We start from the raw sequence: 56,646 nt of genomic DNA on the forward strand, positions 1-56,646 counted from the left end.
CGGTACGCCGTGCCGTCCGGGGCGACGAGGTCGAGGACCAGGTCACCGCGGTAGGTGTGGGTGATGTGCACCTCGACCTTGGTGGTGGCAAACCCGAATTACCACTCACGAGGCCCGGAAGCAGCCTGAGATGTGGTCGTCGACCATGCCGGTGGCCTGCATCAGCGCGTAGCAGGTCGTCGGGCCGAGGAAGACGAAGCCGCGCTTCTTCAGCTCCTTCGCCATCGCCTTGGACTCGTCCGTGATCGCCGGGACGTCCGCCATGGAGGCGGGCCGCGGGTGCGACGCGGGCGCGAACGACCACAGCAGGTCGTCCAGCGGGGTGTCCAAAGACGCGATCGCCTGCGCGTTCTTGATCGCCGCCAGGATCTTCGCCCGGTTCCGCACGATCGACGCGTCCTGCATCAGCCGCTCGACGTCGGCCTCGCCGAACTTCGCCACCTTCGCCGGCTTGAACTGCTTGAACGCCTTCCGGAAGCCCTCGCGCTTGCGCAGGATCGTGATCCACGACAGGCCCGACTGGAACGACTCGAGGCACAGCCGCTCGTAGAGCTCGTCTTGGCCGTGGAGCGGCGTGCCCCACTCCTTGTCGTGGTAGTCGGCGTAGTCCGGGGTCGAATTGCCCCAGCTGCACCGCGCGACGCCGTCGGCGCCGATCAGCTCACTCATCCCCACCCACCGAATAGTTCTCCGCGAACCGCGCGAACCGCCGCAGCGACTGGCGCACCCCCAGTGCGAACGCCGGCCGCACGACCGGCCAGCCGAGCCGGCCCAGCGGCCCGAACGGCAGCCGCAGGTGCTCGGCCCAGACGAACGTCGAGCGCGCCGCGCCCTTCGGGACGACCTGGAACACGCCGGTCCCCTGCACGAAGCTGCCGAGGTGCCGGACGCCGCACCGCACCGGCGGCTCCCAGCTGGTGATCTCCATGGTGTCGGTGAAGCCGACGCCGGCCACGCCGGTGAACGCCGACAGCCGCGAGCCGACGCTGCGGCCGTTGCCCTCGACCACCTCGACCTCGGTGCCGAGCATCCATTCGCCCTGGCGCGCCCAGTCGGTCAGCGCGAGCCAGGTCGTCCCGGCCGGGGCGCGGACGTCGACCGAGAGGATCAGGTCCGTCACGGGGAAGCCTCTGGCGAGTTCTCGCGTTCGCGTTCGCGCTGCTCCAGCTCGGCGACGCGGGCGCGCAGCTCGTCGAGCTCGACGCCGAGCCGCCGCATCACCCAGTCCACTTCGGACATCTTGTAGCCGCGCAGCACCAGCTGGAACCGGACCTCGGTGAGGTCCTCGCCGGTGATGTCCTCGGCGGGCAGCCGCGTGGGCGAGCTGCCCGGCGGCAGCGGGGCGAGCTCCTCACCCCGGCCGAACACCACCGCGGCGAGCAGGAACACCACGGCCGCCACCAGCAGCATGACTACGAGGTAGATCAGCGCGGTCGTCACGCGACGATCGTGGCATACCCACCCCAGGAACGTCTCGCGAGCACGACGAGCCGGATCGAAAGCGCCACCCAGGCGAACATCAGGAGCGCGCACGGGACGCTCAGGAACAGCCGCGAGACGTCGACGACGCCGGTCGCCGCGATGAGCAGCCCGATGGAGCCGATGTTGACGCCGACCGCGAGCGCGATCAGGACCCCGCAGAACCGGGCGAGCCCGGTGCCGTCGAGGCGGCGGCTCAGCCAGCGGATCCCGAGCAGGGCGACCAGGCCGATCACCGGTACGAGGAACACCGCGCCGTGGGAGACCCGCGTGATCACCATGTACCACTCGGGCGACGGCGTCGACAGCTTCGTCCATTCGCCGAAGGTGAGGATCCGCGCGTAGTCCCACGCGATCTGCATCGCCGGCACGCCCAGCACCAGCTTCCACAGCGTGCGGACGCCGCTGAGCATGCCCAGCTCGGCCTGGTAGTCGCGGGCGACGACGGCCGCCGGGCCGAAGTCGGCGACCGCCCGGCGCTGCGCGTCCTCGTCGCTCCACCCGCCCGCGCGATAGGCGTCGGCGGCGTCGTGGAGCCCGTCCCGGGCTTCCTCGAGCAGGTCGGCTTTGAGCCGGCCGCAGCCATGCAGCCTGCGGTCCAGCTCCCCCAGGTATTCGTCGATCATGTCCCCAGCACTCCCCCGATGACCGTGGTGAACTCCCGCCACTCGGCCCGTTCCGCCGCCAGTGCCTGCTCGCCGGAGCGGGTGAGCCGGTAGGTCCGCCGCTTGCGGCCGGACACGACGTCCCATTCGCTGGCCAGCCAGCCGGCCCGCTCGAGCCGGCGCAGCGCCGGGTACACGGTGCCGGTGGGCAGGTCGAGCGCACCGTCGCTGCGCAGCTGGAGCGCCTCGATGATCGCGTAGCCGTGCAGTTTCCGGCCGTCGAGCACGGCCAGCAGCAACGCGTCGAGGTGTCCGCGCAGGGTGTCCGCCTTCATGGGTATGCAGTCTACACGTCGGCTCGCTACATGTAGGCAGGCTATGTGTAGCCTGTCTACATGAACGCTCTTCCGATCGCGAGACTCCAGTTCGCGACGACGACCTCGTTCCACTTCTTGTTCGTGCTGCTCACGCTGGGGCTGGTCACGCTGGTGGCCGTGATGCAGACACGCTGGACGCTCGGCGGCAAGCCCGAGCTCCTGCGGATGACGCGGTTCTGGGGCCACCTGTACGTGATCAACTACGCGCTCGGGATCGTCACCGGGATCGTGATGGAGTTCCAGTTCGGGCTGACCTGGACCGGCCTGTCCGCCTTCGCCGGCGACGTCTTCGGCGCGCCGCTGGCCATCGAGACGCTGGTCGCGTTCTTCCTCGAGTCGACGTTCCTCGGCCTGTGGATCTTCGGCTTCGACCGGATGCCGAAGTGGCTGCACCTGGCGCTGATCTGGCTGGTGACGCTGACCGCGTACGCGTCGGCGCTGTTCATCATGGTGGCGAACTCGTTCCTGCAGAACCCGGTCGGCAGCCACGTCGAGAACGGCACGCTGCGCCTCGACGACTTCGGCGCGCTGTTCGCCAACCCGGCGCTGGCCGCGTCGCTGCCGCACGTGCTCAGCGCCGCGCTGGTGACCGGCGGGTTCTTCGTCGTCGGCGTCAGCGCGTGGCACTTCCTCAAGCGCACCACCGAGGTCGAGTTCTTCCGCCGGTCGATGCGGATCGGCGTCGTCGCGGCGCTCGTCGGCTCGATCTTCGTGGTCAACCAGGGCTTCGCGCAGTTCGGCGAGCTGGCGAAGTACCAGCCGGACAAGCTGAAGGACGCCGTCGTCGGGTGGCCGCTCGGCATGATGATCCTGCTGGGGTTCGTCATGTTCCTCTGCGCGCTGCTGGGCGCGTTGCTGCTGGTCCGGAACTGGCTCGCCAAGGCGCGCTTCCTGCACTACCTGATGGTCGCGGCGATCCCGCTGCCGTTCGTGGCCGCGATCCTCGGCTGGCTGGTGCGCGAGCTCGGCCGCCAGCCGTGGCTGGTGTGGGGGAAGCTGCGCACCGCCGACGCGATCGCGGACGTCCCGGCCGGCCAGATCCTGTTCTCCTTCATCGCTTTCACCCTGCTGTTCGCCGCGCTCGCGGTGGCCGACTGGGTGCTCATGGCGCGCGTCGCCAAGCGCGGCCCGGAACCGGTCGAAGCGCCCGCCGAACTGCCCGTCCTGAGCGGAGTCTGACCGATGGCGACCTTCTGGTGGTGTGTCCTGGGCCTGCTGACCTGCGGCTACTTCGCGCTGGCCGGCTACGACTACGGCGTCGGCATGCTCCTGCCCGGGTTCGAGGCCGACGAGCGGAAGCGGCGGCAGACGCTCGGCGCGCTGGGGCCGTTCTTCCTGGCCAACGAGGTGTGGCTGGTGGCGGCCGTCGGCCTGCTGTTCGGGGCGTTCCCGCACCTGGAGGGCAAGCTCTTCGCCGGGGCGTACGTCCTGGTCGTGACGCTCCTGCTCGGCCTGGTGACGTTCACGGCGTCGATGCAGCTGCGCAGCCGCCGCCCGGACGCCCCACGCGGCGCCTGGACGGCAGGCATCGTCGGCGGCGCGCTCGTGACGGCGCTGTCGTGGGGCCTCTTCCTCGGCAACCTGGCGGTCGGGCTGCCCCTCGCCCCCGGCGGCTCGCCTTCGGGGGACGTCCTCGCGCTGTTCTCGCCATACGCGGTGCTGTGGGGGCTCGGGTTCGTCGCGTTGTTCTGCCTGCAGGGTGCGGCGTTCCTGGCCGTGCGGGCGCCGGCCGAGCTGACCGGCCGGGCGGTGCGGCTGGCGCGCGCTTCTTCGGCGCCGGTGCTGGCGTTCCTCGTGATCGCCGCGGGGTGGGGCTCCTTCGCGCTCGACGGCGTTTCCGTGCTCGGCGCGGTCGTCGTCGCGCTGGCTTTCGCGGCTTTCGCCGCCGCCCGGCTCGGCCTGGCGGCGGGGCGGTACCGGGTCGCGCTCGTCGGGTCGATGGTGCTTTCGGCCTGTCCGGCGCTGCTCGTCGGGACGCTGCGGTTCCCGACCGTGCTGGCGTCGCCGTCGTACGCGCTGACGCTCGAGGACGCGGCGACGGCGCCGGAGACGTTCGCGGTGCTGGCCTGGTTCGCACCGCCCGCGGTGCTCGTGTTGCTGGTGGTGCAGTGGCTGACCTGGCGTGCGCACCGCCGTCCCGTCGACCAGCGTTCGCTGCTGCACTTCTAGGGGGACGCCGTGCCTGCGCTGCCCGGACTCCGGCGCTACCTGTTCTCCTTGAGCCTGCTCGGCGTGCTCACCGCGGTCTCGGTGCTTCTCCAGGCCGAAGGGCTCGCCACCCTGCTGACCGGTGACGGCATTTCTCCAGCTCTGGTCGTGGCCGTCGCGGCGCGGGTGACGCTTTCGTGGGCCCAATCGGTCCTCGGTGGACGGTTCGCGGCGTCGGTTCGCGGCGCTCTGCGGCTGCGGCTGCTGGAGTCCGCTTCCGACCGCGCGGGCGTGGTCGCGACGCAGATCACGCGCGGTGTCGACGCCACGGACAGCTACCTGACCGGGTACCTGCCGTCGCTGGTCGTGTCGGTGGTGGTGCCGCTCGCGGTCGTCGTGCGGCTGTTCACCACGGACCTGGCGTCGGCGCTGGTCGTGGTCGTCACCCTGCCGCTGATCCCGGTGTTCGCCGTGCTGGTCGGGAAGCACGCGAAGGCGTCGGTGCAGTGGGAGCTGCTGACGAAGCTGGGCGGGCACTTCCTGGACGTCGTCCGCGGGCTCGGGACGTTGAAGGTGTTCGGCCGGGCGGCCGCGCAGGCGGCGACGGTGCGTTCGATGGCCGCCGCGCACGCCGACGCCACGATGAAGACGCTGCGGGTGGCGTTCCTGTCGGCGCTGGTGCTGGAGCTGGTGGCGACGCTTTCGGTCGCGCTGGTCGCGGTGCCGATCGGGTTCCGGCTGCTGTCGGGCGGGCTGGACGCGCGGGTGGCGTTGTCGATCCTGCTGCTGACGCCGGAGGCGTACCTGCCGCTGCGGGCGGCGGGCGCGAAGTTCCACGCGGCGGCGGAGGGGTTGACGGCGTTGCGGGAGGCCCTCTCCGTGCCGCTCGTCCGTTCCCGGCCGGCTGTCCTCACCCGGCGGCGGGGTGCGCCTTCGGTGGTCTTCGACCGGGTTTCGGTGGCTTACGACGGGGTGCCGGCGTTGTCCGAAGTGGACTTTGAAGTGCCTTCCGGTTCGCGCGTGGCCCTGGTGGGGCCGAGCGGGTCGGGGAAGAGCACGGTGCTGGCGGTGCTGCTGGGATTCGTGACGCCTGTTTCGGGCCGGGTCCTGGTGGACGGCGTGGATTTGCGGTCGCTGTCTTCGCCGGACTGGCTGGCCGACGTGGCGTGGGTGCCCCAGCGGCCGACGTTGTTCCGGGGGTCGCTGGCTTCGAACATCGCTCTCGGTGTCGGCTCGGTAGAGGTCTCTTCGGCAGACGTTGCTTCGGCGGCCCGGGCGGCGGCTCTGGATGCGGTGGCGGCGGGGTTGCCCCGGGGGTTCGACACGCCGGTGGGGGAGCTGGGCTCGGCGTTGTCGGCCGGCCAGCGGCAGCGGGTGGGGCTGGCGCGGGCGCTCGCCCGGACTTCGGCCGGGCTGGTGCTGCTGGACGAGCCGACGGCCCGGCTGGACTCCCGGACGGAGTCGGCGGTGCTGTCGGCGACCCGGCGGTTGCTGCCAGGGCGCACGGCGGTCCTGGTGGCCCACCGCCCGGCGATGATCTCCCTGGCGGACCGGGTGATCGAGCTCCGCGGCGGCCGGGTCCACACGGAGGTGGCGGCGTGATGTCAAGTTCACCATCCATGGGTAGGCAGTCGTCCACCAACCTCACGACTCACCTGCGCGGGCACTGGCACATCGAGAACCGGCTGCACTGGGTCCGCGACACCGCCTACCACGAAGACACATCCCGCTTCCGCACCCGAACCGCACCCCGCGCCACGGCCACCCTCCGCAACCTCGCCGCCGCCACCGACACCCCGGCAGGGCTCGCGGTGGATGGCAAATCCCTGCACGGCACCTTCGCCCGCACCGGCGGCGCAGGGGCCCACCTGCTGTCCGCGCTGACCCATCGCAACGGAACCGTGCCGGCCCAACGGCAGGTCACCGCCGGGACCAGCGAAATCAGCTGGAGACAGCTTCTGCTGGCCACCCCCGACCTCACTGGTGTCGTGGTCACCGCCGAGGCCCTGCACACCACCCGCGGCTTGGCCCGCTACCTCGCCCGCCACCAGGCGCACTACGTATTCACCGTCAAAGCAAACCAGCACCGGCTGCACTGGGTCCGCGACACCGCCTGCCACGAAGACACATCCCGCTTCCGCACCCGAACCGCACCCCGCGCCACCCTCCGCAACCTCGCCATCAGCACACTCCACAGCGGCCGGGTCCATAGGGAGGTGGCGGCGTGATGTCAAGTTCACCATCCACAGGCCGGCAGTTGTCCACAGATCGCCGAACGGCCCTTGTTTCCGGGGCGGCGCCGGTAGGATGGAACCGGGGACGCCCCCCGGGAAGGGCGGGGGCTGCTTTCGGTGTCTGGGCGGTGTCCACAAAGGATTTCTGCCGCCTCCTCCGCGCCGCCCTTCTGGGCGCCGCGGCCGAACTCGCCGCCCTTGCCCTCATGGCCACCGCCGCCTGGCTGCTGCTGCGCGCCGCCGAACGACCTCCGCTCGGCGACCTCACCGTTGCCATCGTTGCCGTTCGGACCCTCGCGCTGCTCAGGGGTGGCCTGCGGTACGCCGAACGGCTCGCCGGGCACGAGGTCGTCCTCCGGTGGCTCGGGTCGCTGCGGGCCCGCGTCTACCAGGCCCTGATCCCGGGAACCCGGTACTCCGGCGGCGACCTCCTCACCCGGCTGGTGTCCGATGTGGACGCCCTCCAGGACGCCGTCCTGCGGTGGCTTCTGCCCGCCGGGGTTGCCGGGGTCGTCGGCGCGGTCGCCGTCGTCGTCACGGCCACCGCATCGATGCAAGCAGCCGGGGTGCTCGCCGCCGGGCTGCTGGTGGCCGGGGCGCTCCTCCCGTGGCTCGTCGTCCGGCTCACCGCCGAAGCCGCGCGGGAGAACGCCCCGAAGCGGGCCGAACTCGCCGAACGTGCCGTGGAGCTCGTCACCGGGCGCCGGGAGCTCGTCGCCGCGGGCGCGCTCGACGAGCACCAGCGCCGGGCCACGCACGTCGTCGACGACATCGCCGCCGGTGAACGGGCGAACAGCAGCAAGACGGCCCTGCTCACCTCCGCCGGGGTGCTCGTCCAGCTCGGCACCACCGTTGCCGTCGCCCTGCTGTGCGGCGCATCACGGCCCTCGACCGCCGCGTTCACGCTGGCCGCCCTCGCGGCCTTCGAGGTCGTGCTCCCGCTCATCGGAGCCGCTCGGCGCGTGCCGGAGATCCGGGCCTCCGCCTCCCGGGTGCGCGCCGTGCTGAGCGAACCCCCGGTACCGAACGGGACCCGGATCGCCGGGGAAGGCCATTTCCGGCTGGAGAAAGCCGGCGTGCGCCACCCCGGGCGGGCGCCCGCGCTCAAGGACGTCGACCTCGACCTGCCGCCCGGCAAGCGCGTCGGGATCCTCGGCCCCAGCGGTGCCGGGAAGACCACCCTGCTGCGGCTGCTGCTCGGCAGCCGCCCCGCCACCGACGGCCGGGTCACCCTCGACGGCCACCCGCTGGGCGACTACGCCGGCCTGCCCGCGATCATCTCGGGCGCCGAGGCCGACGCCCACGTCTTCCACACCACCGTCCGCGAGAACCTCCTGCTCGCCAAGCCGGACGCGAGCGACGAAGAACTCCGGGCAGCCTGCGAGACCGCCGGGTTCGACCTGGACCTCGACCGCGACACCGGCCCGGACGGCGAGGCGCTGTCCGGTGGCCAGCGGCAACGGCTGGTCCTCGCCCGGGCCGTCCTGGCCGCGCCGAAGGTCCTAGTGCTCGACGAGCCGGTCGAAGGCCTCGACCCCGCGCACGGCGACGCCGTCCTGAAGCGAGTCCTCGCGCAGGCGAAGGGCAGCGTGGTGCTCGTCACCCACCGCCCCGAGCACCTCGACGGCTTCGACGAGGTGCTCACCCTCGAGGACGGGCGAGCACTTCCCGCATCGGCGGCCGGTCGGCGACGCGGACCTCCGTGACGTCCGGCAGCCACTCCTCGCCGACCTGCACGAACTGGGTGAACGGCGCGTCGGCGGCCGGGACACCGCAGCGGCTCAACGCCGTGCCGAGGATCTGGCGGGACATCACGCCGAGCTGGGGCAGCGAGCGGTTCCGGTGCTTGCGGACGCCGAGGTTGACCTGCGCGAGCCCGTCGAGGCCGTAGCGGGCCTCGGCGTCGAGCAGGAGCCCGATCTCGACGCCGTAGCCGGCCGCGAACGGCACCGACTCGAGGAACTCGCGCGTGCCCGCGTACTCGCCGCCGAGCGGCTGGATCAGCCCGCCGAGGGCAGGCCGCAACGCCGAGAGCACCGGCCGCGCCAGCAGCTCGGTGACGCGCCCGCCGCCGGAGCTCTCCAGCCGCAGCGGGCGGCGGTAGAAGCCCTTGACCAGGTGGACGCCGCTTTCGGTGACCAGCGGCCCGAGCAGCGACGGCACGAACGCCGGGTCCGGGCCGACGAGGTCGGAGTCGAGGAAGACGACGAAGTCGCCGCTGGTCGCGGCCAGCGACCGCCACAGCACCTCGCCCTTGCCGGGCACCGGCGGCAGGTCCGGCAGGACGTCTTCGCGCCGCACGACCCGCGCGCCCGCGGCCTCGGCGACCCGCGCGGTGGCGTCCGTGGACCCCGAATCCAGCACGACCAGCTCGTCGACGACCGAGCCGACCAGCGGGCGCACCGACGCGACGACGTCGCCCACGGTCCGCTCTTCGTCCAGGGCCGGTAGCACCACCGAAACCGTCCGGTCACCCTTCGCGGCCATGATGTCCCCGGGCGTCCAACCGGGTTCCTGCCACGTACGCCGCTCGAACCAACTCACGAGTCACGATCGTGCCATGCTGGGGGCACTGCCACGGAGGAGGAGGACCACTTGATCGCGCTGCTTGTCCGGTTCGTGCTGGGACCGCTCGTCAGGGCGGTGTACCGGCCCGAAGTGCACGGTGTGGAGAACGTGCCCACCACGGGGCCGGTGCTCCTGGCGGCCAACCACCGCGCCGCCCTCGACACCGGCGTGATCACCTTCGCGACCCCGCGGCAGGTCAAGTTCCTCGGCAAGGCCGAGTACTTCGTCGGCAAGGGCCTCAAGGGCAAGGCGCTGGCCGGGTTCCTCGGCGGCCTCGGGTACGTCCCGGTCGAGCGCGGCAACGCCCAGGCCGGGCTCGCCGCGCTGGAGGCGGCCCGCAAGGTGCTCGACGCGGGTGGGGTCTTCGCGATCTACCCGGAGGGCACCCGCTCGCTGGACGGCCGGCTGCACCGCGGCCACACCGGCGTGGCGGCGCTGGCCCTGGCGACCGGCGCGAAGGTGGTGCCCGTCGCGCTGACCGGCACCGAGAACCTCCAGCCGAAGGGCGCGAAGATCCCGCGCCTGGCCAAGATCGGCATCACGTTCGGCAAGCCGCTGGACTTTTCGCGCTACGAAGGCCAGGACTACGCGCCCGCGATCCGCCGCTCGGTCACCGACGAGGTGATGTACGCGATCCTGGAGATCTCCGGCCAGGAGTACGTCGACACCTACCACAAGCGGCCGAGCGAAGGCGTGGCCTGACCGTCAGCCGAGCACCTTCACGACGACCTGCTCGTGGTCGACCGTGTAGGCCAGGTACTCGAACTCCAGCCCGGCCCGCTCCACGTGCTCCAGCCACGCCCGGTGCTCGTGCTCCTGCCAGCCGCTGTAGTTGAAGTACTCGTCGAACACCACGATCGAGCCCGGCCGCAGGCGCGGGCCGACGAGGTCGAGCACGGTCTTCGTCGAGGAGTACAGGTCGCAGTCGACGTGCAGCAGGTCCACCGGCCCGGGGTGCTCTTCCAGGAAGCCGGGGAGCACGTCGTCGAACCAGCCGACGACGAGCTCGGCGCCCGGCACGTCGGGGAGGCTGTCCATGTCGAACGTCCCGGCGGGGTACCCCGAGCGCCAGGTTTCCGGCAGGCCCTCGAACGAGTCGAAGCCGTACACCGACTCGCCGCCGCGGGCGTTGGAGATGATCTTCAGCGTGGTGCCCGAGTACACGCCGAACTCGAGCGCCAGGCCGCCTTCGGGAGCGAGCGACAGGCCATACTCCAGCGTGCTGTGCGGCGACGGGAACGGCCGGGCGGACTTCATGTGGTCCCGGACGAACGCGGCACTGCGCTGCGCGGCCTCGGCTTCCCCCGCGAACTCCAGGTCACGGCGGACACGGTGCTCGACGTGGCCGATGTGCTCGATGACCCGTTCGACCACCCGGCCGGCCTGGCTGCTGGTTTCCGCGGGCAGCTGCCGCCGCAGCTCGGCGACCTCCCGGCTCAGGTCGTCCAGCTTGGCCGACTGCTCCGCGAAGTACCGGCCGACCGCTTCTTCGACCGCCCGCGCGACCTTGTCGCGCAGGGAACGGCGAAGCCGGTCGGCCCGCAGGCTCCGGCGGATGAGGTCGCGCATGGCTATGTCCTTCCGATCCACGTCCAGGCTCCGGTCCGCGACGCTCACACCCTCATCGAGGAGGGCAGCAGGGTCCGCATGATCCGGCGGCAGGGCTCTTCGACGAACCGGTACACCAGGTGGGCACTCAGCACCGCCAGCCCGATCGCCACGAGCACGGTAAGCCGGTACGGCCAGCTCTGCCACCCGGACAGGTCATCGGGGATGACGAACTTCGTGGAAATCACCTTGCGTGCCAGGTCGAGGAACAGCCAGTGCACCATATACAGCGCGAAGGAGATCTTCCCGCCCCACACCAGCACCCGGCCGGCCAGCAGCCGGGTCGCGGGGTCCCGGCGGCTGACCGCCAGCGAGCCGATCAGCAGCAGGAACAGCGGCACCACGATCACGGTCTCGGTCGAGCCCCACATCAGGTGGCCGTTGATCCGCCAGTCCTGATCGAAGCGGAACCGCGGCGCCGGGTCCCACCGCTGCACGGCGTAGACGACCACGACGATCGCCAGCAGGATCGCGGTCGGCTTCAGGAACCACGGCAGCTTCACCGTCGCGCCGTGCCGCATCACCAGCAGGGCGACCACCGCCCCCGCGAAGAACTCGCTGAGCACCCGCAGCGGGACGATCCCCGCGACGATCGTGTCGCCGTTCCACAGCAGGTCGCTGCCGTCCTGGAACCCCATGCCGATCACCACCATCGGCACCACGAGGATCCCCGCGGTCACCAGCAGGGCCCGGGTGCTGACGTGGACGAGCATCCGGGCCAGCAGCACCACCAGCACGGTGAAGACCAGGTAGGCCAACCATTCGGCGCTCAGCGACCAGTCGACCGGGTTCCAGTCGTGGTGGGCCGTGCTCCAGGCGTGCACCAGGAACACGTGCGAGAGGAAGCGGGACGGGTCCAGCGCACCCTGCAGCCGCCCGTCGTTGTTCGCCTCCAGCGAGAAGGCGTGGTAGGCCCCCCACACGAGCAGCATGAAGAACAGCACCGGCCAGATCCGGGACAGCCGCAGCCACAGGAAGCCGGCCATCTTCTTCGGTCCCCAGTTCTCGGCCATCCGGTCGAGGTGGGTGAAGGTCAGGATGAACCCGCTGAGCACGAAGAACAGGTCCACCCCGAGGTAGCCCACGTTGAACAGCGGGACCAGCGGGTAGAGGAACCCGAACGACTTCAGCAGCTCCGGCCGGAAGTGGAAGGCGAGCACCCACAACGCGGCCACCGCGCGGATGCCGGTGAGCTGGCCGATGTGCGCCCCCGGCCGGGCGGACCGGGCCGGTTTCGCGTCGGTCTTCGGCGTCGCGGCGACCCCGTCGGCGGCGACGGCCGCCACCGGCGCCGCCGACGACGGGCTCGCCGTCAGCACACGGCCGTTTTCTGCGTCCATCGTCGGGCTTCCTCCGCGGTTACGGGTGTTCGATCTGGGCCGGCGAGCTCGGCCGGGTCACTTCCGGCTGACCACGGAGAAAACCACACGCCCCGGTGCGCTCATCGAGAGGGTCCGCGCTTGCAGCGGCCGCCCGGCCAGCGCGACGGACGGGTCCTGCGGCGCGGAGACCATCAGCGGCGCGTCACTGTGCGTCCAGGGCAGCCGGAACGACTCGCCGTCCAGGCCGGCCGACAGGTCGCCCGGCTTGAAGAGGAACCCCCACACCTTCTCGGTCAGCGACTGCTCCGGGTACACCCGGGCGACGACCACGCCGTCGGCGGCCGTGGGCACCGGGACGGACTGCCCGGCGGCCACCTGCGTGCTGGACAGCTCCCGCTCGGCGCCGCAGCGGTTCGGGCCGCGTTCGAGCAGCAGCCACTTGTCCGTGGAGTCCACCATGGAGTAGCGGCAGGTCTCGGCGAGCTCCGCGCGCGGCGGGTCCCAGAGCGCGAACCGGCCGTCGAGCGTCGTCCGGGTGTTCTCGCGGATGATGAACCGGGGGGCGTTGGCGTCGTCGGCGATCCAGGACTCGTTCATCTTGTCGAGGAGCTCGGTGTAGGCGCCGTAGTTCAGCAGGGTCGGCGGGATCGCCGCGTTCAGGTTGTAGGTCCAGCCGATGGCCTGGTCGAACGGCTCGGCCCGGACCGATTGCGTGCCGATCCGGGTCAGGAACCGCTGCGGGATTTCGGTGCGCTGCCGCAGCTGCGCCCGCGCGTCCTCCTGGACGGCGTCCCGGTGCGAGCCGGAGGCGACGATGGTGGCGCCTTCGGCGAAGGTGTGCAGGGACCGCGCCGGGTCGATCACCCACAGGCCGCCGCCGAAGCTGGCCGCCTGTGCCAGCAGCGAGATGGCCGCGACCACCGCCAGCACCGCGCTGCGCCGCAGCACGGCGACCAGCACGGCGAGCGCGAACAGCACGGCGAAGTACTGCGCGGAGTGCGAGTCGTGCCGCACGAACCCCTGCTTGAACAGCAGCCAGCCGCCGGCCAGCAGGCCCAGCCACAGCGGCCAGCGCGAGCCGTCCGCCTTGATCCTGGCCACGGCGACGGCCAGCACGATCGTCACCGCGGCGGCGACCAGGTACTCCCACGCGGCGTTCGTCGGTTCCAGGCCCATCGACTGCGCGTGCCCGCTGCCGACCGAGAGCGCGCGGACGACGTACTGCACCACCTGCGTCGGCGGCTGCCCGGCGACGATCCAGAGCAGGATCAGGCCGACGAGGCCGGAGACCGCGAACTCCGCGAACTCCCGCAGCCGCCTGCCGGGCCGGACGAGCACCGCGCCCAGCACGATGGGGCCGCACATCAGGCCCACCGAGAACTTGGTCAGCAGCATGGCGGCGACCACCAGGCCCATGACCACCGGGAACGACCGTTCCGCCCACTTCGGCAGCAGGCCGAGGGCGTGGCAGATGGCCAGCACCGCGACGAACCCGGGCGTGGCGGTGATGACGCTGGTCAGGGGCACGATGCTGAAGCTGAGCGCGATCACCCCGCAGGCCACCCACGCCCACCGGGTGCCGATCCGGCCGCGGAACGCCTGGAAGCAGGCGGCGAGGCAGCCGGTCGTGAACACGAACCAGAAGAGGAAGCCGACGAGCACCTCGGCCCGGACCGTGGTGGACGGGATCGCCAGGAAGTACAGCGGCCCGTAGGTCGTCGAGATCCGGTCGCCGAAGCTCAGGCCGAGGTGCCGCGCCATCGCGATCAGGAGGCCGTAGTCGTAGTCGCCCTTGGGTTCGATGGGCGAGAACGCCGGCAGCTGCCAGGTGAGGACGGTGAGCAGCCCGCTGATCAGGAGCGTCGCCCGCGAGGGGGCCTCGACGACGAGACGCCAGGCCCGGAAGCGCTCGGTGAGCCGCCGCGACCCGGTGGGCCGGGCGGCTTCCTCACCAACGGGGGCGTCTTCCTGGCCGGTCACCGGCGCTGGGTCCTTGACCAGGTCTTTCATCGTGGTTCTCCTGAAGGGCGGCACGACCCGCGGCACCGGCCGCGGGGACGGATCCGGGCGGGTTTCAGAGCACCGAGCGCGGGAACTTCGGCTTCGGGTCGAACTTCACACCGCGCAGCAGCGCCTTCACGATCCGCAGCCGCAGCGACCGGGAGACGTGGCCCTGCGCCATGCCCTTGAGCACGCGGACGGCGAACCCGGCGGCCGCGAACGGGCTTTCGTGGTGCAGCCGGTAGGAGAGCTCGTTGCGGGCGCCGTACTCGTACTTCCAGACGTTCTGGTGGTTGATCTGGCCGAAGTTCACGCCCCGGTTCTCCGGGAGGTCGTGCACGACGACGCTGGTCAGCACCTGGACACCGGGCGCGGCCTGCGCGACGCGCAGGGTGTACTCCATGTCGTCGAACCAGATGAAGTAGTCGGTCAGCGGCAGCCCGAAGCGGGTCAGCGTCCAGCGCGGGATCAGCACGGACACGAACGAGCAGTGGTTGACCAGCACGGCCTGCTGCCCGAGCGAGAGCAACCGCCCCCAGTCCCAGGTCGTGCCCGGGTTGTTCATCTCGCAGATGCCGCCGTCGGTCCACTTGACCACCGAGCAGGCGAACGGCATCTGGTGGCCGAGGGTCTGTTCGGCCTTGTCGAGCCCGTTGACCATCTCCTCGAGGGCGTCCGGCTGCGGGTAGCAGTCGTCGTCCATGATCCAGAGGAAGTCGGCGCCCAGCTCGTAGCCCTTGGCCATGCCCGCCGAGAAGCCGCCGGCGCCGCCGGTGTTCTCGGTCAGGCGCAGCACGGTGACCCGCGGGTCGGTCGCGTACGACGCGAGCAGCGTGTCGGTGCCGTCCGTCGACGCGTTGTCGACCACCACGAGCCACTCGGGCGCGTGGGTCTGGGCCAGGATGTGGTCGAGCACCTTGCGGAGCTTGTCCTTGCGGTTGTAGGTGACGACGACCGCGGCGACCTTGTTCACTGCTTCCACCCTCGGTACAGCTCCTCGGCCCAGGCGCTGGCCTTGGGCAGTTTGGCAAAGGCTTCGTTCTTGGCGGCCTGCTCCTCGAACCAGCGCTTGCGCTGGTCGGGCGAAGACATCATGGTCCGGATCTTCTCGGCCGCCTGCCGGACGAAAGCGTACGGGTGCCGCGGGGCGAGCAGTCCCTCGGGGACCACCGAAGCCTGCGAGCCGACGTCGGAGGAGAGCACCGGGACCCCGGCGGCGGTCGCCTCGAAGGTCGTCAGGGTCAGGCCCTCGTTCTCCGAGGTGATGACCAGGACGTCGGACTCGGCCAGGGTGTCCTTGACCGGGTGGTCGGCCGCGCGGACCTCGAGCACGTCGGCCAGGCCGAGCCGGCCGCGCAGGGCGTGCACCTCGTCCGCGAGCGGGCCGTCGCCCTGGACGATGAACCGCACCGGGACCGGCGACGACTTCTTGAGCTCGGCGGCGAGCTTCATGAACACGTGCGGCCGCTTCTGCTGGTGGAAGCGGCCGATGTAGGTCACCGTGAACGGCGTGGTCTTCGCCTCGGTGCCGGCGGTGCCCGAGGTGATACCGGCCGTGGTGGCGTTCGCGAGGGTGGCGAGGACCACCTTGTCCGCCGCGATGCCCTGGCGGTGGATGAGGTAGTCGCGCAGCTGCGGGGAGATCACGTGGTGCTGGTCGATCATCGCCGACACCTGGACGGCGTGGTCGACGAAACCGCCGGTCCGCCACTCCAGGACGTGCTGCGAATCGACGACCGGGACGTCCGGCCAGACCGACTTCACCCAGGACAGCCGGTCGTAGAGCCAGGTGTTGTGGTGCACGTGGATGCCGCGGATGTCGAAGGCCGTGAACAGCCCGCTGAGCACCTGGGAGTCGGTGCCCAGCTTGATCGGGTGGGTGATCGGGACGAACACCACGTCGTCGAACTCGGGCCGGGTGATCCACGGGTGGGCCGAGTCCCGGTCGGTGATGACGATCGGGACGAACCCGGCCTCCTTGGCGAGCTGGATGCAGTCCAGCGCCCAGCGCTCCGCGCCGCCGAGCTCGAGCCAGTGCAGGCCGAACATGATGGCCGGCGGGGCGGTGGTGGCCGCGCGGTGGTAGTTCGTGTTGCCGGCGACCGGCAGCCGCCGCGGCAGCTGCGTGGAGCGCATGCGCCGCTCGACGACGTCGGTCCGCAGCTGGCGCAGGTGGTCGTACTGGAACGTCGCCCGCGACCGGACCAGCTTCTTGGCCTTGCCGATCGGGCCGCGGAGCTGCTGGTAGCCGTTCTGCACGACCGGCTTGCCGCCGACGTCGATGACGAGGTCCACGAAACCGCCCGGCGCCTGCGTGCCGGGTTCGGGCGCGACCAGGCTGCGCACCACCACCGAACCGACCGACTCGCGGTCCTGGGTCCAGCCGATGTGCAGGCAGCGTTCGTCGCTCAGCGACGGGTAGCCGAAGTGCAGCGCCCGGACGACGGTCAGGCGCAAGGTCGCGCCGCGCCGCACCAGGGCGTGGTAGTTGGCCGCGCCGATGACCAGCCGGCGCTCCCGCTCGTCGAGGGCACCGTCCCCGACGAGACCGACGCCACGGTCATCGACTACTTCGAACGTCTCAGTCAGCAACTCGGTACCCACGCCCGCCCCATCAGTCTGTTTCCCTTTCGGAAAGCTTTGACCAACCACGAAACATTGCTGCCACGAAGCTGGCGGAAAACGGTATTCCCGGCTTCGGGGCGAGCGCCGAACTGACCCCCGACGGCGCTACACGGAACCACACTATAGGGGGCAAAAGTCACCCATCTGCGCGCGGGTTCCGGTTGCGGACGGTGACTACACATTCGGCCAGCAAACTCGAAGGATCCTACCTGAATCGCCACGCAGCTCGTTTCGGGCCGCCGAACCGGGCCGACTGGGCCGACCGCGCCGGCCGGATCCGCAGGTCGGGGCGGCCCTGTGCGCCTTCGCCGGGCCAGCTGCGGTCCGAGGCGCCCGCCGCTCGTCACTTTTTGTTGCCGCAGGACAACTCACGCGGATTTAAAGCGCACGAATTGCACAACGGCGTTGCCGAAACACGCCGGTAACACCGGCGAATCTCCGCCCCCGTGCCGCCCGCCGCGCGCCCGCGCCGGAGCCGCCGGTTCCGGCGCGGGACGTCGGCCGGCCGATCAGATCCCCGGCGCTTCCTTCGCCCACTTCGGCGGCGCGGGCGGCTCGTACGTCTCGAACCGGTCGAGCAACGCGGCCGGGTCGGCGTCGGCGAGCAGGAGCTGCCGGTAGCCGTCCTTGAGGAAACCCTCGGTGACCATGTGGTCGGCGAAGGTCATCAAGGGCGCGTAGTAGCCGTCGACGTCGATCAGGCCGATCGGCTTGCCGTGCAGGCCGAGCTGGGCCCACGTCCAGACCTCGAACAGCTCTTCCAGGGTGCCCGCCCCGCCCGGCAGCGCGACGAAGCCGTCGGAGAGCGCCGCCATCTTCGCCTTGCGCTCGTGCATGTCCGCGACGACGTGCAGCTCGGTCAGCCCGGCGTGGGCGATCTCGACGCTCGACAGCGCCTCCGGGATCACGCCGATCACTTCGCCGCCCGCGGCCAGCGCGGCGTCGGCGACCACGCCCATGGTGCCGACGCTCGCGCCGCCGTAGACCAGCCCGATGCCGCGCTGGGCCAGCAGCTTCCCGAGCGCGGCCGCCTGCTCGGCGTACCGCGGCGAGAAACCCATCGACGACCCGCAGAAAACACAGATCCGCCGCATCAGTGCGTGTCCTCCCACGCCTGGTAGGACTCCTGCACCACGCGGACGGCGTCGTCGATGTCGTCGGTGACGTGCAGCAGGTCGAGGTCGTGCGGGCTGATCTTGCCTTCGGCCAGCACCGAGTTCTTGATCCAGTCGTAGAGCCCGCCCCAGTAGTCGCTGCCGAACAGCACCACCGGGAACTTGGTGACCTTCTTGGTCTGCACCAGCGTCAGCGCCTCGAACAGCTCGTCGAGCGTGCCGAAGCCGCCGGGCAGGCAGATGAAGGCCTGCGAATACTTGATGAACATCGTCTTGCGGGCGAAGAAGTAGCGGAAGTTGACGCCGAGGTCGACCCACGGGTTCAGGCCCTGTTCGAACGGCAGCTCGATGCCGAGCCCGACGGAGAAGCCGCCGGCCTCGGCCGCGCCGCGGTTGACCGCCTCCATCGCGCCCGGGCCGCCGCCGGTCATCACGGCGAAGCCGGCGTTGGCCAGCGCGCCGCCGATCTTGCGGCCGAGCTCGTACTCCGGGTTGTCACGCTTGGTGCGCGCCGAGCCGAACACGGTGACCGCGCGCGGGACCTCGGCGAGCGCGCCGAAGCCCTCGACGAACTCGGCCTGGATCCGCAGGACCCGCCACGGGTCGGTGTGCACCCAGTCGCTCGGGCCGCGCGAGTCCAGGAGCCGCTGGTCGGTGGTGCTGCCCTGGTCGCGGCGGTCGCGGCGCAGCACGACCGGGCCCTTGTGCCGCTCCACCGGGCGTTCGGGGTACTGGCCGTCCGGCCATTCAGACTGTTCGCTCACTTCCCCATGCTACGGCCTCGCCGCCAGGGAGAATGCGAGAAGCGCGGTCGAGGTGAAGTCGATGGCGGGCTCGTTGCTGGGCCATGAACTCAGGTCGTCCGCGTAGCGACTTCCCTGGCCGTCGAAGGGTTCATACGGACGGGTGCATTCCTTCGCCCCCGCCGGGAAGGACAGGTCGGCGAAGTTCCCCTCGCCGTTCGGGCCGTTCACGACCGCGCCGTAGAGCACTTTCGACGGCCCGGCGAGGTTGGCGGCCTGGTGGTGGGGACACTGCGGGGACGTCGTACCGGCGCCGACCACCAGCGAGACGCCCCAGGCGTTGGCCCCGAGGGTGAAGTTCCGTTGCTGCGCGCCGAACGCGGCGTACCGCGCATCGCCGGTGACGCGCTGGTACAGCCGGGCCGTCGCGGCGAAGCCGAAGCTCTTGCTGGCGGCGTCGAAGTCGGTGATGTCGACGGCCGTCCGGAATGGACTCGTCTTCGCCGCCTCGACGCCGGAGTCGAGCTGGCGCCGCAGGTCGGCGGCCAGGTCGCGGACGCCGAGCGCCGCGCCCGGGACGCCGCTGCGCAGCAGGACGGCCAGGTCGGCGTGGGCGAGCGCGCTGGTGTCGTAGAGGTTCAGCGTGCTCGTGTCGCCGCTGCCGATGTACGCCTTCGCCCACTTCGCCGCGTCACGGGCCCAGCCGTTCGCGCGCGGGTCGTCCAGCGCCCGCGCGGCCAGGGCGAGCTGGGTCGCCCCCAGCTCCAGGTCGTCCTCCCACGACGATTCCGGGTAGTAGGCGTGCGGGAACGCGGTGACGAGCTCGCCGACACCGGACGTCTTGGCCTGCGCGAAGACCACCGCCGCCTCGGCGAGGTAGTGGCGGGCGAGCCGCGGGTCGCGGTGGGCGTACACCTGCGCGCCCAGCGCGAACGCCGCGGCGACGCGGCCGGCGAGGTTCGGGGACAGCGGCGCACCCGCCGGCGCCGCGGGGAACACCGGGCGGTACTTGACGAAGTAGGCCGGGTCGCCGGGCTTGACGTCGAGGGCGTCGTCGTCCTGCGGGTTGCGCCAGACGTCGTGATCGCCGAGGAAGCCGAACTCCTCGCTGCCGGTGCCGATGCCGACCTGGGCGTAAAGGGTCTTCGTGCGGCTGTCCCAGACCTTGTCGAGCCAGTCGAGGCCGAACCGGACCTCCTTGGCCAGCACGGGATCGGGGTCCTCGCGCAGCACGAACCCGAGCTCGGCCAGCGAGTACGCGGTGTTGGAGGTGAACTTGACGAAGTCGCCGGCGTCGACCCAGCCGCCTTCGACGTCGACCGGGCCGCCCTGCGGCTTCAAGGGCTCGACGATCTCGTCGCCGCCTTCGCCGGCGAACTTCGGCTCCGCGTAGACGGTCGCCGTCCGGTCGGCCAGGTGCGAAGGCTTGCGGTCGAGCCGGCCGGGGACGACGTCGTGGCCGTCGCGCTGGGCTTGGAAGAACTCGGTGGTGGCGCGCACGAGCGGGCGGAACAGCCGTCGCGCCGTGTCGATCCGGAAGGGCGGCGACGTCGCACCCGCCGCCTTGACCCGGTACGTGCCCGGTCTGTCCAAACCGGACAGGTCCAGGTCGAACACCGCCGGGTAGCGCGCGTTCCAGGCGCCGAGGCTCGCGCCGGTGCGGCCTTCGCGGACCGGGTGGCCGCGCTCGTCGACGACGGTGAACTTCCCCGCCGCGCCGCCGAGCAGGTACGCGTGCTTCGCCTCGCCCAGTGCGTAGCCGACCTGGTCGACCCGGACCTCCGCCGGAGCGGGCGCGGCCTCGGCCGGTGCGGCCGCGAGGGGCACGGCGAGCGCGGCCGCCGTCGCGAGGGGAAGCAGGCGCATGATCGGCCTCCGCTTTGTTAGGAAAGTTTCCTATTTAGCGGAGAACGCTATCCCGGTGCGGCCGGAGGCGTCAATATGTCCGTTTCCGCGGCCGCCGCACCGATGACCTACCGTGGGGAGATGACCGAACCGCTCGGCGCGCGGATCCGGCGGTTGCGCACCGACCGCGGCTGGACCCAGCGCGAGCTGGCCGAGCCGGGCTACGACCGGGGCTTCCTGGCGAAGGTGGAAACCGGCAGCCGCCCGCCGTCGGAGGAGATGCTGGCCTACCTGGCGCAGCGGCTCGGCCTGACCGTCGACGAGCTGCGGTTCGGCCGCCCGCCCGGCGTCGCCGACGAGCTGCGCGCGGCGCTGGACGAGGGCTACCGCGACCTGGAGCAGGGCCGGATCGCCGTCGCGGAGGAGCGGTTCGCCGCGGTGGGCAAGCAAGCGGCGGGCTACCACCTCGACGACGTCGAGTGCTACGCCAGGTTCTGCCAGGCAGAGGTGAAGTGGCAGCTGTTCGACGTCTCGGGGGCGCAGCGGGCGCTGGAGCACGCGGAGGAGCTGGCCGGGGCGGCACCGCCGTGGCTGGCGGCGATGATCGTGCACCGGTGGTCGGGCTGCCGGTTCCAGAGCGGCGACCCGGGCCCGGCGATCGCCCGGATCGAGGCCGGGCTGGCGGCGGGGCCGGCCGACCCGGACGCCGAGCTGTGCCTGCTCACGGCGTTGATCCACCCGCTGGTGGAGATGGGCGGCCTGCACCGGGCCCGCCGCGCGGCCGAGGACGGCCGCCGGCTGGCGCGGGCGGCGACGCGGCCGGACTTCGTCGCGCGGTTCCACCGGCAGGCGTCGCAGGTGTGGCAGGCGACCGGCCACGCCGACCGGGCGGACGAAGACCTGACCGAGGCGTGCCGGCTGTTCGCGTCGGTGGGGTTCGACCGCGACGCGGCCCGCTGCCGCTGGGCCCGCGGCTACCTGCTGCGCCACCTGGGCCGGCTCGACGAGGCCCGCGCGGAACTGACGGTGGCCCGCGACCAGCTGGCGGCGATCGGCGCGGACGAGGGCTTCGCCGGGGCGACGCTCGAACTGGCCGAGGTCCGGCTCCGGCAGGGCGCGCCTTCCGAAGCGGCTGCGCTCGTGGCGGAGGTCCGGGAGCTGCTGTCCCGCGACGTCGAGTCGCTGGCCGAGGCGACGAGCCTGCTGGGCCAGACCGCCGCGGTCCAGGGCGACGCGGAGACGGCGGCCCGGCTGCTGCGCGAGGCGTTCGAGATCCAGACGCGAGCATCCCTGCACGGCGCGGCGGTCTCGACGGCCCTCCGGCTCGGCGACGCGCTCCGACAACGTGGTCACCTCGACGAAGCCATCGAGGCCTACTGCCGCGGCCTCGACTCGGCCGCCACCGACACCTGACCGTGTCGCCCCTCCAATCACGCATGATGCCCCTCCAATCACGCGAAATGCCCCTCTGATCACGCGCGATACCCCTCCCGCCGCCGGAACTCGCGTGATCCAAGGCGGAACTCGCGTGATCGAGCGCGTAACTCGCGTGACTGGGCGGGTATCTCGCGTGTCTGGAAGGGCATCTCGCGTGTCTGGAAGGGCATCTCGCGTGCTTGGGGGGTCGACACGGGCGGACCAGTGGGCTTGGTGGTTCGGGCCGGGGGAACTTCCTACGAAAGTCTGGTGAATTGGTTCAGACCAGTCTGGCGGGTGGCCTGGACCTGGGGTTTTGGTCCGCGGCGGGCGATCGTGGCCGGGGTGCGCTGCTCCGTTCGGCCCATTGACCCGCGTGGGGGTGGAACCTTTACTCGGACGCGTCCGGGGCGATAACAGCAGTTATTGCGCCGGGCACACTCCTCCCCGGTCCCCGGAAAGGTTCCCCATGAGATCCCCACGTGGGCTGGCGGCGATCGCCGGCCTGGCCCTCACCTTCGCGGTGCCGGCGATCCCGGCCACCGCCGCTCCCGTACCTCCCGCCGCCACCCCGCCCGAGGCGCTCGCCGCCCGCGCCGCCGACCAGGCTGCCCTCAGCGGCGCCGACCGGCTCGCGAAGGGCGCCGGGGAGGCCTTCGTCCGCACCGGGGTCACCCCGGGTGGCGGCGGGCTCTACTACGCCTCCTACCAGCGCACTTACCACGGCCTGCGGGTGGCCGGCGGCGACGCGGTGGTCGTCGCCGACGGCGCCGGGCGCGTCCGCGGCACCGAAGCCGCGCACACCGCCCCGATCACCGTCGGCACGCAGGCCGCCCTGAACGCCGAGCAGGCCATGAAGATCGCGAAGAGCAGACTCTCCACAGTGGACGCGGCAGCGGCGCCGGAGCTGGTCGTGCTGGCCGGGGACGCCCCGAAGCTCGCCTACGAGGTCGTCGTCGGCGGCCGCGACCGGGGCAAGCCCTCCCGCCTGCACGTCTTCGTCGACAGCACGACCGGGAAGGTCCTCGACACGCGTGACGACGTCCGCGAAGCGGGCACCGGCAACTCCTTCTACGCCGGCACCGTCTCGATCGACACGTCCGGCTCCGGCAGCTCCTACTCGATGACCGACCCCGGGCGCCGCGGCATCGCCTGCGGCCGCGAAGGCGGCTCGATCTTCACCAAGAGCAGCAACACCTGGGGCAACGGCTCCGGCACGGACCTGGAAACCGGCTGCGTCGACGTCCTCTACAGCGTCCAGACCGAGTGGAAGATGCTCGCCGACTGGCTCGGCCGCACCGGCATCGACGGGGCGGGCGGCGGGTTCCGCGCGAGCGTCGGCCTCAACGACGTCAACGCCTACTGGGACGGCTCCTCGACGCACTTCGGGCACTCGCAGGACAACCGCCGCCAGGCGACGCCGATGGACGTCGTCGGCCACGAGTTCGGCCACGCGATCTTCCAGACCACGCCGGGCGGCGCGGGCTCGGGCAACGAGAACGGCGGCCTCAACGAGTCCACCGGCGACATCTTCGGCGCGCTCACCGAGTTCTACGCCAACAACCCGAAGGACACGCCGGACTTCTCCGTCGGCGAGGGCGTCAACCTCGTCGGCCAGGGCCCGATCCGCTACATGGACAACCCGTCCAAGGTCGGCGACCCGAACTGCTACTCGGCTTCGATCCCGAGCACCGAGGTGCACGCCGCCGCGGGCCCGCAGAATCACTGGTTCTACCTCCTTTCCCAGGGCAGCGCGGCCAGCCCGACGTGCAACAACTCCACCGTCACCGGTGTCGGCATCCAGAAGGCGGGCAAGATCTTCTACAACGGCCTGCTGAAGAAGACCTCGTCGTGGAACCACCGCGCGGCCCGCAAGGCCACGCTGGAAGCGGCCGTCGCGCTGTTCCCGGGCAGCTGCACCGAGTTCGCCGCCACCAAGGCCGCCTGGGACGCCGTCAGCGTGCCCGCGGTCAGCGGTGAGCCCACCTGCACCGGCCAGCCGCCCGCCGGCAACGACTACTCGCTGACGCTGTCGCCGACCTCGGCGTCCGTCCAACCCGGACAGACGGCGACCACCACGGTGACCACCCGGATCACCTCGGGCACCGCCCAGACCGTGCAGCTGCTGGCCACCGGCCTGCCCAAGGGCGCGAAGGCGACGATCAGCCCGGCGAGCGTCCAATCCGGCGGCACGGCGACGCTGACCATCACCACCTCGGCGACCACGCCGCACGGCACCAGCCAGGTGACGGTCACCGGCGACGGCACCGACGCCGACCACACCGCGCAGTTCTCGCTCACCGTCGGCACTCCGCCGACCGGCTGCGACGGGCTCGCCGAATGGGACTCCGCCAAGGCGTACGTGCCGAACGACGTCGTCGGCCACAACGGTCACAAGTGGACGTCGCTGTGGTACTCGACCGGCGCCGAACCGGGCGCGCCCACGTCGTGGGCCGTCTGGAGCGACAGCGGCGTCTGCTGACCTACCCTGAACCGGTGGAAAGGCGGCCTGGGTGAGCGAGAGCGTCGGCGAACGCCTGCGTGAGCTGCGCACCGAACGCGGCCTCACACAGCGCGAACTCGCCGGGCCGCAGTACTCGGCGGCGTACGTGTCGTCGGTCGAGACCGGCGCCCGGACGCCGTCGGGCGACGCGCTGCGGTTCTTCGCCCGGCAGCTGGGCATCGACCCGGGCGAGCTGCTCGGCGGCCGGTCGCCGCGCGAGCTGCTCGAGCTGGACCTCGAGCTGATCGAGACGGCGGAACGGTTCCTGGCCGGCGACGCCCGCCGCGCGACCCCGCGGATGCAGCGGATCCGGCGCCGCGCCGAACGCCTGGACCGGCCGCGGCAGGCCGGGATCGCGCTGCTGTGGCTGGCCGGGTACTCGACCGGCGACGTCCGCACGAAGTACGTCGCCGAGGCCGAAACGGCCCTTGCGGGCGAGCCGCCGCCGGTGCGGGCGATGGTCGTGCCGCTGCGCGCGGCGGTGCTGACCGCGTGGGGCGAGGTGCAGTATTCGGTGCACCTGCTGGAAACCTGCCACGCCGAGCTGCTGCGCGACGGCTACCCGCAGCCGTCGATGCTGCTGACGCTGCGGGCCTGCCTGGCCGAGCGGCACCTGCGCCAGGGCGACCTGGAACGGGCCGCCGAGTACGCCGGCTCGGCGTTGCGGCTCACCCGTGGCGGCCCGGCGGTGCTCGCGGAGCTGACCCGCAGCCACGTCGAGGTGTGCCGCAGCCACCTGGCCGCGGACCGGTTCGCCGACGCCGCCGCGTCGGTCGCCGCGGCCTACGACCTGATGCAGGAACGGGCACTGCACCCGGCGATGGCGTACTGCCTGCTGGCCAGGGCCCGGGTCCGCGGCCGCTCGGGTGACGTCGAGGGCGCGCTGGCCGACCTCGGCGCGGCGCGGGAGACGGCGTGGCCGGACGACGTCCCGGCGATCACCGTCGAGCTCGCCGCGGAGTACCTCGCGGCGGGCCGGCTGGAGACGGCGGCGGCGCTGCTCGACCAGATCCGCCCGGCGATCGTGGCGGGCACGCCGCTGGCCGCGGAGCTGCGGCTGCAGCTGGGCTCGCTGGCCAGGGCCCGCGGGGACGCCCGGCGCGCGGCCGAGGACCTGCGGGCCGCCGTCGAGCTCGCCACCGGCCTGGGCGCGCGCGGGGTGCTGGTGCGTGCGCTGCGGCCGTTGAGCGAGCTGCTCGGCGAGACCGGGAAGCAGACGGAGGCGGCGGACGTGCTGCGGAACGGGCTGATCGCGCTGGGCGCGGAAGACGGGTAACCGGTTTCCGAGCGGTACCGGTGAATCCCGATGATCGAGATCGTCCGGCGTTCGGATGGTGTCCCCGACAATCCCTACGAAAGTCGTTCCGACGCGGAACGCGGCGGGAATGCCCTGCTGCGACGGGGTTTGTACGAATTGATCCGTGAATCCGTAACATACCGTTGGTCCGTTCGGCGCATTGACGCCCTGATCCACTGATCCTTTACTCGGATGCGTCCGGACGCATACCTCCTGTTGACCCCCCGGACACTTCTCCGTCTCCCCTTACCGGACCTCGATTCTGCCTTCATGGAAGGAAGACCTCGATGACCCATCGTGGGTTCAGCACGGGCTTGGCGGCCGCCGCCGGGCTCGCCATGACGCTCGCGTTACCGGTTACCCCGGCGAGCGCCGCTCCCCAAGCGCAGCCCGCCGCCCCCGAAGCGGCCGCCGCCCGCGCGGCCGACCGAGCCGCCGCCAGCGGTCTCGACGCCCTGCGTCGCGGCCCGGCCGAATCGTTCGAGCGCGTGGGGCTCACCGCCGGTGGCGGTGGCCTCTTCTACGGCGCCTACCAGCGCACCTACCAGGGCCTGCGGGTCGTGGGCGGGGACGCGGTGGTCGTCGCCGACGGCGCCGGGCGCGTCCGCGGCACCAGCGCCGCGGAGACCGCGCCCATCTCCGTCGGGACACAGGCACTGGTCGACGCGGCGAAGGCCGCGGCCACCGCACGCGCCCAGCTGCCCACTGTGGACAGTGTGAGCACACCGGAGAAGGTGGTGCTGGCCGGGACGAGCCCCAAGCTGGCCTACGAAGTCGTCGTCGCCGGGCGCACCGCCACGGCACCGAGCAACCTGCACGTGTTCGTCGACGCGGCGACCGGCGCGGTGCTCGACAAGCGGGACGACGTCAGGACGTTCGACTCCGGGGCGAAGCGCCAGGCGCAACCCGGCGCGGTGAACCTCGTCGGCGCCGGCAACAGCTATTACGCCGGCAACGTCTCCATCGACACGACGCAGTCCGGCAGCACGTACACCATGCGTGACCCGGGCCGCACCGGCATCAGCTGCGGCCGCGAAGGCGGTTCCGTCTACAGTGGACCGGACGACAGCTGGGGCAACGGCTCCGGCACCGACCTCGAGACCGGTTGCGTCGACGTCCTCTACAGCGTCCAGACCGAGTGGAAGATGCTCGCCGACTGGCTCGGCCGCAACGGCATCAACGGCAGCGGCACCGGCTACCCGGCGTCCGTCGGCCTCAACGACGTCAACGCGTACTGGAACGGCTCCTCGACGCACTTCGGCCACTCGCAGGACAACCAGCGCCAGGCCACCTCGATGGACGTCGTCGGGCACGAGTTCGGGCACGGCGTCTTCCAGTTCACCCCGGGTGGTTCCGGTTCGGGCAACGAGACCGGCGGCATGAACGAGTCGACCGGTGACATCTTCGGCGCGCTGACCGAGGCGTACGCGAACAACCCGAAGGACACCCCGGACTACGAGGTCGGCGAGGGCGTCAACCTGGTCGGTGGCGGCCCGATCCGCTACATGTACGACCCGTCGAAGGCCGGCGACCCGAACTGCTACTCGTCGTCGATCCCGAGCACCGAGGTGCACGCGGCGGCCGGCCCGCAGAACCACTGGTTCTACCTGCTGGCCGAGGGCTCGAACCCGGGTGGCGGCAAGCCGGTCAGCCCGACCTGCAACAACTCGTCGGTCACCGGCATCGGTGTCCAGAAGGCCGGCCAGATCTTCTACAACGGCCTGCTGAAGAAGACGTCGTCGTGGAACCACAAGGCCGCCCGCAAGGCGACCCTCGAAGCCGCGGTCGCGCTCTTCCCGGGCAGCTGCACCGAGTTCAACGCCACCAAGGCCGCGTGGAGCGCCATCTCCGTCCCGGCCGCCACCGGCGAGCCGGTCTGCGGCGGCGACCCGGACTACGCGGTCACGCTGAGCCAGTCGGCCGGGGTCGTCCGGCCGGGCGGCTCGACCAGCGTCATGGTGAACACCGAGCTCACCTCGGGCACGGCCCAGGCGATCACGCTGTCCGCCGCCGGCCTGCCCGACGGTGCCACGGCGACGTTCAGCCCGGCGACCGTCCAGGCGGGCGGCAGCTCGACGCTGACCATCGCGACGTCGTCGTCGACCCCGGACGGCGCCAGCCAGATCACCATCACCGCCGACGGGACCGCCACCGACCACACGGCGCAGTTCACGCTCACGGTCGACAGCTCCGCCTGCCCGCCGGTGACCAACTCGACGCGGCTCGACATCCCGGACTCCCCGGCAGCCGCGGTGAGCAGCACCAACACCATCACCGGCTGTGCACGCAACGCCTCCGCCACGACCAAGGTCGAGGTGCACATCGTCCACACCTACCGCGGTGACCTGGTCCTCGACCTGATCGCCCCGGACGGCACCGCCTACCGGCTGAAGAACAGCAGCAGCGATTCCGCCGACGACATCGACACCACCTACACCGTCAACGCCTCTTCCGAGGCCGCCAACGGTGCCTGGAAACTCCAGATCAAGGACGTGGCCGCCATCGACACCGGCTACCTCACCTCCTGGACGCTCACCATCTAGGCAACCCGAGGGCGGCACTTTCCCCGTGAAAGTGCCGCCCTCGGGCGTTCTCCCCAACCCCCACCGAAGGAAATCACCGCCATGAAGTGGAAGACACGACTCGGCGCCGGGGTCACCGCCCTCGCCGCCGTGCTGGGCGTTGTCAGCGCGCCAGCGGCCACCGCCGCGCCCGCCACGGCGCTCGCCGCGCCGGACATCTCACTGGCCAACGTCAAGGCCCACCTCAACCAGCTGCAGACCATCGCGAACAACAACGGCGGCACGCGCTCGCCGCGCGGCGCCGGCTACGCGGCCTCGGTGTCCTATGTGGAAAACCTGCTGAAGAACGCCGGGTACACGACCACGCGGCAGACCTGCACCAGCTGCATCGGGCAGTCCCAGAACCTGATCGCCGAGTGGCCGCAGGGCGACGCGAGCCAGGTCATCATGCTCGGCGCGCACCTCGACAGCGTGAGCGCGGGCCCCGGCATCAACGACAACGGCTCGGGCAGCGCGGCGATCCTCGAGACCGCGCTGACGCTCGCCCGCACCAACCCGGCGATGGCCAAGCGCGTCCGGTTCGCCTGGTGGGCCGACGAGGAGTCCGGCCTGGTCGGGTCCAAGTACTACGTCAACAACCTGCCGAGCAGCGAGCGCACGAAGATCAAGACCTACCTCAACTTCGACATGATCGGCTCGAAGAACTGGGGCTACTTCGTCTACGACGACGTCGCTTCGGTCAAGGCGATCTTCGACGAGTACTTCGCCTCGATCGGCATCCAGACCGAGGGCGACAGCGAAGGCGACGGCCGTTCCGACCACGCGTCCTTCAAGAGCGCGGGCATCCCGGTCGGCGGTCTCGCCACCGGCGCCGGCGACATCAAGAGCTCGGCGCAGGCGCAGAAGTGGGGCGGCACCGCGGGGTCGCCGTTCGACAACTGCTACCACCGCGCCTGCGACACGACGGCGAACATCCCGGACCCGCCGCTGGAGAAGAACAGCGACGCCATCGCCTACGCGCTCTGGAAGCTGGCCGTCGGCACGCCGCAGGGCAACGACTTCTCCGTGTCGCTGAACCCGGCGGCCGGGTCCGTCCAACCGGGACAGTCGATCCAGGTCGCGGTGAGCACCGCGACGACGGCCGGCTCGGCGCAGTCGATCTCGCTGTCCGCTTCGGGCCTGCCCGCGGGCGCGACGGCGTCCTTCAGCCCGGCCACCGTGCAGTCGGGTGGCGGCTCGACGCTGACCATCACGACCACGTCGTCGACGCCGACCGGCACCTTCCCGGTCACGGTGACCGCGGACGGCGCGGACGCCGACCACACGGCGTCGTTCTCGCTCGGCGTCGGCAGCTCGTCGTGCGCGCCGGTGACCAGCTCGACGCGCCTCGACATCCCGGACTACCCGGGTGCCGCGGTCGGCAGCACCGCGACCGTGGCGGGCTGCGCGCGCAACGCGTCCGCCACCACCAAGGTCGAGGTGCACATCACCCACACCTACCGCGGTGACCTGGTCCTCGACCTCGTCGCCCCGGACGGCACGGCGTACCGGCTGAAGAACTCCAGCAGCGACTCCACGCCGGACATAAACACCACCTACACCGTCAACGCCTCTTCCGAGGCCGCGAACGGCGCCTGGAAGCTGCAGATCAAGGATGTCGGCCCCGCCGACACCGGATACCTGTCCTCCTGGACGCTGACCGTCTGACCGGCCACTCGGGGGCGCCCTCGCCGGGGCGCCCCCGAGTTGTCTAGACCACCCGTTCGTCGGTAGTCGCCGGTTCCCCGCGGCGCTTATGTTGGACGGACACGCCGCGTTCGCCCTCGACGAGGATGGGAGCCGGTATGTCCGGTCGCTTGTTCGGAACCCTGCTGGCCACCTTGCTGGCCGTCCCGCTGCTCGTGCCGGCTCCCGCGCAGGGGGCGGTGCAGGCCGACACGTGCGCGGTGAAGTCGAGGCCCGCGGGCAAGGTCCTGCAGGGCTACTGGGAGAACTGGGACGGCGCCGCGAACGGCGTCCACCCCGGCCTGGGCTGGGTCCCGATCACCGACAGCCGGCTGGCACAGCACGGCTACAACGTCGTCAACGCCGCCTTCCCGGTGATCCGGTCCGACGGGACCGTGTTGTGGGAGAACGGGATGGACGCCGGGGTCAAGGTGTCGACGCCGGCCGAGATGTGCGCGGCGAAGGCCGCGGGCGCGACGATCCTGCTGTCCATCGGCGGGGCCGCCGCCGGGATCGACCTCTCGTCGTCCGCGGTGGCCGACCGGTTCGTCGCCACCGTCGTGCCGATCCTCAAGCAGTACAACTTCGACGGGATCGACATCGACATCGAGACCGGGCTGACCAACAGTGGCAACATCAAGACGCTTTCGGCGTCGCAGTCGAACCTGCTCCGGATCATCGACGGCGTGCTCGCGAAGATGCCGTCGAACTTCGGGCTCACGATGGCACCCGAGACCGCGTACGTCACCGGCGGCAGCATCACCTACGGCTCGATCTGGGGCGCGTACCTGCCGATCATCAAGAAGTACGCGGACAACGGCCGGCTGTGGTGGCTGAACATGCAGTACTACAACGGGTCGATGTACGGCTGCTCCGGCGACTCCTACCAGGCCGGGACCGTGCAGGGCTTCACCGTGCAGACGCAGTGCCTGAACAACGGCCTGGTCGTGCAGGGCACGACGATCCGGGTGCCCTACGACAAGCAGGTCCCCGGCCTGCCGGCCCAGCCGGGCGCGGGTGGCGGGTACATGTCGCCGAGCCTGGTTTCCCAGGCGTGGCGGTCGGTTCCGGGGCTGAAGGGCCTGATGGACTGGTCGATCAACTGGGACGGCTCGAAGGGCTGGACGTTCGGCAACAACGTCAAGTCCCTGCAGGGCCGCTGACGCGGTCGTGAGTGGTAATTCGGGTTAGAACCCGAATTACCACTCACGAGCCGGCCAGCTCGGAACGGACGAGTTCCAGGAGCCGGCCCAGCCAGTTGGCGCCGCCCGAGCTCCAGTACTTCGATGCCCGGTCGCTGTAGAGCAGGCGGGCCTCACCCGTGCCCAGCAACGTCGCCGCCATCGCCGGGTGGCGCTCGAACTTGTCCCGCAGCAGCGCCGCCATCACCCCCAGCCGGGCCGCCGGCCAGCCCGCCCGCCGGGGCGCCTCCTCGCCGAGGGTCCGGGCGTCGATTCCTCGGGGGGCGGCGGCGATCCGATCGCGCCAACCGGCGTCATCGGTGGACAGCGCCCAGTAGGCGTGCATGACGCTCGCGTACTCCCGGCCGCCGTGGTGCACCACCGCCGGGTAGTCGATCTGCAGGACCTCCGGACCCGCCGGATCGGGCCAGCCGCTCGGGTAGACGTGCCCGCCCACGGCCAGCGGGACGGTCGTCTCCGGTCCGTCCGCCACCCGCTGCGCCCCCGTTCGGGCGACACCGGCCTCGCGCCTGCGAAAGTAGCCGAGCGCCCACTCCCGGACCTCCGGGGTCACCGTGAGCGTCCGGCCCGGACGCCGGGCCGGGATCGTCTCGCCCGCCTCGGCGAGCAGGATCCGCACCGGGACGTCGTTCTGGTCCATGTCGCCGAGCACGAAGATCCGGCGGTGCTCGGGCACCGCGTGGTACGACTCGCGGACGGCCTCGAGGTTGGCACCGGTCGGATCCGCGGCGTACGCCAGCAACGCGTCCCAGCAGCGCCGGGAGGAGTCCGGCCGGTCGTTGAGCGCGTCCAGCTCGTCGGCGAGCTCGCCGATCACCGACTCCGGGGTCAGCCACGACTCCAGCGCGGGCACGGTGCCCTTCGCCGTGCCGGTGATGATCAGTGGTGCGCCCTCGGGCGGGGTCAGGGTCAGCGTGCCGTCGTCGAACGCGGCGCGGAGCCCGTCGAAGTCAGTCGATTCGTAGTGCCAGAGGACGGCGCCGTCCGCGAAGACGCCGAGCGTGGCGAGCGCGTAGTAATCACCTTTGTGGACGAAGACGAGGCGTTGCCGCCCCTCGACGACGTCGCCGCCGACCACGCGCGACGTCGGGGTGCTGTCCGGCATGCCGGCGAGCCTAACGGCAGATCAGGAGTCGCCGGCCGGGATCGGGTCGTCGTACTCGCCCGGCGGGCCGGCGTACTCGCGGTTGCCGTCCGGGAACGGCCACGGGTTCGGCACGCAGCCGTGCAGCCCGAGCGTCTGCTGCTCCATCACCGGCGCCGGTTTGCCGGGGCCGGGGCACAGCTCGTGACCCTGGCCGAGCCGGTGCCCGGTTTCGTGGGTGACCATGTACTGGCGGTAGAGGTCGAGCGGGGCGCCGTAGTCCGGCACGGCGTTGGCCCAGCGGGCCACGTTGAGCACGACGTTGCTGCCGTTGCGGCAGGAGGTGTAGCTGTCCGGCGTGCCGCCGCACAGCTTGTCGCGGCTGGCCGGCGTGGCGAGGTAGATGGTGAAGTCGGCCATGTCGGCCGGGCCGACCTGCTGCAGCCGCCACTGCCCGCCGGCGGTCCAGCCGCGCGGGTCGCCGAGGATGCCGCGGATCTTCGTGGCGAACTCGGCGGGCCCGACGCCCTCGATGTCGGTCTCGACGGCGATCCGGTAGCGCATCAGCCGGCCCGACTTCCCGGCGACCTCGTCGCTGCCGGGAGTGAACATCCACTGGCCGGACCCGGTTCGCGGGAAGGTGATGGCGGCCTCGACGGGCGCGGCCTGGGTGACGGGCTCCCGCTCGGCCGGCGGCGGCGGGATCGAGGTGGCCTCCCCGATGGCGGTGAGGACCGGCCCGGCCGCGGGCGCGGCGACCGGCTGCCGTTCCCCGCCGCATCCGCCCACCGCCAGGGCGAGCACGGCCACGGCCGCGGCTCGTCTCGCGGTTTTCGGCATGGATCCTCCCGGGGGTGCGCAGCTTCAGAAGGTCATACGGGCCAGGGCCGGGAAAAGTTGCGGTGAGCTGCGGTGGCGCAGCGTCACCGCAGCTCAGGCCTCCGACTGTGACGACGACCACAACACCCGCTGCGACGTTCGGCCCCACCGCGCCCCGGACACCACCCTCAACGGAGGCCGCCCTTGGGGCGCTTGAGACTCAGCCCAGGAACTTGCGGAGGACTTCCGTCACCTGGCGGATCTCCGCCGTCCGGACGTTCTCCTGCTTCGTGTGGGCCAACGTCGGGTTGCCCGGGCCGAAGTTCACCGCCGGCATGCCGCGGGCCGCGAAGCGCGCCACGTCCGTCCAGCCCAGCTTGGCCGCCGCGCGGCCGCCCGCCGCCGCCACCAGTTCCGCCGCCGCCGGGGCCGACAGGCCCGGGAGCGCGCCCGGGGACAAGTCCACAACGGACAGTTCGAACCCGGCGAACACCTCGCGCAGGTGGCGCTCGGCCGCCGCCGGGTCGCGGTCGGGGGCGAAGCGGTGGTTCACCGTCAGCACCGCCGCGTCCGGGACCACGTTGCCCGCCACGCCACCGCTGATCGACGTGGCCTGGAGGCCCTCGCGGTAGGTCAGCCCGTCGATGTCGACGATGCGCGGCGTGTACTCCCCCAGCCGCCGCAGCGGCTCGGCCAGCGCGTGGATCGCGTTCTCGCCCATCCACGCCCGCGCCGTGTGCGCCCGCTTCCCCGAAAGCCTCAGCTCGACGCGCATGGTGCCCTGGCAGCCGGCTTCGATCACGCCGTTCGACGGCTCGCCGACGATGGCCAGGTCGCCCGCCAGCCACTCCGGCAGCTCGCGCTCGATCCGGCCGAGGCCGTTCTTGACCGCTTCGACCTCTTCGTTGTCGTAGAACACGAAGGTGACGTCGTGCTTGGGCGACGGCAGCGTCGCCGCCAGGTGCAGGAAGACCGCGTCGCCGCCCTTCATGTCGACCGTGCCGAGGCCGTGCAGGATCTCTTCGTCGCCACTGCCTTCGCGTCGCGAGGGGAGGTTGCCGTTCTCCGGCACGGTGTCCAGGTGCCCGGCGAGCACGACCCGCGACCCGCGGCCGAGGTTCGTCCGGGCGAGCACGGCGTCGCCGTTGCGGACGACCTCGAGGTGCGGCGCCTGCGCCTGCAGCGCCTCCTGCACCGCCGTCGCGATCTCGGCCTCGGCGCCGGACACGCTGAAGGTGTCCACCAGCGCTGCGGTCAGGTCCACGGGATCGGCGTGCAGGTCGAGGCTCATGCCCCGCACGCTACCGTGGGGGTGTGCGCACGTTCGGAGTCGCCGTGGGCGGCGCGTTGCTGGTCCTGGTCCTGTCGGGTTGCGGGAACGAGGCCGGGCCCACGCCCCCGCGCCGGGGCGGCGAGCCCGGTCCGGACGCGCTGCCGACCAAGCTCGACGCGCTGACCGTCGACCAGTGCTACGCGAGCCCGCGCACCCAGCTGCCGAAGGGCTGTGAGAAGTACGTCACCGAGGTCGGCAACGTCCCGGGCGCGGCCCGCAAGCGCGCGGACGACCGCGACCCGCAGCTGACGGCCGAGGCCGGGAAGCTGGAGCAGGCCGTCGGGGCGTTCCGGAGCGCGGGCTGCACGACCGTGCCGGCCGCGGGCGGCCCGTGCTCGCAGGCGCTGGTCGACATCGCCGCCGCCCTTTCGGGCCTGAAGAAGCAGGTAGACGCGCGGCCCACGAGTGGTTGACGGGCGTCACTCGGCTACGGTGAAGGCCGTGAGCGAGCAGAGCCCGAACCCCGAAACGACCGGCGCCAGCGGCGTCGGGCTGGCCACCGTCACGACCGACGGGACGGTCCTCGACACCTGGTACCCGCATCCGAAGCTGATCGAGAACGACACTGCCGGCACCAAAGGCACGGAACGGCTCGGCGCCGAAGAGGCCACCGAGCTGCTCGGCGAGGCCGCCGTGGCGCTGCTCGGCCCGGACACCGACCGCGGGGTCGAGGTGGTCGCCGTCCGCACCACGATCGCCAGGCTGGCCGACGCGCCCGCGGACACTCACGACATGTACCTGCGGCTGCACCTGCTCTCGCACCGGCTGGTCCGCCCGCACGGCCAGAACCTCGACGGCATGTTCGGCCTGCTCGCCAACGTCGTGTGGACCAACCACGGCCCGTGCCCGGTCGAGGGCTTCGAGACGACCCGGCTGCGGCTGCGGGCGCGCGGCCCGGTGACCGTCTACAGCGTCGACAAGTTCCCGCGGATGGTCGACTACGTCCTGCCGTCCGGCGTCCGGATCGGCGACGCCGACCGCGTCCGGCTCGGCGCGCACCTGGCGTCCGGCACCACCGTGATGCACGAGGGCTTCGTCAACTTCAACGCCGGCACGCTCGGCGCGTCGATGGTCGAGGGCCGGATCTCGGCCGGCGTGGTCGTCGGCGACGGCTCGGACGTCGGCGGCGGTGCGTCGATCATGGGCACGCTCTCCGGCGGTGGCAAGGAGACGATCTCCCTCGGCGAGCGCTGCCTGATCGGCGCGAACGGCGGCGTCGGGATCTCGCTGGGCGACGACGCGGTGGTCGAAGCGGGCCTGTACGTGACGGCGGGCACGAAGGTCGTCGTCGAGGGCAAGGTCGTCAAGGCCCGCGAGCTCAACGGCATTTCCGGCGCGGTGTTCCGCCGCAACTCGGCGACGGGCGCGGTCGAAGTCGTGCCGCGGACCGGCTCCGGCGTCACGCTGAACGCGGCGCTCCACGCCAACGACTGACGGCGGTCGTTCACCTACCATTCATGTGGTGACCACCGAATCGTTGCGTCGCACGCCGGCCGAGCTGGGGCTGCCGGACGCGCCCGTCGAAGCGCGTCCGGCCGACCCGGCGGTCCACCACGTGCGGGCCAAGCTCGACCGCGAGATCCGCGCGTTGCTGGCGTACGAGCCGGGCACGCGCTCGGGCGCCGATCCGGAGGACCTGCACCAGATGCGGGTGGCGCTGCGCCGGATGCGCAGCGTCCTGAAGCTGTCGGGCAAGCTGGTCGGCGACGGCGCGGAGCCGGTGCGCGCGGAGCTGGGCTGGCTCGGCCAGTCCCTCGGCGAGGTGCGCGACTACGACGTGCTGATCGGGCACCTGCGCGAGGTGATCGCCGACTTCGAGGTCCGCGACCAGGCCCCGGGCCGCCGCCTGGTGTCGAAGTTCGTCACCGAGCGCGCCTCGGCGAAGCGGCGCCTGACGCGGGCGTTGTCGAGTGCCCGGTATTCGACGTTGCTGCGCGAGGTGAGCCTGCTGACCCGGGCGGAACCCGTTGCGGAGGCCGACCGGCCGCACGACCTGATCGCGGGCCTGGCGAAGCCGCACCGGAAGCTGGCGAAGGCGGTTCGCGCGCTGCCCGCGGACCCTCCGGACGACGACCTGCACGCGCTGCGCATCCACGGCAAGAAGCTGCGGTACGCGGCGGAGCTGGCCCAGACGTCGGCGAAGAAGAAGCAGGCGCCCAGGATCAAGCGCCTGCTGAAGGCGACGAAGGACTTCCAGACGGTGCTCGGTGATCACCAGGACGCGGTGATCGCGGCGGAGCGGATGCGCACGGTCCTGGAGTCGGCGGACGGCCCGCTGGGGTTCGTGGCCGGCCGCATCGCCGAGCGCGAGCTGGGCCGCCGCGCCGAGGCCCGCGCGGTCTGGCGCGAGTCGTGGGCAGCGGTGGACGCCGCCGCCAAGGCCCTCCACGCCTGACCGGGCTCGCCTCCCCGCCTCGCCGGTCGTGCCCGGCAAGGCGGGTTCCCACCCGGCTTGCCGGTCACGAGCCGGAGATCGACCAGACGTACCCGTCCGGGCGGACGAGCACCCGGCGGCCATCGGTGGCTTCGTAGGCCGCGTAGGCGTGGCCGCCCTCGTCGACCAGGTCCGTTCCGGTCGGCACGCTTCCCGGCGGCAGGATCCGGTGGCCCGAGGTCGGGCGGTCGCCGAACACCAGCTCCGTCGCGTGCGGGCCGCGGAACAGCTCGAACAGCCGCACCCGCTTGCCGTTCGCGTCCACCAGCGGCGCGTCCGGCGCCCGGTCCCCCGGCCGCAGCTCCCCCGTGCCGGCCGGCGACAGCGGGCCGCCGCGGTAGGTGATGTCCAGCTGCTGCGTGTCCTCCCCGCGCCGGTGGGCGTCCTCGTCGCCGTCGACGTACTTCTGCAGCAGGCCCGCCGTGACGCCCAGCACCCGGGCCGCGACCGTCCGCCGCTCGCTCTCGTAGCTGTCCAGCAGCTCCGGTGAGCCGTCCGCGAGCTTCCAGCCCAGGTTGTAGCCGTCCTGGATCCCGGTGTTCAGGCCCTGCCCGCCCGTCGGCGGGTGGACGTGCGCCGCGTCGCCGGCCAGGAACACGCGGCCCTCGCGGAAGCGGGCCGCCAGCCGGATGTTCGGCCGCCACACCGTCGACCACGCCAGGCCGGACAGCTTGACCGCGCCGCCGCTCAGCTCGTCGAGCCGGGCCTGGACCGCGGGCAACGCGGTCTCGACGTCGGTCTCGCCCTCGCCGAGGGCGGCGCCGAACTGGAAGTGCGGCGTGCCCGGCAGCGGGCTGAACATCATGCCGCTCATCGGCTCGTCCGGCGTCGCGAACCAGTGGCCGTGCTCCCGGTCCAGCCCCTCGGCCACGACGTCGCCGAGCAGCATCCGGATCGACTCGTCGGTCGTGCCCTCGAACGGGATCCCCAGCGCCTTGCGCACGAAGCTCTTGCCGCCGTCGGCGCCGACCAGGTACTCCGCGCGGACGGTCTCGCCCGTGCCCAGCGTCGCCGTGACGCCGGCTTCGTCCTGCTCGAAGCCGGTCAGCGCGGTGTCCAGTTCGACGCGCACGCCGAACTCGGCCAGCCGGTCGCGCAGGATGCCCTCGGTCTGCGACTGCCCCAGGAACCAGCCCGTCGGATACGGCCGCGACGGTGTCGGCTCGACCAGGTCGAACATCATCCGCTCGCCGACCACCTCGCCGCCGAGGTGGATCTTCGTCGGCACCGGGGCCATGCCCGCGGCCAGCACCGCGTCGAGCACGCCCAGGTCCTCGAACACCTCCAGCGTGCGCGGCTGCAGCCCGTCGCCGCGCGAACCGGCGAAGTACTCCGCCGCCTTGTCGATGATCCGCACGGCGACGTCGCGCCGCGCCAGCTCGATGGCCAGCGTCAGCCCGGTCGGTCCCGCTCCCGCGATCAGCACCCGAGTGTCCATGTCACCCTCCCAGTGAATTTAAGTTCAGTGAATCTGGATTCAGAATGACGCTGCTAGCGTCCCGTGTCAAGGGAGGTGGCGATGACGGCGACGAGCCGGAAGGAAAAGGCCGCGGAGACCGAGGCCGCGCTCAAGGCCGCGGCCAAGCGCGTGTTCGCCCGGAAGGGCTACCTGAACACGAAGATCACCGACATCACCGCCGAGGCGGGCCGGGCCGCGGGGTCGTTCTACAACCACTTCGCGGGCAAGGAAGAGCTCCTCGAGGCGCTCATGGCCGACATCGCGGCCTCGGGCGACGAGAGCGCCGACAGCGAAGACCACCTGGCCGACTTCAGCGACCCGGCGGCCGTGCGCTGGCACGTCAAGCAGTACTGGGACTTCTACCGGGACAACGCCGCGACCATGCTGGCCCTGCGCCAGGCGGCGATGGTGAGCGACTCGTTCGCGCGGACGGTGGCGCAGTTCGGCGCGTCCCAGGCAGCCGACCTCGACGACCACCTCGCGTACATCACCCGCGCCGGAATGCGGCTGCCGGCGGATCCGCACCGCTGCGGCATGCTGATCTACAACCTCGTCGACGCCTTCGCGGCGACGTGGCTGCACGATCCACCGACGGGCTGGACGCCGCCGACCGACGAGGAGGCGATCGAACTGCTCACCCGGTTCGTCTACCGGGGTCTCACGGGCCGGGACTACTGAGTCAGCCGCTCCACGGCGGCGTCGATGCGCTCGTCCGTCGCGGTCAGCGCGACGCGGACGTGCTTGCCGCCCTTCGGGCCGTAGAACGTCCCGGGCGCGACCAGGATGCCGCGCTCGGCCAGCCACCGGACGGTCGCCGACGAGTCCTCGTCGCGGGTGGCCCAGAGGTAGAGCCCCGCTTCGGAGTGGTCGATGCGGAAGCCGTTGTCCAGCAACGCCTTGCGCAGGACGAGCCGGCGGCGGGCGTAGCGCTCGCGTTGCGCGTGCAGGGCCTCGTCGTCGGTCAGGGCGGCGACCATCGCCTCCTGGACCGGCCGCGGCACGATCATGCCCGCGTGCTTGCGGACTTCCAGGAGCTGCGCGATCAGGCGGGGGTCACCGGTCAGGAACCCGGCGCGGTAGCTGGCGAGGTTCGCCGACTTCGACAGCGAGTGCACCGCGATCAGCCCGTCGGTCCGGCCGTCGCAGACGTCCGGGTGCAGCACCGACCGCGGGTCGGCCTCCCAGCCGAGCGCCAGGTAGCACTCGTCGGAGACCACGACGACGTCACGCTCGCGGGCCCACTCGACGACCTTGCGCAGGTGATCGACCGGCAGCACCTGGCCGGTCGGGTTGGACGGCGAGTTCAGCCAGATCATCGCCGGCTTCTGCGGGCCGAGCGCGACCGTGCTGTCGGCGCGCAGGATCGACGCGCCCGCCAGCAGCACGCCGACCTCGTACGTCGGGTACGCCAGCTCCGGGATGACGACGAGGTCACCGGGGCCGAGGCCGAGCAGGCGCGGCAGCCAGGCCACGGCCTCCTTGGAGCCGATCGTCGGCAGCACGGCGTCCGGCTCGATGCCGTCGACGCCGTGCCGCCGCGAAAGCGCTCCCCTCGCGGCTTCCCGCAGGGCCGGGATGCCGTGGGTGGTCGGGTACCCGGGGATCTCCGACACCGACGCGAGCGCGGCGCGGATGCCGTCCGGGACCAGGTCGACCGGTGTGCCGATGGAGAGGTCGACGACCCCGCCGGGATGCGCCTGCGCCGTGGCCTTGACCTCGGCGAGCGAATCCCAGGGGAAGTCGGGCAGCGCGATCCGGTTCATTCGCCCTGCGGGGGCAGCGCCTTCACGAAGGCCGGGTCGTGCGCGGTCTTGCCCACCTTGGACGCGCCGCCGGGCGAGCCCAGCTCGTCGAAGAAGTCGACGTTGGCCTTGGTGTAGTCCGACCAGTTGTCCGGGACGTCGTCCTCGTAGTAGATCGCCTCGACCGGGCAGACCGGCTCGCAGGCGCCACAGTCGACGCACTCGTCCGGGTGGATGTACAGCATCCGCTCGCCCTCGTAGATGCAGTCCACGGGGCACTCGTCGATACACGCCTTGTCGAGCACGTCGACGCAGGGCTCGGCGATCACGTAGGTCACTGCGCACTCCTGCTTATCTCTGCAAAGACAGTCTCTGCAAACAGCCAGTCGGTGCCGACATTACGCGGCATCGGCACCCGTTCGGTTGGTGAGGCAAGCCTTAGCCATACCCGGGGTATGGGACTCACCTGTCCCGGCGGCGCGGGGGCGGGGTCGCCCGGGCGTCACCGGTGATGACGAAGCGCGGCTTCGGGGCTTCGTCTTCGGTCTTCTTCTCCCCCACGGCTCGGTTGAACCCTTCGGCGATCTCGTCGACCAGCTTCTCGTTGTGCCGCTCGTCCTTGCGCTGGATACCCACGACCCGCCTCCTGACGAAATCCGCTCCCGCGGCTTTCACCGCTCCGTCACAATCTAGCGGTGAACGCCCTCGAGAAGCTCGAAATCACCTGCAGCAAAGCATGGCCGCCGCTGGCGGAGGATCCCTTGGGTGAGTGGCGTCTGCGCTGGGCGGACGGCTTCACCGGGCGCGCCAACAGCGCACTCGCCGTCGGGGACGCCGGCCGGCCGCTCGCGGAGGCGCTGCGCGCGGTGTGTGATTTCGCCCACGATCGGGGGATCGCTCCGATGGTGCAGGTGGTCCGGGACAGCCCGAACGAGCGCGCGATCACCGCGGCCGGCTGGGTGCCGGCCACCGGGCACGGCGCGGGCCACGAGGTCGAGGTGCTGACCGCGCGCATCGGTGAAGGTGACGGCTCGAGTCCCCGAGACGCAGCTTTCACCGGGAAAGTGGCGGACGAACCCGTGCCCGGCTGGTTCGAGCTCGCGATGCGGCCCGGTGAGGACTCCCCGGCCGCGCGGCAGGTCCTGACCGGCGGGAAGATCGGCTACGGCGCCGCGGTGGTCGACGGCGTCCTCGCCGGGGTCGTCCGCGGCGCACTGGTCGACGACTGGCTGCACGTCGGCCGCCTCGAAGTCGCCCCGGCCTTCCGCCGCCGCGGGCTGGCGTCGGCGCTGATGGGCGCGGTGGAGACGTGGGGCGTGGAACACGGGGCGGGCCACGCGGTGTTGCAGGTCGCGGAGGGGAACTCGGGCGCGCTCGCGCTCTACGCGGGACTCGGCTACGTCCCGCACCACAGATACCGGTACTGGGTGCCCGCACCCGGCTCGTGCGAGGATTCGACGTCGTGAAGATCGTGGTAGTGGTCGGCGGAGTGGGCGGGGCCCGCTTCCTGCTGGGTGTCAAGGCGGCGCTGGGCATGCCCGCCGAAGGGAGTTCCGACTCGCCGCACGAGGTGACGGCGCTGGTCAACACCGGCGACGACGTCTGGATGCACGGGCTGCGGATCTGTCCCGACCTGGACACCTGCATGTACACCCTGGGCGGCGGGATCGACAAAGAACGCGGCTGGGGGCACTCGGGCGAGACCTGGGTGGTCAAGGAGGAGCTGGCCGCCTACGGCGCCGAGCCGACCTGGTTCGGCCTCGGCGACAAGGACATCGCCACCCACCTGATCCGGTCGCGGATGCTGCGGGCGGGCTACCCGCTCTCGGCCGTCACCGAGGCACTGTGCGACCGCTGGCAGCCCGGCGTCCGGCTGCTGCCGATGTCCGACGACCGGGTCGAGACGCACGTCGTGATCGACGACCCGGAGCAGGACGGGCAGCAGAAGGCGGTCCACTTCCAGGAGTGGTGGGTGCGCTACCGCGCCGAGCCGAAGGCGCATTCGATCGTCGCGGTCGGCAACGACGAGGCCAAGCCCGCGCCGGGCGTGCTGGAGGCGATTTCGGGCGCCGACGCCGTGCTGTTCGCGCCGTCGAACCCGGTCGTCTCGGTCGGCACCGTGCTGGGTGTGCCGGGAGTGCGGGACGCGCTGCGCAAGACGTCGGCCGGGGTCGTCGGGGTGTCGCCGATCATCGGCGGCAAGGCGCTGCGCGGGATGGCCGACGCGTGCCTGACCGCGATCGGCGTCGAGACGTCCGCGGAGGCGGTCGGCCGGCACTACGGCTCGCGCATGGACGGCGGCGTCCTCGACGGCTGGCTGATCGCCGAGGGCGAGACGGCCGACGTGCCGGGCGTGACCGTCCGCGACGTCCCGCTGCTGATGTCCGATGTGGACGCGACCGCGGCGATGGCCCGCGCCGCCCTGGAACTGGCTGGAGCCCCTGTTGACCAACACCGCTGACCACGCTGCACTTAAGCTGGAGATCCTGCCCGTCACCGGGCTGCCGGAGTTCCGCCCGGGCGACGACCTGACCGGCGCGATCGTGGCCGCCGCGCCCTGGCTGCGCTCCGGCGACGTCCTGGTCGTGACCAGCAAGATCGTCTCCAAGGCCGAGGGCAGGCTCGTGAAGGTGTCCTCGGACCCCGAGGCCCGCGACGCCGAACGCCGGAAGCTCGTCGAGCAGGAGGCCGTGCGGATCGTCGCGCGGATCGCGCGCACCGTGATCACCCAGAACCACCTGGGGATCGTGCAGGCCGCGTCCGGGATCGACGCGTCCAATGTGGCCGGTGACGAGGTCGCGCTGCTGCCCGCCGACCCGGACGCCTCGGCGCTGGCGCTGCGCAACGGGCTGCGGGAGCGGCTCGGCGTCGAGGTCGCCGTCGTCGTCACCGACACGATGGGCCGGGCCTGGCGGGTCGGGCAGACCGACGCCGCCATCGGTTCGTCCGGGCTGCGCGTGCTGCACGCCTACCGCGGGCAGGTCGACGGCCAGGGCAACGAGCTGGCCGTCACCGAGGTCGCCGTCGCCGACGAGCTCGCCGCGGCCGCCGACCTGGTCAAGGGCAAGCTCGGCGGGACGCCGGTCGCGGTGGTCCGCGGGCTCTCGATCGAGGACGACGGCTCGACCGCGCGCGACCTGATCCGCCCGCTGGAGGAGGACCTCTTCCGGCTGGGCGCCAACGAAGCCGTCGCGCAGGGCCGCCGGGAAGCGGTCCCGGCCCGGCGCTCGGTGCGGCAGTTCGCGGACGAGCCGGTCTCCCCGACCTCGATCCGGCGGGCGGTGGGGGCGGCGCTGACCGCTCCCGCGCCGCACCACACGCACCCGGTGCGGTTCGTCTGGCTGCGCGACTCCGGCGTCCGGAAGAAGCTGCTGGACGCGATGCGCGAGTCCTGGCAGGCCGATCTCGAGTCCGACGACTTCACCCAGGAGCAGATCGCGAAGCGGCTCAGCCGGGGCGACATCCTGTACCGGGCCCCGGAGGTCGTCATCCCGTTCCTGGTCCCGGACGGCGCGCACACCTACCGCGACGACCGCCGCAACGCCTGCGAGAAGACGATGTTCACGGTGGCGGGCGGGGCCGCGGTGCAGGGCCTGCTGGTCGCGTTGGCCGCCGAAGGCCTGGGGTCGTGCTGGATCGGCTCGACGATCTTCGCCGCCGACGTCGTCCGCGAAGTCCTCGGCCTGGACGAGCGCTGGCAGCCGCTGGGTTCGGTCGCCATCGGCGTCCCGCTCACCGAGCCGGCCCCCCGCGGCCCGGCGCTGGCCGGGGAAGGGCTGCTGGAGCTGTGAGCCTGCACGCGGACGCCGTCGCGACGCTTTCGTCGTGGCGGCCTGCGGCCGCTTCCCAGGAGTCGCTGCGCCAGGCGTTCCTCGGGTTCCTGGCCGCACGTGACGATTCCTGCCGGCGCTCCTGCGAGGCCGGGCACCTGACGGCGTCGGCGGTGGTGCTGGACCACACCGGCACCCAGGTGCTGCTGACCCTGCACCCGCGGGTCGGCCGGTGGCTGCAGCTCGGCGGCCACTGCGAGCCGTCGGACACGTCGCTGGCCGGGGCGGCGCTGCGGGAGGCCACCGAGGAGTCGGGGATCACCGGGCTGCGTCTCGTCGCGGAGCCGGTCCACCTCGACGTCCACCCGATCACCTGCTCGCTCGGGGTGCCCACCCGCCACTTCGACGTCCGGTTCGCCGTGCACGCCCCGCCCGGTGCTTCGCCGGTGCGCAGCGACGAGTCCGACGACCTGCGGTGGTGGCCGGTGGACGCGCTGCCCGCGGGCTCGGAAGATCTCGCCGATCCGGTGAAAGCGGCCGTTCCTGTCGGTGCCGGGCGATAACCTGGTCCGCGGACAGGGAGGGACCACATGGCTACACAGTTCCCGGAGCGGGTGCACTACCACTCCGGCGGTGGCGGCGACACCGGCGTGTTCGGGTACATCGTGCTCGGGCTGATCGTCCTCGGCATCATCGTGTTCATCATCGCGGTGATCGTCCGGGTGTCGAAGATGCGCCGCGAAGAGGCGATGAAGAACGGCGGGCAGTTCCCGCCGAACCCGAACTTCCCGCCGCAGCAAGGGTTTGCCGCGCCCGCGCAGGGGTTTGCGCCCGCGGGTTCCCCGCCGTCGCAGGGCTTCGCGCAGCCGGGGTTCGCGCCCGCGGGTCCGCCGCCGGGTTCCGCGCCGCAGGGCTTCCCGCAGCAGGGGTACCCGCCGGCGCCGCAGCAGTACGCGCCGCAGGGGCCGTCGTTCCCGCCGCAGCAGCAGCTGCCGGGGCCCGGAGCGGGTCCGCAGAGCTGGTGATCGTCCCCTTCGACAGCAGTTCGCCGGTCCCGCCGTTCGAGCAGGTCCGGTCCGGGCTGGCGGCGCGGATCAACGACCGGAGCCTGGCCGTGGGCGCGAAACTGCCCACGGTCCGGCAGCTCGCGGCCGACCTGGGCATCGCCCCGAACACGGTGGCGAGGGCGTACCGCGAGCTGGAGGAAGCGGGCCTGATCGAGACCCACGGCCGCGCGGGCAGCTTCGTCGCGGCGGCGGGCGACCAGAGCCGCCGCCGCGCCCAGCAGGCGGCGGCGGAGTACGCGAAGACGACCCGTAAGCTCGGCCTCGACGACGCCGAGGCGCTGTCGATCGTCCGCGCGGCGCTAGACGAAGGGACTGGGTCATGATCGGGGTCCCGGTACTGCTGCTGCTGATCCTGGTGGTGGCCGCGGCGGTGATCGCCCTGGTCGTGGTGCTCGTGATCAAGGCGGGCAAGCCGAAGCAGCCGCCGTACCCACCGCAGTACCCGGGCTACCAGCAGCCGGGATACCCGCCGCAGCAGGGCTTCCCGGGCCAGCAGCCACCGGGCTACCCGCCCCAGCCGGGCTACGGCGGGGGTTACCCCGGCCAGCAGCCACCCGGTTTCCCGGGTCAGCAGCCGCCATACCCGCCCCCGCCGGGCGGCTATCCCCCGCAGCAGTAGTTCGCGACGCAGGAGAGACTTCGCGGGCCGCAGAACATCCGCAGCCCCGCACGAGCAGCCAAGACGCGCGAGCTCCCAGCTCGCCCGCAAGCTCCAGCCGCCGCCCCTACATCGCCCGGTAGTCGCGCAGCTCGATCCGCGGCCCGAACCTCGGCCGGGTGTGCCCCGCCGCCTCGAGGTACCGGACCGCCCGCTGCCGCTGCGGTGCGTACGGCGCCAGCACCTCCGCCATCCCCGCGTCGTCGAGCTTCGTGCCCAGCACCGCGTTCCCCACCATCGAGGGGATGTTGTAGTCGCCGAAGCTCACCGCGTCCGGGTCGCCCCAGGCACGCTGGGCGACCTCCGCCGCCGTCCAGACCCCGATCCCCGGGACCTGGCGCAACCAGTGCCGCCCCTCGAGGCCGCCCAGCTCCACCGCCCGCTCCAGGTGCGGCGCGATCCGGGCCGCCTTCACCAGGGCCGTCCGGCGCTTGATGTCCACCCCCGCGCGGTGCCAATGCCAGTCCTGCAGCGCCAGCACCTGCGAAGGCGCCGGCGGCACGCGCAGCCGCTCCGGCGCCGGGCCGGGCGGGCGGGCGCCGAACCGGCGGCACAGCTCGGCCCACGACCGGATCGCCTCCTTGCCGGCCACCTTCTGCTCCAGCACGGCGAGCACCAGCCAGTCCCACACCACTCCGGTCGCGCCGAGCCGCAGCCCCGGGTTCGCCCGCCGGGCCCGCGCGACGACGTCGTGGTGCGCGACGAACCCGGAATCGTCGTCGTCCGCCCCGAGCAAAGCCGGCACCCCGCTCAACAGCCGGTCCTTCGAGGAACCCCAGGCCGCGGCCTCGATCCGGCCGTCGGACAACCGGCGCAGCGCCAGCGTGCCGGGGCCGTCGGGCGTGTTCGACGCGAGCCAGGTGATGCCGCGCTCGTCGGTGAGGATGTTGAGCGACCCGCGGCCGCGCTTCAGCGGACCCAGGACCCGGCCCAGGTCGACTTCGAACGCGGGACGCCAGAACACGGGGCTACGCGTCGCTCGAGAACCGGACGGAACCGTCGGGCAGGACGACGTCCGGCCAGACTCGGGCGCCGTCCAGGAGCTCGCAGCCCGCCCCGACGGAGACGCCGTCGCCCAGCACCACGCCGCGCAGCACCGCACCGGCACCGACACGGGCGCCGTGCCCGAGCACCGAGCGCTCGACGATCGCGCCCTCGGAGACCGCCGCGCCGTCGAACAGCACCGAGCCGTCGATCTTCGCGCCCGAGCCCACCACCGCGGCGACGCCGATCGTCGAACCGCCGGACAGCTGGGCGTCCTCGGCCACCGACGCGCCGTCGAGGACCAGGAAGTCACCGGGGCGGCCGGGCAGCGCCGACGTCGGCGCCAGGCCGCGCACCAGGTCGGCCGAGCCGCGGACGAACGCCTCCGGCGTGCCGACGTCGAGCCAGTACGAGCTGTCGACGAACCCCTGGATGTGCGCGCCCTGCTCCAGCAGCTGCGGGAACGTCTCGCGCTCGACCGACACCCGCCGCCCGGTCGGGATGGCCTCGATCACCGGACGGCGGAAGACGTAGCAGCCGGCGTTGATCTGGTCGGTCGGCGGGTCCGGCGTCTTCTCGAGGAACGCCTGGACGCGGCCGGTCTCGTCGGTCGGCACCGACCCGAACCGGCTCGGGTCCGGGACGCGCTGCAGGTGCAGGGTGACGTCGGCCTCGGATTCGCGGTGGACGCGCAGCTGCTCGCCGAGGTCCGAGCCGGAGATGATGTCGCCGTTGAAGACGATCACGTGGTCGGCGCGCAGTCTGTCGTACACGTTCCGGATCGCGCCCGCGGTGTCGAGCGGCTCCTCCTCGACGACGTACTCCAGGTCGAGGCCGATGGACTTGCCGTCGCCGAAGTACTCCTCGAACACCTCCGCACGGTAGCTCGTGCCCAGCACGACGTGCCGGATGCCGGCCTCGCGGATGCGGGAGAACAGGTGGCTCAGGTACGGCGTCCCGGCGGTGGGGAGCATCGGCTTCGGCGCCGACAGGGTCAATGGCCGGAGGCGCGTGCCCTTGCCCCCGACCAGCACGACGGCGTCGACAGCGTCGGTTTGGACCTCGGACATCACGGAAATCTCCTCTTTTATCACGCACCGCTGAGCGACAAGCCGCGGGAAACCCTGACGGAGGTCGCCCGGAGGGCCTACCCTAGACAGGAAACAGGCGGGCCTTTCCCCAGAGGGCCCCGGGTCAGTCGGGAGGCCGAGGGGATGGACCCCCGCGATCGGGCGGACGCCCTGCTCGCACGAGCCCAGGCGCGCGGTGTGTTCGTCGTGACACCCGACAGCGCGACGTCACCGATGGACTCGGCGAACACCCAGCAGATCCCGCGGGCGCAGATCGACGGGCTCGACCGCAGCCGCGACCCCGACACGACCACGCAGCTGCCGGCGTCGCTGATCGAGGAGAACGACCACCCGCTGGCCGGCTCGGCGCCGACGCGGCGGATGGAGGTCCAGGGCGGCCGCCGTCCGCAGCAGACCACGCCGTTGAGCACGCCGTCGCCGACGACGCCGATGCCCACACCGCTTTCCCGCCGGCCCCAGGCCGAGCAGATCACGAGCCCGCTGAAGGAGCCGGACCCGGACGACACCGGCCTGGTGCCGACGGTGACGCAGAACATCGGCAAGTCCGACCTTTCGCGCCGGCTCGACGGGATCTAGCGGGTTTCCAGCTTCAGCCGCAGCGCGAGGCCGAGCTTCACGGCGGCCAGCACCGGCTTCCAGGCGAGCCCCGGGTGCCGGTCGGCGAGGTAGCGGTAGGCGCTGGCGTGGTGGGCGGCGAGCATCTTCTTCGACGCCTGCGACGTCGAGTGCCCGCCGAGGTGCATGACGCCGGCGGAGGGCACGTAGACGTTCAGCCAGCCGGCCTTGCCCAGCCGGTCGCCGAGGTCGACGTCCTCGAAGTACATGAAGTACCGCGAGTCGAAGCCGCCGATCGATTCGAAGGCTTCCCGGCGCAGCAGCAGGCACGAGCCGGACAGCCACTCGGCGACGCGTTCGACGGGCGTGCCGGTCTCCTGCCGGTACTGCCGGGTCCACGGGTTCCCCGGCCAGACCTTGCCGAAGGCGGCGTGCCCGATGCCGCGGCCGAAGGAGGGCAGCAGCCGGGCGGACGGGTAGACGGTCCCGTCGAGCTCGTGGATCAGCGGCCCGAAGGCACCCCCGCGCGGCCACCGCTTGGCGGCTTCGAGCAGCGTATCGAGCGAACCGGGCTCCCATTCGAGGTCGGGGTTCGCGATGACGATCCAGCCGAACCGCTCGTCGAGCTCGGCGACCCCGCGGTTGCACCCGGTCCCGTACCCGACGTTCTCGCCGATGCTGAGCAGGTGCACGTTCGCGCGCTTCGCGGCCTTCTCGGGCGCACCGTCGGTGGAGACGGTGTCGGCCACGACCACCTGGACCGGCCGCTCGGTGGCCTTCTCGAGGGTGTCGAGAAAGCGCTCGAGGGTGTCGCCGGAGAAGTACGTCACGGTCACGACGCCGAGTTCGTCGCCGTAGCGGGATGCCTCAGTCACCCGGCCATTGTCCACTCGTCACCCAGCGCAACCCCGCCACCCCGCGGCCGGTGACGGAAGGGTCGGCTTGCGTACCCCGACGGTCGGCTCGCGTACCCGGAGGGTCGGCTCGTGAACCGACCGTCCAGGTACGCAAGCCGACCCTCCAGGTACGCCGGCCGACCTTCCGGGTACGTGGTTCAGCGGGTGCGGAGGTGGCGGGACCAGGCCTTGGCGTACGCCTCGCGGTGGCGTTCCGCGGTCGTCGACCACGAGAACTCCTTGGCGCGCTGCTGCGCCGCCGTGGCCAGCTCGGCGCGGCGGCCCGGGTCCGCCAGCAACTCGCCCAAAGCCGCCGCGACGTCGCCGGCGCCCACGCCGCAGTAGGCCACCGCGTCGCCGCCCACCTCCGGCAGCGACAGCCGGCGCGTGGTCAGCACGCACGCGCCGCACGCCATCGCCTCCAGGACCGGCAGCCCGAACCCCTCGCCCAGCGACGGGTACGCCACCAGCTCCGCGCCGCCCAGGAAGCCCGCCAGCGTGCCGAACGGCAGGTAGCCCGCCCGGATCACGCGCAGCCGGTGCGGGACCGCGTCCAGCGCCCGCTCCACCTGGGTGTCCCAGCCCGGCTGGCCGGCCAGCACCAACGCCGGCGCATCCGGTCGCCCGGCGACCGCCCTGGCGAACCCGCGGATCAACGCCGGCACGTTCTTCCGCGGCTCCAGCGCCCCGAGGAAAGCCACGTACGGTGTGCGCCCCAGGCCGACGGCCGCGCGCGCCGCCGCGACCTCCGCCGGGGACGGCGGGTGGAAGCGCTCGCTGTCGACGCCGTGGTGAATCACTTCCAGTGAAGCGTGCCGGACCGGGCCGACGCGGGCCAGCTCGATGGCCGTCGCCGCCGAAGGCACCACGCACAGCGTCGCGCGGCGCAACGCCGTCGCCGTCCACGCGCGGAAGAAGCGGGCCTTCACCGACGAATGCAGCACGGCGTCGGTGAAGAAGGTCGCGTCGTGCAGCGTGACCACCGACGCCGCCGACGTGGCGAGCGGCATCGTGTAGTGCGGCGAGTGGACGACGTCCGCGCCGAGGCGGCGCGCCAGCCGCGGCAGCGTCGCTTGTTCCCAGGTCAGCCGGGCCGTGCGGGTGGTCGTGGCCGGCGAAGCGGGCACGACGCGCGAGTGCGGCGCCAGCTGGTCGTAGAGCTGCAGGTCGCGCGGCTGGCAGACGACGGTGATCCGCGCCCCGTCCGCGTCGAGGGCGGCGACGAGCGAATCGACGTACCGGCCGACACCGCCGCGGTCCGCGGGAACCGCGGTCGCGTCGATCAGCACGCGGGGGTCGTCGCTCACCCCTGCAGCGTACGGCGGCACCCCCGCGCCTTGGTGAGGAACTGGCAAACCGGGCAGGCGAGCGCTCAGTCGTGCGCGCGGCGGTGGATCGCCCACACGGCCTCGGCCGCGCGGCGCCACGTGAAAGCCCTGGCCCGCTCCCGCCCCGCCCGGGTCAGCTCCGCCGCCTTCGCCGGCGAACTCAGCACTTCCCGCAGCGCGGCCGCCAGGGCCGCGGCGTCCCCGCGGGGGACCACGACACCGGCCCCGCCGGCCACCTCTTCCAACGCCGGGACGTCGGTGTGCACCACCGGGATCCCGGCCGCCATCGCCTCCAGCAGGCCCAGGCCAAACCCCTCGGCGAGGCTCGGCACGGCCAGCACGTCGGCGTGGCGCAGCACGGTCGCCAGCTCGGCGTCCGTCACCTTCCCCAGCACCCGCAGCCGCCCGGCGGGCAGGCCGCGCTCGGCCGCCAGCGCCACCGGGTCGATGCCGCCCCAGCCCCGCTGGCCGGCCAGCACGAGCACCGTTCCCTCCAGCGCCGCGACCGCGTCGACCAGCACGTCGATGCCCTTCCGCGGCTCGATCGTGCCGACGGCCAGCACGTACTGCGCCGGCAGCTCCAGGTCCGCCTCGCCGGTGGGCACCCGCACGCCGTGCGGCACCACGCGCACCGGGACGTCGACGTCGATGAGCACCGCGAGCTCGTCGGCGACCGCCCGGGTCGGCACGACCAGCCCGGACGCTCGCCGCGCGGCCCGCGCGATCATCGACCGGTGCCAGCTGACCCCGCGCGCGGTGAGCGTCTCGGGATGGGTCCACGGCACGGTGTCGTGCACGGTCACGCTCAGCGACTTCCCGGCCGGGGCGCGCGGCGGCGCGAACGGCGTCGGCGCGTGCACCGCGTCGCCGCCCGGCCACCAGCGCAGGCCCAGCTGCCACGCGGCGACCAGCGCCCGCGGCGGGATCCGCAGCACCCGCGGCCCGTCGACGCCGTCCAGCCGAGCCGCGGCGACGTCGGCGTGCCGCGCGACCACGCTGGACACCGTCCAGCCCGGCGGCGCGGTCTTCGCCAGCGCGGGGAGGAGCTCGGCCGTGTAGCGCCCGGTGCCACCGGGCACGGGCGCGAGGAGCTGCTCGGCGAGCACGACCAGTTCGGGCACGCGGCTATTGTGCGGGACGTGACCGCGAATCCCGCCACCACGGTGGTAGTCGTGACCTGGCGGGGTGCCGGGTACATCACGGCCTGCCTCGACGCGCTGGCCGCGCAGACGCGTCCACATCGGACGCTCGTGGTCGACAACGCCTCCGGCGACGGCACCGCCGCCCTGCTCGTGGCCCACCCGTCACACCCGCAAGTGTTCCGGCTGCCGCGCAACACCGGCTACGCGGGCGCGCTCGCCGTCGCCCTCCAAAAGGTCCAGACCCCGCTCATGGCGTGGCTGAACGACGACGCCGAGCCGACACCGGACTGGCTCGCGACGCTGGAGGACAGCCTCGAAAAGGCGCCGCTGGCCGCCGCCGCGACCTCGCTGCTCGTGCGGCCGGACGGCACCACGCAGTCCGCCGGCGTCCGGCTGACCGCCGACGGCCACGGCGCCGACGTCACCGAGCCCGCCGGCGAGGTGTTCGGTTTCTGCGGCGGCGCGGCCCTGCTGCGCACCGACGCGCTGCGCAGCGTGCACGGCGTCCCGGCCGGATTCTTCTGTTATTACGAGGACACCGACACGGCGTGGCGGCTGCGGCTGGCCGGGTGGGACGTCGTCGCGGCACCGGACGCCCGCGTCCGGCACGCCCACGGCGTCAGCAGCGAGCTGGGCTCGCCGCTTTTCCACCGCTGGAACGAGCGCAACCGGCTGCTCATGCTGCTGCGCTGCGCGCCCCTCGGCATCGCGGTGAACCAGCTGCTCCGGTTCGCCGTGTTGACAGCGGTGCTGCCGCTGCGCCCCGGGCGGCCGGCGGCGGCGAACTTCCGGTTCGGCCTGCGCTGCCGGGTGCTGGCCGAAGTCGTCCTGCGGTTACCTGCGACGTTGCGGGCACGCCGCAAGATCACCCGTCGCGCGGCGCTCGGCCGAGGCGCGGTCTGGGAGGCATGGGCAGGCCTTTAAGCTTGCGCCAGGATCGACGACGAGGAGCTGGCTTTGGCGCAGGGGGATCCGCAACCGCTCGTCTCGGTGATCGTGGTGAACTACCACGGCGCCGACGACACGATCACCTGCCTGCGCGCGCTCGCCGAGCACGACTACCCCGAGCTCGAGCTGATCTGCGTCGACAACTCGGCCGAAGGGGACGAAGCCGCGCGCATCCGCGACGCCGTCCCGCAGGCCCAGGTCGTCGAGGCGGGCCGGAACACCGGGTTCGCGGGCGGCTGCAACCTCGGCGCGAAGCACGCGAAGGGCACTGTCCTCGCCTTCCTCAACAACGACGCCCGCCCGGCGCCCGGCTGGGTCTCCGCCGCCGTCGCCGAGCTGCGGGCCCAGCCCGGCGTCGCCGCCGTGGCCAGCAAGGTCCTCGACTGGGACGGCACCGGCACCGACTTCGTCGACGGCGGCCTCACCTGGTTCGGCATGGGCTACAAGCGCCACGCGGGCTCACCGCTGGCCGACGTCCCGGCCGCCGAGCACGAGGTCGCGAAGGACGTCCTGTTCGGCACCGGCTCGGCGCTGTTCGTCCGGGCGGGCGTGTTCGCCGAGCTCGGCGGCTTCGACGAGCGGTTCTTCATGTTCTACGAGGACGTCGACCTCGGCTGGCGGCTCAACCTGCGCGGCTGGCGCGTCCGGTACGTCCCGGAATCGCTGACCTATCACCGCCACCACGGCACGATGGCGGCGGTCGACGCCCCGGAGACCGGCCGCGAGACATTCCTCCTGGAGCGCAACGCCCTCGCCGCGCTCTACAAGAACCTTTCCGACGAGACACTGGCCCGCGCGCTGCCCGCGGCGCTCGCCTTGGCCGTCCGCCGGGCCACCGCACGCGGCAAGCTGGACGCCACCCAGCTGGACCTGGAACACGGCGTCGGCCCGATCGAGTCCGGCGACGTCGCCATCCCCCGCGCCACGCTCGCCGGCCTGCTGGCCATCGACCAGTTCGTCGAGCAGCTGCCCTCGCTGGCCGCGTCCCGCGCGGTCGAACAGGCCGTCCGCGTCCGCACCGACGCCGACCTGCTTCCGTTGCTGCGCAAGGCGTTGGAGCCCGCGTACCCACTGCCGCGCTACCTGGCCGCGCACGACATCCTGGTCGAGGCGTTCGGCATCGAGAAGGCCTTCGGGCAGCGCCGGAAGATCCTGGTGATCACCGGCGACGCGCTCACCGAGCGGATGGCCGGCCCGGCGATCCGCGCCTGGAACATCGCGCTGGCGCTGGCCGCCGAGCACGACGTCCACCTCATCACCACCAACCCCCTCGCGACGCCGCCGCCCGCGCCCTTCCGGGTCAGCGCGGGCAAGCACCGCGACCTGGACGCGCCGATCGCCTGGGCCGACGTCGTCGTCCTGCAGGGGCACGTGCTGGAGCTGGCGCCGTCGCTGAAGAAGCAGCACAGCGGCAAGATCGTCGTCGCCGACCTCTACGACCCGATGCACCTGGAGCTGCTGGAACAGGGCAAGGGCGTCGCCGACGACCAGCGCGCGGCCGACCTCGCCGGCGTCACCCGCGTCCTCGACGCCCAGCTCGAGCGCGGCGACTTCTTCCTCTGCGCGTCCGAGCGGCAGCGGCACTTCTGGCTGGGCCACCTCGCCGCGCTGGGGCGGCTTTCGCCGCGCCTGTACGACGCCGACCCGACAACGCAGTCGCTGCTCGCGGTCGTCCCCTTCGGCCTGCCCCCGAAGCCGCCGGTGCGCACCGGGCCGGGGCTGCGCTCGTCGCTGGGCATCGGCGGCTCCGACCACGTCGTGCTGTGGGCGGGCGGGGTGTACAGCTGGTTCGACCCGCTGACGCTGGTCCGCGCGATCGAGAAGCTGCGCCGCCGCCGCGGCGACGTCCGGCTGGTGTTCCTCGGCATGAAGCACCCGAACCCCGAAGTCGCCGAGATGGACATCGGCGCGCGCACGATCCGGCTGGCGGATTCGCTGGGGCTGACCGGCAAGCACGTCTACTTCAACGAGCAGTGGGTGCCCTACCACGAGCGCCAGAACTGGCTGCTCGACGCGAACTGCGGCGTCACCACGCACTACGAGCACGTCGAGACGACCTTCGCGTTCCGCACCCGGGTGCTGGACTACCTGTGGGCGGGCCTGCCGATCGTCACCACCGACGGCGACAGTTTCGCCGACCTGGTCCGCGCGGAGCGGCTGGGCGTCGTCGTCCCGGCCGAGGACGACGTCGCACTGGCCGAAGCGCTCGAAAAAGCGTTGTACGACGAGGAGTTCGCCGCGGGCTGCGTCGAGCGGCTCGCCGTGGTCGCGCAGCGGTTCGCCTGGCCCGAAGCGCTGAAGCCGCTGGTGGAGTTCTGCCGCGACCCGCGCCCGGCGGCCGACCGGCTGCCCGGCTCGGCCGACCTGGTGACGACGCCGCCGGTGCGCGGCCGGGCGATGCTGCGGCGGGACGCGGACCTGATCCGCGAGTACCTGGACGCGGGCGGGCCTGCCGAACTGGCGCGGCGTGTGGGCGGCAGGGTGCTCAAGGTCGCGAAGCAACGGCTCCGCCGTGGCTAGCTCCCTGCGCGTCCTCCTCGACGGAACTCCGCTGCTCGGCGCCCGCACCGGGATCGGCCGGTACACGGCCGCGCTGAGCGAAGAACTGGTGTCGATCCCCGAGGTCGACACGCGCGCGGTGGCGTTCACGCTGCGCGGCTGGCGGCGGCTGCGCCACGTGCTCCCGTACGGCGCGCGCGCCCGCGGGATGCCGGTGGCGGCGCGGCTGCTGCGGATGGCGTGGCGGCGCTCGGACTTCCCGCCGGTGGAGCTGTTCGCCGGCCCGACCGACGTGGTGCACGGCACGAACTTCGTGCTGCCGGGCCGGTTCCGCGCGGCCGGCGTGGTGACCATCCACGACCTGGCCTTCCTGGACAACCCGGACGAGCTGGCCCCGAGCGACCGCGACCTGCCGGAGCTGGTCCGCCGCGGCGCCCGGCGCGCGAACGTCATCTGCACCCCGACGGCGGCGGTGGCGGACGCGGTCGCGGAGCGCCTCGACGTCTCCCGCGACAAGATCGTGGTGACGCCGCTGGGCGTCAACCCGGCCTGGTTCACCGCTCGCCCGCCGGACGACGAGCGCCGTGCGCGGCTGGGGCTGCCGGCGAAGTACCTGCTGTTCGCGGGCGCGGCCGGGCCGCGGAAGGGCCTGAACTGGCTGACCCGCGCCCACGAGGCGGCGCCGGACCTGCCGGACCTGGTGTTCGCGGGCCCGGGCCCCTTTCCCCGCGGCGCCCGGCGCTTCCAGACCGGCTATCTGTCCGATGTGGACCTGCGAACCGTGGTGGCCGGCGCGTCGGCACTGGTGCTGCCCTCGCGCGACGAGGGGTTCGGGCTGCCGGTGCTGGAGGCGATGGCCTCGGACGTCCCGGTGGTCTGCACGGACATCCCGGCGCTGCGCGAAGTGGCGGGCGAGTGCGCCAGCCTGGTCCCGTACGGCGACGTGGACGGCCTGGCGGAGGCCCTGCGAACGGCGGTGACGGACCCGCACGCGGTGGCGACGTCGGCATCGAGGCGCGCCCACGCGGCGAACTTCACGTGGCGCACGTGCGCGGAGCTGACGGTGGGCGCCTACCGGCTGGCCTCAGGGCGTCACTGACCCCGCGGCGAAGTAGGCGGCCAAGGCGTCTTCCCACGAGCGCATCGGCGTGAGCCCGGCTTCGAGCCACGAAGCCGGGGAGAGCACCGAGTACGCCGGACGGGCCGCCGGGCGCGGGAACTCCGCCGTCGTGCACGGCTTCACCCGCGCCGGGTCCGCGCCCAGGTGTGAGAACACCGCGCGCGCGAACCCGCACCAGCTCACCGAACCCGCGTTCGTGCAGTGCAGCACCCGCTGCGCCGGCCCCTCCCCCGAAGCCACTCGCGAGGCCAGCTCCAGCAGCCCCGCGGCCAGGTCGGCCGTCCACGTGGGACCGCCCACCTGATCGTCCACAACGGACAACTCCGGGCGGGACGCCTCCAGCGAAGCCATGGTCTTCACGAAGTTCGACCCCGACTTGCCG

At 72.2% G+C, this 56,646-nt stretch carries 54 protein-coding genes and 1 pseudogene (1 of these 55 only partly in view); 27 read left to right on the forward strand and 28 right to left on the reverse strand.

Features of this window, described 5'->3' with window-relative positions:
- The 6 genes and pseudogenes from ACWED2_RS39800 to ACWED2_RS39825 all read right to left on the reverse strand — a co-directional run.
- Positions 1-86: pseudogene (locus tag ACWED2_RS39800) on the reverse strand (proprotein convertase P-domain-containing protein); the annotation flags it as partial.
- Positions 87-105: 19 nt separating this feature from the next.
- Complete coding sequence (locus ACWED2_RS39805) at positions 106-669, reverse strand: DNA-3-methyladenine glycosylase I (RefSeq protein WP_449695687.1); 564 nt, start codon at positions 667-669, stop codon at positions 106-108.
- Positions 662-1,120: an SRPBCC family protein gene (locus tag ACWED2_RS39810; RefSeq protein WP_449695688.1), complete on the reverse strand. Its 459-nt coding sequence runs from the start codon at positions 1,118-1,120 to the stop codon at positions 662-664. The genes ACWED2_RS39805 and ACWED2_RS39810 overlap by 8 nt, the downstream gene beginning before the upstream one ends.
- Positions 1,117-1,440 carry a DivIVA domain-containing protein gene (locus tag ACWED2_RS39815; protein ID WP_449695689.1) on the reverse strand — a complete coding sequence of 108 codons (324 nt, stop codon included), beginning with the start codon at positions 1,438-1,440 and terminating at the stop codon, positions 1,117-1,119. Before ACWED2_RS39815 ends, ACWED2_RS39810 begins: the two co-directional genes overlap by 4 nt.
- Positions 1,437-2,105, reverse strand: coding sequence for a permease prefix domain 1-containing protein (locus ACWED2_RS39820; protein WP_449695690.1), 669 nt, complete (start codon positions 2,103-2,105; stop codon positions 1,437-1,439). Before ACWED2_RS39820 ends, ACWED2_RS39815 begins: the two co-directional genes overlap by 4 nt.
- Positions 2,102-2,419, reverse strand: coding sequence for a helix-turn-helix transcriptional regulator (locus ACWED2_RS39825; protein WP_091304396.1), 318 nt, complete (start codon positions 2,417-2,419; stop codon positions 2,102-2,104). Before ACWED2_RS39825 ends, ACWED2_RS39820 begins: the two co-directional genes overlap by 4 nt.
- 60 nt (positions 2,420-2,479) lie before the next feature.
- Between ACWED2_RS39825 and ACWED2_RS39830 the strand changes: the two genes are divergently transcribed.
- From ACWED2_RS39830 to cydC, 5 genes are all read left to right on the forward strand, one after another.
- Positions 2,480-3,640 (forward strand): cytochrome ubiquinol oxidase subunit I, encoded by a 1,161-nt coding sequence (locus tag ACWED2_RS39830; protein WP_449695691.1) that lies wholly within the window; start codon positions 2,480-2,482, stop codon positions 3,638-3,640.
- A gap of 3 nt (positions 3,641-3,643) precedes the next feature.
- On the forward strand, positions 3,644-4,630 hold the full coding sequence (locus ACWED2_RS39835) for a cytochrome d ubiquinol oxidase subunit II (protein WP_449695692.1): 987 nt from the start codon (positions 3,644-3,646) through the stop codon (positions 4,628-4,630).
- A 9-nt stretch (positions 4,631-4,639) separates the two neighbouring features.
- On the forward strand, positions 4,640-6,211 hold the full coding sequence (gene cydD / locus ACWED2_RS39840; RefSeq protein WP_449695693.1) for a thiol reductant ABC exporter subunit CydD: 1,572 nt from the start codon (positions 4,640-4,642) through the stop codon (positions 6,209-6,211).
- A 17-nt stretch (positions 6,212-6,228) separates the two neighbouring features.
- Positions 6,229-6,837 (forward strand): hypothetical protein, encoded by a 609-nt coding sequence (locus tag ACWED2_RS39845; RefSeq protein ID WP_449695694.1) that lies wholly within the window; start codon positions 6,229-6,231, stop codon positions 6,835-6,837.
- A 134-nt stretch (positions 6,838-6,971) separates the two neighbouring features.
- Positions 6,972-8,549: a thiol reductant ABC exporter subunit CydC gene (cydC, locus tag ACWED2_RS39850; RefSeq protein WP_449695695.1), complete on the forward strand. Its 1,578-nt coding sequence runs from the start codon at positions 6,972-6,974 to the stop codon at positions 8,547-8,549.
- On the opposite strand, the gene ACWED2_RS39855 is transcribed toward cydC, so the two are convergent.
- Positions 8,485-9,387, reverse strand: coding sequence for a glucosyl-3-phosphoglycerate synthase (locus tag ACWED2_RS39855; RefSeq protein ID WP_449695696.1), 903 nt, complete (start codon positions 9,385-9,387; stop codon positions 8,485-8,487). The two genes, cydC and ACWED2_RS39855, sit on opposite strands and share 65 nt — an antisense overlap.
- Before the next feature lie 51 nt (positions 9,388-9,438).
- Here ACWED2_RS39855 and ACWED2_RS39860 point away from each other — a divergent pair, with 51 nt between their 5' ends.
- Positions 9,439-10,113 carry a lysophospholipid acyltransferase family protein gene (locus ACWED2_RS39860; RefSeq protein WP_449695697.1) on the forward strand — a complete coding sequence of 225 codons (675 nt, stop codon included), beginning with the start codon at positions 9,439-9,441 and terminating at the stop codon, positions 10,111-10,113.
- Positions 10,114-10,116: 3 nt separating this feature from the next.
- On the opposite strand, the gene ACWED2_RS39865 is transcribed toward ACWED2_RS39860, so the two are convergent.
- The 8 genes from ACWED2_RS39865 to ACWED2_RS39900 form a co-directional block, all read right to left on the reverse strand.
- Positions 10,117-10,980: a class I SAM-dependent methyltransferase gene (locus ACWED2_RS39865; RefSeq protein WP_449695698.1), complete on the reverse strand. Its 864-nt coding sequence runs from the start codon at positions 10,978-10,980 to the stop codon at positions 10,117-10,119.
- 44 nt (positions 10,981-11,024) lie between these two features.
- On the reverse strand, positions 11,025-12,359 hold the full coding sequence (locus ACWED2_RS39870) for an acyltransferase family protein (protein ID WP_449695699.1): 1,335 nt from the start codon (positions 12,357-12,359) through the stop codon (positions 11,025-11,027).
- Positions 12,360-12,416: 57 nt separating this feature from the next.
- Entirely contained in the window at positions 12,417-14,351 is a 1,935-nt protein-coding gene (locus tag ACWED2_RS39875) for a hypothetical protein (protein ID WP_449695700.1), read from the reverse strand.
- Positions 14,352-14,415: 64 nt separating this feature from the next.
- Positions 14,416-15,324 carry a glycosyltransferase family 2 protein gene (locus tag ACWED2_RS39880; RefSeq protein WP_449695701.1) on the reverse strand — a complete coding sequence of 303 codons (909 nt, stop codon included), beginning with the start codon at positions 15,322-15,324 and terminating at the stop codon, positions 14,416-14,418.
- Positions 15,312-16,946, reverse strand: a complete 1,635-nt coding sequence (locus tag ACWED2_RS39885; RefSeq protein ID WP_449695702.1) for a glycosyltransferase family 4 protein — start codon at positions 16,944-16,946, stop codon at positions 15,312-15,314. The genes ACWED2_RS39880 and ACWED2_RS39885 overlap by 13 nt, the downstream gene beginning before the upstream one ends.
- Before the next feature lie 530 nt (positions 16,947-17,476).
- Complete coding sequence (locus tag ACWED2_RS39890) at positions 17,477-18,061, reverse strand: LOG family protein (RefSeq protein ID WP_449695739.1); 585 nt, start codon at positions 18,059-18,061, stop codon at positions 17,477-17,479.
- Entirely contained in the window at positions 18,061-18,846 is a 786-nt protein-coding gene (locus ACWED2_RS39895; RefSeq protein ID WP_449695703.1) for an LOG family protein, read from the reverse strand. The genes ACWED2_RS39890 and ACWED2_RS39895 overlap by 1 nt, the downstream gene beginning before the upstream one ends.
- A 9-nt stretch (positions 18,847-18,855) precedes the next feature.
- Complete coding sequence (locus ACWED2_RS39900) at positions 18,856-20,691, reverse strand: glycoside hydrolase family 9 protein (protein ID WP_449695704.1); 1,836 nt, start codon at positions 20,689-20,691, stop codon at positions 18,856-18,858.
- A gap of 102 nt (positions 20,692-20,793) precedes the next feature.
- Between ACWED2_RS39900 and ACWED2_RS39905 the strand changes: the two genes are divergently transcribed.
- The 6 genes from ACWED2_RS39905 to ACWED2_RS39930 all read left to right on the forward strand — a co-directional run bounded on the left by ACWED2_RS39905 (position 20,794) and on the right by ACWED2_RS39930 (position 31,296).
- A complete protein-coding gene (locus ACWED2_RS39905) occupies positions 20,794-22,083 on the forward strand; it encodes a helix-turn-helix domain-containing protein (RefSeq protein ID WP_449695740.1) in 1,290 nt (429 codons plus the stop codon).
- A gap of 472 nt (positions 22,084-22,555) precedes the next feature.
- Positions 22,556-24,568 carry a M4 family metallopeptidase gene (locus tag ACWED2_RS39910; protein ID WP_449695705.1) on the forward strand — a complete coding sequence of 671 codons (2,013 nt, stop codon included), beginning with the start codon at positions 22,556-22,558 and terminating at the stop codon, positions 24,566-24,568.
- Positions 24,569-24,599: 31 nt separating this feature from the next.
- Entirely contained in the window at positions 24,600-25,865 is a 1,266-nt protein-coding gene (locus ACWED2_RS39915; RefSeq protein WP_449695706.1) for a helix-turn-helix domain-containing protein, read from the forward strand.
- 308 nt (positions 25,866-26,173) lie between these two features.
- The gene (locus tag ACWED2_RS39920) at positions 26,174-28,429 is read left to right on the forward strand and encodes a M4 family metallopeptidase (RefSeq protein ID WP_449695707.1); all 2,256 of its coding nucleotides are present in this window, start codon (positions 26,174-26,176) and stop codon (positions 28,427-28,429) included.
- An 81-nt stretch (positions 28,430-28,510) separates the two neighbouring features.
- Positions 28,511-30,115, forward strand: coding sequence for a M28 family metallopeptidase (locus ACWED2_RS39925; RefSeq protein ID WP_449695708.1), 1,605 nt, complete (start codon positions 28,511-28,513; stop codon positions 30,113-30,115).
- 137 nt (positions 30,116-30,252) lie between these two features.
- Positions 30,253-31,296, forward strand: a complete 1,044-nt coding sequence (locus ACWED2_RS39930; RefSeq protein WP_449695709.1) for a chitinase — start codon at positions 30,253-30,255, stop codon at positions 31,294-31,296.
- A gap of 43 nt (positions 31,297-31,339) precedes the next feature.
- Here the strand turns inward: ACWED2_RS39930 and ACWED2_RS39935 are convergent, their stop codons facing one another.
- The 3 genes from ACWED2_RS39935 to dapE all read right to left on the reverse strand — a co-directional run bounded on the left by ACWED2_RS39935 (position 31,340) and on the right by dapE (position 34,529).
- Entirely contained in the window at positions 31,340-32,440 is a 1,101-nt protein-coding gene (locus tag ACWED2_RS39935) for an NADAR family protein (protein WP_449695710.1), read from the reverse strand.
- Between the two features lie 21 nt (positions 32,441-32,461).
- The gene (locus ACWED2_RS39940; protein ID WP_449695711.1) at positions 32,462-33,259 is read right to left on the reverse strand and encodes a DUF3152 domain-containing protein; all 798 of its coding nucleotides are present in this window, start codon (positions 33,257-33,259) and stop codon (positions 32,462-32,464) included.
- A gap of 199 nt (positions 33,260-33,458) precedes the next feature.
- Positions 33,459-34,529, reverse strand: a complete 1,071-nt coding sequence (gene dapE, locus ACWED2_RS39945; RefSeq protein ID WP_449695712.1) for a succinyl-diaminopimelate desuccinylase — start codon at positions 34,527-34,529, stop codon at positions 33,459-33,461.
- A 44-nt stretch (positions 34,530-34,573) separates the two neighbouring features.
- On the opposite strand from dapE, the gene ACWED2_RS39950 reads away from it, so the two are divergent.
- From ACWED2_RS39950 to ACWED2_RS39960, 3 genes are read left to right on the forward strand one after another with little or no spacing between them, the layout of a single operon-like run.
- A complete protein-coding gene (locus ACWED2_RS39950; RefSeq protein ID WP_449695741.1) occupies positions 34,574-34,984 on the forward strand; it encodes a hypothetical protein in 411 nt (136 codons plus the stop codon).
- 28 nt (positions 34,985-35,012) lie between these two features.
- Positions 35,013-36,005 carry a 2,3,4,5-tetrahydropyridine-2,6-dicarboxylate N-succinyltransferase gene (gene dapD, locus ACWED2_RS39955; protein WP_449695713.1) on the forward strand — a complete coding sequence of 331 codons (993 nt, stop codon included), beginning with the start codon at positions 35,013-35,015 and terminating at the stop codon, positions 36,003-36,005.
- Between the two features lie 28 nt (positions 36,006-36,033).
- Entirely contained in the window at positions 36,034-36,966 is a 933-nt protein-coding gene (locus tag ACWED2_RS39960; protein WP_449695714.1) for a CHAD domain-containing protein, read from the forward strand.
- Positions 36,967-37,030: 64 nt separating this feature from the next.
- On the opposite strand, the gene ACWED2_RS39965 is transcribed toward ACWED2_RS39960, so the two are convergent.
- Positions 37,031-38,443 carry an FAD-dependent monooxygenase gene (locus ACWED2_RS39965; RefSeq protein WP_449695715.1) on the reverse strand — a complete coding sequence of 471 codons (1,413 nt, stop codon included), beginning with the start codon at positions 38,441-38,443 and terminating at the stop codon, positions 37,031-37,033.
- Between the two features lie 81 nt (positions 38,444-38,524).
- Between ACWED2_RS39965 and ACWED2_RS39970 the strand changes: the two genes are divergently transcribed.
- A complete protein-coding gene (locus ACWED2_RS39970; RefSeq protein WP_449695716.1) occupies positions 38,525-39,142 on the forward strand; it encodes a TetR/AcrR family transcriptional regulator in 618 nt (205 codons plus the stop codon).
- Here the strand turns inward: ACWED2_RS39970 and dapC are convergent.
- The 3 genes from dapC to ACWED2_RS39985 form a co-directional block, all read right to left on the reverse strand.
- Entirely contained in the window at positions 39,136-40,227 is a 1,092-nt protein-coding gene (dapC, locus tag ACWED2_RS39975) for a succinyldiaminopimelate transaminase (RefSeq protein ID WP_449695717.1), read from the reverse strand. The genes ACWED2_RS39970 and dapC overlap by 7 nt on opposite strands.
- The gene (gene fdxA / locus ACWED2_RS39980) at positions 40,224-40,544 is read right to left on the reverse strand and encodes a ferredoxin (protein ID WP_091304417.1); all 321 of its coding nucleotides are present in this window, start codon (positions 40,542-40,544) and stop codon (positions 40,224-40,226) included. The genes dapC and fdxA overlap by 4 nt, the downstream gene beginning before the upstream one ends.
- Positions 40,545-40,668: 124 nt before the next feature.
- Positions 40,669-40,842 (reverse strand): hypothetical protein, encoded by a 174-nt coding sequence (locus ACWED2_RS39985; RefSeq protein WP_449695718.1) that lies wholly within the window; start codon positions 40,840-40,842, stop codon positions 40,669-40,671.
- 59 nt (positions 40,843-40,901) lie between these two features.
- Between ACWED2_RS39985 and ACWED2_RS39990 the strand changes: the two genes are divergently transcribed.
- The 7 genes from ACWED2_RS39990 to ACWED2_RS40020 are packed head-to-tail and all read left to right on the forward strand — an operon-like array spanning position 40,902 to position 45,662.
- Complete coding sequence (locus ACWED2_RS39990; RefSeq protein WP_449695719.1) at positions 40,902-41,672, forward strand: GNAT family N-acetyltransferase; 771 nt, start codon at positions 40,902-40,904, stop codon at positions 41,670-41,672.
- Positions 41,669-42,667 (forward strand): 2-phospho-L-lactate transferase, encoded by a 999-nt coding sequence (gene cofD, locus ACWED2_RS39995; protein ID WP_449695720.1) that lies wholly within the window; start codon positions 41,669-41,671, stop codon positions 42,665-42,667. Before ACWED2_RS39990 ends, cofD begins: the two co-directional genes overlap by 4 nt.
- Complete coding sequence (locus ACWED2_RS40000; protein WP_449695721.1) at positions 42,594-43,997, forward strand: coenzyme F420-0:L-glutamate ligase; 1,404 nt, start codon at positions 42,594-42,596, stop codon at positions 43,995-43,997. Before cofD ends, ACWED2_RS40000 begins: the two co-directional genes overlap by 74 nt.
- Positions 43,994-44,539 (forward strand): NUDIX hydrolase, encoded by a 546-nt coding sequence (locus tag ACWED2_RS40005; protein WP_449695722.1) that lies wholly within the window; start codon positions 43,994-43,996, stop codon positions 44,537-44,539. Before ACWED2_RS40000 ends, ACWED2_RS40005 begins: the two co-directional genes overlap by 4 nt.
- 27 nt (positions 44,540-44,566) lie before the next feature.
- A complete protein-coding gene (locus tag ACWED2_RS40010; RefSeq protein WP_449695723.1) occupies positions 44,567-45,001 on the forward strand; it encodes a hypothetical protein in 435 nt (144 codons plus the stop codon).
- The gene (locus ACWED2_RS40015) at positions 44,998-45,366 is read left to right on the forward strand and encodes a GntR family transcriptional regulator (protein WP_449695724.1); all 369 of its coding nucleotides are present in this window, start codon (positions 44,998-45,000) and stop codon (positions 45,364-45,366) included. The genes ACWED2_RS40010 and ACWED2_RS40015 overlap by 4 nt, the downstream gene beginning before the upstream one ends.
- The gene (locus ACWED2_RS40020; RefSeq protein ID WP_449695725.1) at positions 45,363-45,662 is read left to right on the forward strand and encodes a hypothetical protein; all 300 of its coding nucleotides are present in this window, start codon (positions 45,363-45,365) and stop codon (positions 45,660-45,662) included. Before ACWED2_RS40015 ends, ACWED2_RS40020 begins: the two co-directional genes overlap by 4 nt.
- A 106-nt stretch (positions 45,663-45,768) precedes the next feature.
- On the opposite strand, the gene ACWED2_RS40025 is transcribed toward ACWED2_RS40020, so the two are convergent.
- The gene (locus ACWED2_RS40025; protein ID WP_449695726.1) at positions 45,769-46,665 is read right to left on the reverse strand and encodes a DNA-3-methyladenine glycosylase family protein; all 897 of its coding nucleotides are present in this window, start codon (positions 46,663-46,665) and stop codon (positions 45,769-45,771) included.
- A gap of 4 nt (positions 46,666-46,669) precedes the next feature.
- A complete protein-coding gene (locus ACWED2_RS40030; RefSeq protein ID WP_449695727.1) occupies positions 46,670-47,758 on the reverse strand; it encodes a sugar phosphate nucleotidyltransferase in 1,089 nt (362 codons plus the stop codon).
- 141 nt (positions 47,759-47,899) lie between these two features.
- Between ACWED2_RS40030 and ACWED2_RS40035 the strand changes: the two genes are divergently transcribed.
- Positions 47,900-48,352: a hypothetical protein gene (locus ACWED2_RS40035; RefSeq protein WP_449695728.1), complete on the forward strand. Its 453-nt coding sequence runs from the start codon at positions 47,900-47,902 to the stop codon at positions 48,350-48,352.
- Here ACWED2_RS40035 and ACWED2_RS40040 read toward each other — a convergent pair.
- The 3 genes from ACWED2_RS40040 to ACWED2_RS40050 all read right to left on the reverse strand — a co-directional run bounded on the left by ACWED2_RS40040 (position 48,349) and on the right by ACWED2_RS40050 (position 51,676).
- Positions 48,349-49,206, reverse strand: coding sequence for a glycosyltransferase family 2 protein (locus ACWED2_RS40040; RefSeq protein ID WP_449695729.1), 858 nt, complete (start codon positions 49,204-49,206; stop codon positions 48,349-48,351). The genes ACWED2_RS40035 and ACWED2_RS40040 overlap by 4 nt on opposite strands.
- 179 nt (positions 49,207-49,385) lie before the next feature.
- Positions 49,386-50,516 (reverse strand): glycosyltransferase family 4 protein, encoded by a 1,131-nt coding sequence (locus tag ACWED2_RS40045; RefSeq protein ID WP_449695742.1) that lies wholly within the window; start codon positions 50,514-50,516, stop codon positions 49,386-49,388.
- A gap of 83 nt (positions 50,517-50,599) precedes the next feature.
- A complete protein-coding gene (locus ACWED2_RS40050; protein ID WP_449695730.1) occupies positions 50,600-51,676 on the reverse strand; it encodes a glycosyltransferase family 4 protein in 1,077 nt (358 codons plus the stop codon).
- Between the two features lie 9 nt (positions 51,677-51,685).
- Here ACWED2_RS40050 and ACWED2_RS40055 point away from each other — a divergent pair, with 9 nt between their 5' ends.
- From ACWED2_RS40055 to ACWED2_RS40065, 3 genes are read left to right on the forward strand one after another with little or no spacing between them, the layout of a single operon-like run.
- Complete coding sequence (locus ACWED2_RS40055; RefSeq protein ID WP_449695731.1) at positions 51,686-52,621, forward strand: glycosyltransferase family 2 protein; 936 nt, start codon at positions 51,686-51,688, stop codon at positions 52,619-52,621.
- A 33-nt stretch (positions 52,622-52,654) separates the two neighbouring features.
- The gene (locus ACWED2_RS40060; protein WP_449695732.1) at positions 52,655-55,165 is read left to right on the forward strand and encodes a glycosyltransferase; all 2,511 of its coding nucleotides are present in this window, start codon (positions 52,655-52,657) and stop codon (positions 55,163-55,165) included.
- Positions 55,158-56,243 (forward strand): glycosyltransferase family 4 protein, encoded by a 1,086-nt coding sequence (locus ACWED2_RS40065; protein WP_449695733.1) that lies wholly within the window; start codon positions 55,158-55,160, stop codon positions 56,241-56,243. Before ACWED2_RS40060 ends, ACWED2_RS40065 begins: the two co-directional genes overlap by 8 nt.
- On the opposite strand, the gene rfbD is transcribed toward ACWED2_RS40065, so the two are convergent.
- Positions 56,229-56,646: the 3' portion of a dTDP-4-dehydrorhamnose reductase gene (rfbD, locus tag ACWED2_RS40070; RefSeq protein ID WP_449695734.1), read on the reverse strand. 482 nt of this gene lie beyond the right edge of the window; only the last 418 of its 900 coding nucleotides appear in the window; the start codon falls outside the window, past its right edge — the gene reads right to left on this strand; it ends in the stop codon at positions 56,229-56,231. The two genes, ACWED2_RS40065 and rfbD, sit on opposite strands and share 15 nt — an antisense overlap.

The sequence above is a fragment of the Amycolatopsis sp. NPDC005003 genome (assembly GCF_053600695.1).

What these genes read in the sequence shown, in the direction of transcription:
- ACWED2_RS39830 (WP_449695691.1), top strand. Translation starts at nt 2,480, where the DNA reads ATGAACGCTCTTCCGATCGCGAGACTCCAGTTCGCGACGACGACCTCG.
- ACWED2_RS39835 (WP_449695692.1), top strand. Translation starts at nt 3,644, where the DNA reads ATGGCGACCTTCTGGTGGTGTGTCCTGGGCCTGCTGACCTGCGGCTAC.
- ACWED2_RS39875 (WP_449695700.1), bottom strand. Translation starts at nt 14,351, where the DNA reads ATGAAAGACCTGGTCAAGGACCCAGCGCCGGTGACCGGCCAGGAAGAC.
- ACWED2_RS39865 (WP_449695698.1), bottom strand. Translation starts at nt 10,980, where the DNA reads ATGCGCGACCTCATCCGCCGGAGCCTGCGGGCCGACCGGCTTCGCCGT.
- ACWED2_RS39935 (WP_449695710.1), bottom strand. Translation starts at nt 32,440, where the DNA reads ATGCCGGACAGCACCCCGACGTCGCGCGTGGTCGGCGGCGACGTCGTC.
- ACWED2_RS39845 (WP_449695694.1), top strand. Translation starts at nt 6,229, where the DNA reads ATGGGTAGGCAGTCGTCCACCAACCTCACGACTCACCTGCGCGGGCAC.
- ACWED2_RS40000 (WP_449695721.1), top strand. Translation starts at nt 42,594, where the DNA reads ATGTGGACGCGACCGCGGCGATGGCCCGCGCCGCCCTGGAACTGGCTG.
- dapE (WP_449695712.1), bottom strand. Translation starts at nt 34,529, where the DNA reads ATGAGCCTCGACCTGCACGCCGATCCCGTGGACCTGACCGCAGCGCTG.
- ACWED2_RS39890 (WP_449695739.1), bottom strand. Translation starts at nt 18,061, where the DNA reads ATGCGGCGGATCTGTGTTTTCTGCGGGTCGTCGATGGGTTTCTCGCCG.
- dapC (WP_449695717.1), bottom strand. Translation starts at nt 40,227, where the DNA reads ATGAACCGGATCGCGCTGCCCGACTTCCCCTGGGATTCGCTCGCCGAG.
- ACWED2_RS39925 (WP_449695708.1), top strand. Translation starts at nt 28,511, where the DNA reads ATGAAGTGGAAGACACGACTCGGCGCCGGGGTCACCGCCCTCGCCGCC.
- ACWED2_RS40010 (WP_449695723.1), top strand. Translation starts at nt 44,567, where the DNA reads ATGGCTACACAGTTCCCGGAGCGGGTGCACTACCACTCCGGCGGTGGC.
- ACWED2_RS39930 (WP_449695709.1), top strand. Translation starts at nt 30,253, where the DNA reads ATGTCCGGTCGCTTGTTCGGAACCCTGCTGGCCACCTTGCTGGCCGTC.
- ACWED2_RS39940 (WP_449695711.1), bottom strand. Translation starts at nt 33,259, where the DNA reads ATGCCGAAAACCGCGAGACGAGCCGCGGCCGTGGCCGTGCTCGCCCTG.
- ACWED2_RS39825 (WP_091304396.1), bottom strand. Translation starts at nt 2,419, where the DNA reads ATGAAGGCGGACACCCTGCGCGGACACCTCGACGCGTTGCTGCTGGCC.
- ACWED2_RS39905 (WP_449695740.1), top strand. Translation starts at nt 20,794, where the DNA reads ATGACCTACCGTGGGGAGATGACCGAACCGCTCGGCGCGCGGATCCGG.
- ACWED2_RS39970 (WP_449695716.1), top strand. Translation starts at nt 38,525, where the DNA reads ATGACGGCGACGAGCCGGAAGGAAAAGGCCGCGGAGACCGAGGCCGCG.
- ACWED2_RS39965 (WP_449695715.1), bottom strand. Translation starts at nt 38,443, where the DNA reads ATGGACACTCGGGTGCTGATCGCGGGAGCGGGACCGACCGGGCTGACG.
- ACWED2_RS39820 (WP_449695690.1), bottom strand. Translation starts at nt 2,105, where the DNA reads ATGATCGACGAATACCTGGGGGAGCTGGACCGCAGGCTGCATGGCTGC.
- ACWED2_RS39910 (WP_449695705.1), top strand. Translation starts at nt 22,556, where the DNA reads ATGAGATCCCCACGTGGGCTGGCGGCGATCGCCGGCCTGGCCCTCACC.
- ACWED2_RS39805 (WP_449695687.1), bottom strand. Translation starts at nt 669, where the DNA reads ATGAGTGAGCTGATCGGCGCCGACGGCGTCGCGCGGTGCAGCTGGGGC.
- ACWED2_RS40035 (WP_449695728.1), top strand. Translation starts at nt 47,900, where the DNA reads ATGGACCCCCGCGATCGGGCGGACGCCCTGCTCGCACGAGCCCAGGCG.
- ACWED2_RS39870 (WP_449695699.1), bottom strand. Translation starts at nt 12,359, where the DNA reads ATGGACGCAGAAAACGGCCGTGTGCTGACGGCGAGCCCGTCGTCGGCG.
- ACWED2_RS40020 (WP_449695725.1), top strand. Translation starts at nt 45,363, where the DNA reads ATGATCGGGGTCCCGGTACTGCTGCTGCTGATCCTGGTGGTGGCCGCG.
- ACWED2_RS39900 (WP_449695704.1), bottom strand. Translation starts at nt 20,691, where the DNA reads ATGCGCCTGCTTCCCCTCGCGACGGCGGCCGCGCTCGCCGTGCCCCTC.
- ACWED2_RS39920 (WP_449695707.1), top strand. Translation starts at nt 26,174, where the DNA reads ATGACCCATCGTGGGTTCAGCACGGGCTTGGCGGCCGCCGCCGGGCTC.